The following is a 57479-nucleotide window of genomic DNA, read 5'->3' as shown; positions in this document are numbered from 1 at the left end:
CGCCGCATAGAGGGGCTAAAAAGTTGTTTTTCTTTCCTCAACCCTCTTTGCGGCGTAAGCCGGAGAGAGGGTAGCCCAGCGCAGCGCCGGCCGGGTGAGTCGTGACCAGCGTTCAAAGCCACTGTTTTCGTAAAACAATTACCTTACGATTAGCATAAATCTGACATACATTGAAAGTAAACAACGGATACTGCACAGCGGCGACGACTCACCCCGGCGAGGCTCCGCCCGCCTGCCCCTCTCTCCGCTTCGCGCAAAGAGGGGCAAAAAGATTTTTTTTATTTTCCTACACCCTCTTTGCGGCGCAGCCGGAGAGAGGGTGGTCGGGCGTAGCCTCGACCGGGTGAGTCGTGACCAGCGTTCAATAAACATTATAGATGTGCAGTAATTCTGTTCAATACCTCTTCTATATTGCCTATAATTTCATCGTTTTTAAACCTCAAAATAGTCAACCCCAGGGCCTGCATTACCTCATCGCGATTTTGGTCGTATTCTTTTTTTAACAGGTGAATCGGGCCATCAGCTTCTATTACAAGTTTCAGTTCGGCGCAATAAAAATCAGGGATATAGTAAGTATTGCCTTTAATGGTCGATTGAACACAAATTGGGAATTGCCTTAAATTTTTTTTGTTGTTTAGTTGTCTATTCCTGAGATACTGCCATAAAACTTTTTCGGCAGGTGTTTCCCGTTGTCGAAGTAGCCGGCACAGCTCTATAATTGATGACATAGATAAAAATACAAATAATTTCAAAACGTAAGCATTGATTCGACTCACCCCGACGAGGCTCCGCCCGTCACCCCTCTCTCCGGCTTGCGCCGCATAGAGGGGTAAAAAAATAAAAAAATGAGCTTCAACCCTCTTTGCGGCTTCAGCCGGAGAGAGGGTGGCCCAGCGCAGCGTCGGCCGGGTGAGTCGTCTCCGCCATGTTATAACGCCGCGCCTGGTTAGCAAACAAGAAACCAGGCAGTTTTACTTTTCACTAATTCACTAATTCAATAATTCAGTAATTCAATAATTCCCACTAACTTTGCCGTCCTATAAAACACACTACTATGCAATATGATGTTATCGTTATCGGTTCGGGCCCAGGTGGCTATGTTGCCGCTATACGTTGCGCCCAGTTGGGTTTAAAAACCGCTATCGTCGAAAAATATAGTACCCTTGGCGGTACATGCCTTAATGTGGGCTGTATCCCATCCAAGGCCCTGCTCGATTCATCCGAGCATTACCATAACGCCGCCCACACTTTTACTACCCATGGTATTAAGCTGGAAAATTTGAGCATCGATTTTGGCCAGATGGTAAAACGCAAGCAGGAAGTAGTAAATGCCAATACCAGTGGCATTAGCTACCTGATGAAGAAAAACAAGATTGACACCCATTACGGTGTAGGATCATTTAAAGATAAAAACACCATTACCGTTAAAAAGGCTGATGGTACCGAAACGGAGATAACCGGTAAAAATGTAATTATTGCCACCGGTTCAAAACCATCGGCATTGCCATTTTTAAAGATTGATAAAAAACGCATCATTACCTCGACAGAGGCTTTAAACCTTACCGAAGTGCCTAAGCACCTGGTGCTGATTGGTGGCGGCGTTATTGGCCTGGAGCTGGGTTCGGTATATGCCCGTTTAGGCGCCAAGGTATCGGTAATTGAGTTTATGGATGGCATTATCCCAACTATGGATAAAGCCCTTGGCCGTGAACTGCAAAAAGTGCTGAGCAAACTGGGCATGGAGTTTTACCTGGGCCATAAAGTAACCGGCGCTACCGTAAAAGGTAAAGAAGTGACCGTTACTTTTGATACACCTAAAGGCGAGAAACAAGAACTGAAAGGTGATTATTGCCTGGTGGCCGTTGGCCGTGTGGCTTATACCGATGGTTTAGGTTTAGATAAAATTGGTATCACTGTTGAAGAACGTGGCCGCAAAATTACCGTAAACGATCACCTGGAAACCAGCGTTAAAGGTGTTTACGCCATTGGCGATGTGATTAAAGGCGCCATGCTTGCCCACAAGGCAGAAGATGAAGGTACATTGGTTGCCGAAATTATTGCCGGCCAGAAACCACATATTGATTACAACCTGATTCCCGGTGTGGTATATACCTGGCCCGAAGTTGCCGCAGTTGGCCAAACAGAAGAGCAATTGAAAGCCGCCGGTGTAAAATATAAAACAGGATCGTTCCCATTTAAAGCCAGCGGCCGCGCACGTGCCAGCGGCGACCTGGACGGTTTTGTTAAAGTACTGGCCGATGCCACTACCGACGAAATTTTAGGCGTACACATGATTGGCCCCCGTGCTGCTGATATGATTGCCGAGGCTGTGGTTGCGATGGAGTTCCGTGCATCGGCAGAGGATATAGCAAGAATTAGCCATGCCCACCCAACTTATACCGAGGCGATGCGCGAGGCTTGTTTGGCAGCTACGGAAAACCGTGCGATTCATATTTAAGCCCGAAATTTCAGAATTATGATAATTGGGACAGTTGCTTAGGTAGCTGTCCTTTTTTGTTATATTCAGTTTAAAAGATGATTTTACCGTATTAATCCGATTTTTAGCGCCTCGTCAAAATTGACTATGTAACGCTTACCTTGTTTGTATAAATTCATTGGTGATTTTTCGGGATGGTTGAATTCTTTTTTATATAACAGGGAATCTCCTTTAAAGTAATATTTGTTTACCTGTTTGGGTTGTTCATCATAGTGCTCCGACTTGATCAGAATCAATTCGCGATTGAAAAAGTAAAAGTTTTGCGAAAATGATGATTGTTGATGAACGACAGTAAATAATTTTTTTACCTTTTTGTTGTAACTATAAACCTCTGTATAGCTTTGCTTGTGGTTATTGTAAAATAGTTTTTTAATAACGTTTTTGTACTTTGTTTGGATGTAACCATCTACAATCATTTGGTTTGCATTTTTAATGGTATCAATTGTAGTTGCAATACTGTCGATACTTGTTACAGTCAATTGAGCCTTGCACGTGATTGTCAGCAAGCAAAATGAAATCAACAGATATATTTGTTTAAAAGTCATGTTCTGGAGTAAATAAGGAATGATGTTATCAATAATACCCGACAATGTCAAACTATCAAAACCAGGGGTTAAAGTTCTCATTTTTAGATTCTAAAATTTCTTTAATTCAATAAACGGCGTAGCGTTCCTGAATCCCCTTAAAAACAAACAAGGGGTGAAAAATTCCGCTTCAGATAACATTAGTCACTCCAATTATTAATTGCGATTGTACTTAATCCTGATTTGGTATAAAGCCACTAATCTCATATTAGCAGAATGTTAGCTATGATTGCAATTATTAATAAACCAGCCAAAGCAATGTATGATATATTCGATAGTCTTTTCATTGGCTTCATAAAATCCAGGTTTAGCTGATTTTTCGTGCCGTCGTCAGCTGTTTTTTTGATTTGCCGGGAAACATAAATGTTGTTCACTAAAAAGAAGGTAACAGCTGCGTGTACCAAAAATACAGTGATGACTTTAGGGATAAATCCGAAATCAGCTTGCTCCATAGGGCCTACCGCATTATGCAAATGCGCGGGTTTGAGATCTGTCGACCACACAACATAAATGAAATGTGCGATCAAGAAAACTACAGGCACAAGCGCATTCACGGTAAACCACTTTGCCCCATTAATTGTCTTGTTAAAACTGGTTACTAAATAAGCCTGGTAGCCAACAATAAAACATGGATTGACGGCAAAGAGCAGGTTTGATATAGTTTTAATTATTTCATATGCTTGCCAGGAAGAGTAAGGAATGTTAGACATTTGAGACGCAATTATTGATGGCAAAAACAACAATATCAACTGCCAGTAATTCAAGCGTATTTTCATGGATAAGTTTTAAGTTGATTGGGTAGCAATATAATCAATATCGCTATAGTCTGAACCGGAATTAAACGAATTTTTTGAATGGGCAGAATTTAGCTGCCAGGGATTTTAAAATTCTAAAAATTCTTTAATTCGATGAATTCCGGTTCAGACACGATTAGCAGGCTAAGCTGGAATTAACAATATTCAATAATTATATAAATCTCATGATATCCAAAATGAAGGATATAACAAAGCTACCTGCAATTACAATTATTGAAACCCGCATCAATTGTTTCATAGGCTTCAGGAATTTTGACGTCAAAGCTTCCCGTTCATCCTCATGTGTCAATTTTTTTATTTGAGTTGATACATACCAGTTATTTATAACAAAATATGTAATTGCGGTATGCAAAAAAAAAATGCAATGAGTATGTTAGTTGGGTGAAATTGAATTCTTTTACTTGGTCCTATGTTTAAATTGGTATGATAGGGCTTTATAAAGGTTGAGTAAAACACATATAGTAAATAGGCTATATTAAAAACAACAGGGATGTAGGTATTGAAATTAAACCATTTCGATCTGTTTGGATTTCTATTATAAAAATTAATGGCCAAATAAGCCTGATAGCAAATAGCCAAACAAATATTTAAATTAAATAAAAAATTTACAGTACGAAAGTTTGCCTGCGTGGTATGCGGTAAGTTAAAAATAGCAAAGCCTGCAACTGCCGGCAAAAACAACAATATCAACTGCCAGTAATTCAAGCGTATTTTCATGGATAACTTTTAAGTTAATAGGTTAGCAATATAATCAATATCGATGCCTTGTTGAGTTATGAAATTAGGTTGTTTGTAACGAATGACTCTCTTAACTATTAAAATACCTTGCGCGAATAATCCCAAGAACGGCAGCCAGGAGAAGGCTTCCGGCTATTGTTAATAGTGATACTATAAATATTCTTTTTAAAGGTTCACCAAATTCTGCTGCAAGATTTTCGCGCAATGATATATTCTTGATCTTTGCTATTTTTCCGGATACATACAGGTTATTTACCACAAAGAAGGTAATAAGCATATGCAGCATAAAAATAGATAATATGCCCGATGTTGAACTGGCCTTTGACCTTTGTACCGGCCCGCTGAGTAGTTTATGATTTTCGGAACCGTGTACCATAAAGGCGATGGTAGCCATTACACAAACTGCTGCAAATATTACCGGAATAAGGGTATGTACTATCATCCATTTAGTGCCCTTTAGCCTGATATTGAAAAGGATAACCAAACAAGCCTGATAACCAACGGCAAGGAATAGATCGATGGCTATTATCGCGGTAAAAACTTTTAAATCTAAATGATATTTTTCCCGTACATACAGTGGCAGCAGGCTTGAAAATACCACTGCCCAAAACGGTGCAAATAACAAAATGAGTTGCCAGTAATTCAATCGTAATTTCATCGGATAAGGTAAAACTAATAAGGCAGCAATATAATCAATATCGCTGCTATTGTTTCCGGCTAAAATAATTCTGTTTCAAATAATGGTAGTTTATTGCTTTTGTAATACTTGTATTTTTTTATCGGCTGCCACTTTTGCCTCGTCATTGCCGTATTGTTTTACAAGCTTGTAGTAGTTTATAGCATTAGGTTTGTTGCCCTGAAGCTCATAGCAATAGGCTATGTTATTTAATACAATATAATCATGTGGTGCAAGCTTTTCGGCTTTCAAAAGTTGTTCAACAGCATGCGGATAATCCTTTTTTATCATATAACTTATAGATAAATTGGATAAGCTTTCTACATGACCGGGTTTGTATTTTAAAATTGTTTGCGCAATATCACCCATATAGCCGGCATATTGATCGCCCGCGTTAAAAAGCTGGATAACATAGTCTTGTACTGAACCAAGCATGAATTTTTCGGGGTCATCCAATGGTTTGTTGTCTGTCCACATCCATTTAAAGTTAATGCTTTGGCCAAATTTTATGGTTTTGATAATCTCGCCGGTGAATTTTTCATAATCTTCCATCCGGCCAAGTACATAAACTTTGCCAAACCGCATGTCAAGCCGTGTGGGGAATTTAGCTATTGCCGAATCGATATATTTAAATCCCTGGTTTAAATAATTGATATTAAGACCAGGCCGACTGCCCAGGTACCCGGCTACTTTGCCCGCGCTGTCGGTTAATTGAAAACTTTTGCCACCAGGTTGCTCTTTTTGCAAACTCAATACTTCCTTTAAACCTTCAAGGGCATAATAGTTATAAAAGGCCACGTACATTTCGGGGTCGTTCGGTTTAGCTTTTTGCCAGGTACGCAATAATTTTAGTGTGGCCGTAGTGTCGCCTTTGCCGGAAAGTTCTCTAAAGGTGGTCCTAAAGTCCTGTGCAAACAGGGAATGTGTAAGGCAAATAAACGCGGCTATTAATGGAAGCGATTTAGGTTTCATCGGATAAGGATTATATTTCCGATGAAGTTAACAATCAATATCGTAAATAAAAACACCAGTATAAACAGACTTTATAAAAGCTTTTTATACTGGTGTTTTAAAATGAGCAACGATATTTTTTGATCCTGTTGCTTTTGTGATCGTGTTTTACACCGCTACCACGTGTTTCCCTTTTTTATAACCTATTGTTGCAAAATAAAGGATGAAGAGGTAGATAGGGATCAGGATCACATAAGCTTCCTGTGAATTTAATTTATCGGCCAATAGGCCGTATAACGGTGGAAAAACGGCTGCACCTGCAATCCCCATAACTAATAATGACGAACCAATTTTGGTAAATCTCCCTAATCCCGATAAGCCCAACGGCCATATGGCTGGCCACATTAACGAATTTGCAAAGCCAAGTAAGGCGATGCAGAATACAGAATAATAACCATGCAATAATAAGGCGCAAACTGTTAATACAAAACCTAACATTGCGCATATCACCAGTGCTTTTTGTTGGGTGATTATTTGGGGAATGCAAAAAATACCAACAACATAACCTATAATCATTGAAACTAAAGTACAGGTAGTGAAAAACTGCGCGGTTGCGGTAGGTATGTTTAATGACGATCCATAGCTAATAATCGTATCGCCGGCTATAACCTCGGCACCAACATATAAAAACAAGGCTATTACACCCAATATCAGGTGCGGGAAATTGAAAATACTGGTTTTGTCGGCGTTCGCAGCGGCAACACTTTCGTCTTCATGGTTGGTGTCAATTTCTGGCAGGCTTACAAAGTATATTAGTACCGCCAAAATAATTAACGCAATAACCATTAGCACATACGGCAAAATTACCTTCGACGCTAATTGATTAAGCTCGATTGCCTTTTGTGCAGCATCAAGTGTTAATAGTTTTTTCTTTAATGCGTCGGTGTCCTTTAAGCCAATAGCAGCGCCTAATGCAATAGGGGCAAGCGAACCTGCTGCTTTGTTAAATATCCCCATGATACTTATACGCTTTGCGGCACTTTCTGGTGGCCCCAAAATAGTAATAAAAGGGTTTGCCGCCGACTGAAGTACTGCAAGACCAGAGCCCTGAACAAATAAACCGACTAAAAAAATGGCGAAAGTACGGGTCATTGCAGCCGGTATAAATATCAGAGCACCTATAGCCATAATAACCAGCCCTGCACCCATGCCATTTTTAAACCCTAATACCTTAAGCAACCAGGCCGATGGCACGGCCATGACCAAATAGGGCAAGTAAAAGGCAGTAACCACTAAATAGGCCTGGGCATTGCTGTGTAACTCGCACGCGATTTTCAGGTAGGGTACTAATACTGAATTTAGCCAGGTTACAAAACCGAAAATAAAAAACAGGGTACTTATAATAATGACTGGATTTATGGCCGTTTTTTTTTGTCCGGCTATTTCGGGATTGCTCATGGATGCCATTTTTTTTGTTTAATTCGTTAAGAAGTTAATTAAGTTTCTAAAATAATTAAAAAAGTTTAGCATTTGCAATGTTGGAGTTAAAAATTTAACAAATTAATATTGTATCATGATTTTATTGGTGTTTTTACTAAAATAGACCAATTGGTGAGACAATGGATGCGAAAAAAGCCGGATATCACTAAAATACAACAATCCGATTTAAATTCCGAAATTCGGGCGCTTGCTTTTTCAAATGAGGATATTAATAGTAAATAATACCCGGATCCCGGCGCCAAAATATGGCGGTACCGAACGTGTTATCTGGTGGCTGGGTAAAGCGCTTAGCCGCATGGGGCATACGGTAACCTATCTTGTTGCGCCCGGTTCAACCTGCCCTTTTGCCAAAGTATTGGTTTATGACCCTGCTGTTGACATTAACCTTCAGGTACCCGACGATGTAGATGTGGTACATTTTCACTTCCAGGTAAATGGGTTTAGCAAGAAACCCTATTTGGTTAATGTACATGATAATCCCGGCTTTGGGCAGCAGCTAAATCGAAACTCGGTATTTGTATCTGCCAACCAGGCATCGCGCTACGGCGGCGAAGCTTTTGTACACCACGGCCTCGACCCGGACGATTACCACAAGCCCGATCTATCAAAAAAACGGACACATGCCCATTTCCTGGCCAAAGCCGCCTGGAAGGTTAAAAACGTAAAAGGCGCTATTGATATAGCCACCCAAAGCGGCAATAAGCTGATTGTATTGGGTGGCACACGCCTCAATTTAAAAATGGGGTTGCGGTTTACACCAAACTTAAATGTAAGGTTTAAGGGCATGGTTAATAACGATGCAAAGGCGGCTGTGTTAAATACTTCCAGGGCATTGTTGTTCCCCGTATTATGGCACGAGCCTTTTGGCCTGGCTATTATTGAAAGCCTGTATTTTGGCTGCCCGGTATTGGGCACGCCCTACGGATCGCTGCCCGAACTGGTACCGGCCGAAGTTGGGCTGTTAAGTGACAGTAAAGCGGACCTGGTAAACGGACTTAAGGCGGTAAATCAATTTAGCAATCAGCATTGCTATGAATATGCCATGGATAACTTTATGGTACATACCATGGTACAAAAATATCTTAAGTTGTATGAGCGTGTTTTAAATGGCGGACAATTGAATTTAGGATTACCAACATTACAGGTTGCCAACACAGTAAAGTATTTGCCCTGGAATAAGTAGAATAGTTTTCCTTTTAATACCTGTTTAACCAAATCAATTAAAAATTCCGAAATTCGCCCTCAATAAATCCGACATCGAACATCCGACATCCGAAACGGTGAAACCCTCTTTAACGCCTTTGAAAAATAGACTAATTGTTAAAAATCAACCCCCATGCTGCAAATACAAGAAAACGTATCACTTAAAAATTTCAATACTTTCGGCATTGATGCCCAGGCGCGTTATTTTGTGGAAATAGCCCACCAGGATGATCTGGTTGAATTATTTGCCGACCCGCAATGGCAACAAACCGGGCGGTTGGTTTTGGGTGGCGGCAGCAATTTACTATTGGTTACAGATTTTGATGGCCTGGTTATCCGCATGAATATCCGGGGCATTGAACATCGCATCAGTCACAATGATGTATTTGTAGAGGCCGGCGGCGGCGAGGTATGGAACGATTTGGTTAATTTTTGCGTTGCCCGTGGGTATGCCGGGATTGAAAACCTGAGCCTGATTCCGGGTTCGGTTGGGGCATCACCCATTCAAAACATCGGTGCATATGGCGTAGAGCTTAAAGATGCATTTGTAAGCTGCAGGGCTTTTGAAGTTGCCACCGGTACATTTAAAACGTTTAGCAAAGCCGATTGTAAATTTGGCTATCGCGAAAGTGTTTTTAAAAGCGAGCTGAAAGGGCAATATATCATTGTATCGGTTAAATTCCATTTATCGCTTATCCCCAACATCAATACCCAGTACGGCGCAATAGGGCAGGAGCTGGCCAGCCGCGGCATTACATCGCCTACTATAAAAGAGGTATCGCAGGTAGTATCACATATCCGGGTATCTAAACTGCCCGATCCTACCACCATAGGCAATGCCGGTAGTTTCTTTAAAAACCCTGTAATTAGTCAGCACGAATTTGAAACTGTACACACTAAGTTCCCCGATGTAGTTAATTATCTGGCTGCCGATGGGCAGGTGAAATTAGCTGCCGGATGGCTTATAGAACAATGCGGCTGGAAGGGAAAAACCGTTGGCCACACCGGAACTTGGATGAACCAGGCGCTGGTATTGGTGAACCACGGCGGAGCCACCGGGACAGAAATTTACAACTTTTCGTCGCAAATTATAGACAGTGTGTACGCTAAATTTGGCGTTATGCTACAACGCGAGGTGAATATTATTAGTTAAGAAATTAAATTTTAACTAAACTTTCGATTTTGTTTTCATTTGTTTTCAATAAATTTTTTGCAGGAATATTCGTTTTAATATTCTGTGTGATGTTGATTTTTGCTGTGTTTAATAGTCTGATAAGCAGGTTGTTGTTTGTTGTTAAAGTGTAATAATTACACTTTTGTTTTGTTTGTTGATTTTAAGGCCCGAAGTGGTGTTTTGTGTTGTATTTAATACAGTACTGGCACTATGCTTGCCTAACTGTTAACACAAAACTTTAACAAAATGACAAAGATTGAGTTTAACACCCTTGTACTGCGCCAGGCAACTTCATTAAGATCATACGCCTTACATTTTACGCACGACGCAGACGATGCTAACGACCTTGTTCAGGATACAATGTTGAAGGCCATAACTTACTACAATAAGTTTAAAGAAGGTACCAATTTAAAAGGATGGTTATACACCATCATGAAAAATACGTTTATTAACAACTATCGCCGTTTTGTTAAGATGAGCACATTTGTTACCAAAAGCGACGAAATCTCTTCGCCAAACCTGGTATTCAGTTCAACAAAAAATCAAGGCGAAGCTAAATTCGTGATGGATGATATTAAAAGAGCTTTAGATAGGTTGCCCGGCGATTATTACGTGCCATTTACCATGTATTTTGAAGGACACAAATACCATGAAATTGCCGATCATTTAGAGATACCTATAGGTACTGTAAAAACACGTATTCACGTGGCACGCAAGCTATTGAAGAAAAACCTGAAAGCCTACGATAACGGTATTGCCAAACCCGTTTACGCCGAAAACTAAATTTATAAACTCAACCATATATAATAAAAAACCCGCTTATCAAAGGCGGGTTTTTTGTTTTGAAACATTATGGGTTTCAATTTGTACTTTTGACTAAGCCGTGGCAACCATCAGGCAACTGTTAACACCTTGCCACAACGGCCAAATTGCACCTCATGAACAACCGTATCTATTTTATTGCATCTATTATCCTGATGTTGCTGGTTACCCAACAAAGCCGGGCAGATGAGCCTAACCTGAGGCATATCCGAAATTTACTGGTAGTTTGCATGAACAGCAGCAAAACAACCGATTCGTTATATAAAAGCCTGGCGGTAATCAAGAATCCTACAGGAGTTATCAAAGCATACCTTGCCACCTTATCGGCATGTAAAGCGAAGCTCAGCTGGAACCCTTATATGAAGGTGAAACACCTGAATAACGCCGAGGCTACCTACAAAACAGCCGTAAGCGCCGATCCGCATAATATCGAGATCCGTTTTTTACGTTTTTCGGTTGAGCATAATGTACCTGGCTTTTTAGGTTTTAACAAAGATCTGGTTGCCGATCGTGACGAAATTATAACTCAGCTTGATAAAAAGAACTATGGTACCGGCGATAAGGATTTAACGATAGCCATCATCAAATTTCTGCTGAATTCCAAGCGCTGCACTCCCGCACAAAATGATAATCTGAACAAACATTTAGCCGAATTAAAGTGAAATACACTTATCTGACCATCAATATATTGACGGTATTTTTTCCGTTTGTATTATCGTTTGATAAAAAGGTGCATTTTTATAAAAGCTGGAAGTATATCTGGCCGGGCATGGCCATAACCGGCCTTTTCTTTTTGTTTTGGGATGTGCTGTTTACCATGAAAGGCGTATGGTCATTTAACCGGCAATATATTATCGGTGTTACAATCTGGGGTTTGCCATTAGAAGAAGTGCTTTTCTTTTTAACGGTGCCTTTTGCATGTATTTTTATTTATGCCTGCTTAAACTATTACATAAAATGGCAAATAGATACCCGGTTAACCAATATCATTAGTAGCCTGGTTGTTATGTTTTCTGTTTTGGGCCTTATTTTTTATTATAATAAAATTTATACTGCAATTACTTTTGGGCTTTTACTTGCATTGTTGTTGATGTTTCAATATGTAGTTAAAGTAGAGTGGTTTAGCCGGTTTTATTTAGCATATGTAGTTGCGCTAATCCCTTTTTATATCGTCAACGGAATTTTAACATCCATCCCGGTGGTTATGTACAACAATAGCCAAAACATGGGCAAAAGGGTAGGCACTATACCTATAGAAGATCACTTCTACCTAATGGCGTTGTTACTTATGAATATTGGCTTTTTTGAATACTTTAAAACAAGACGCAAAGCTAATGACTAACCTGCCCCAATATACCAAGTCACAACTGGCCCTGCGCAACGGGCAGGATAAACCCCAGATTTGGGTTGCCTATAAAGGCGTTATATACGATGTAACCGAAAGCCGCCTATGGCGCAATGGCAAACACTACGAACACTGGGCCGGCCAGGATTTGACCCCCGAGCTTGTTGATGCCCCACATACCGAAACGGTATTTGAAAAGTTTGAGAAAGTGGGTACGCTAAGTTCAAGCCCCCCAGCCCCCTGAAGAGGGAGCTAAAAAGCAAGGGGGGGGCTTTTTTGGAACAGCCCCCTTTTAATATGCAAATCTAAATCCTCTCCAAAGGAGAGGATTACTCACGTTATAATTATTTAAAAGGTGTTCGTGAGGGCTTTGCCGTTTAGGTGAGGCTTTTATATCTCAAACTTGGCCAATCCCACAAATTGATCTATGCGGGTGGCAATTTCTTCTTGTGTCAGGTTTCTTAATCTTTCAGATCCAAACTTCTCCACGCAGAATGATGCCAGGGCCGAGCCATAGATGATGGCGTTTTTCATGCTTTCGAAGCTCACGGTGCCTGCTTTGGCCATGTAGCCGATAAACCCGCCGGCAAAGGTATCGCCTGCGCCTGTGGGGTCAAAAACCTCTTCTAACGGAAGGGCAGGGGCGCTGAATATTTTATCCTCATGAAAAAGTAAGGCACCGTGCTCACCTTTTTTAATGATCAGGTACTTTGGGCCCATAGTTAAAATTTTACGGGCAGCCTTTACCAGCGAAAATTCGCCTGATAGCTGGCGGGCTTCCGCATCGTTGATGGTTAGTACATCTACCAGCTTCAACGTTTTCAGCAATTCATTCAATGCAATATCCATCCAAAAGTTCATGGTATCCATTACAATGAGTTTGGGGCGGTTTTTAAGACGTTCGATAACGCTTTGCTGTACCTGCGGCGATAAATTGCCCAGCATCAGGTATTCGCAGTCCTGGTATGATTCTGGAATTATCGGATCAAAATCGGCCAAAACGTTCAACTCCGTAACCAATGTATCACGGCTGTTCATGTCGTTATGATACCTGCCGCTCCAGAAAAACGATTTCTCGCCCTGTTTAATTTGAAGCCCTTCGGTATCTACATTGTGTTTGTTAAGGTCTTCAATCTCGCTTTGCGGAAAGTCATCGCCTACCACGGCAACGATATTTATATCATCAAAAAAGTAAGATGCGCCCAAACTTGCGAAGGTTGCCGACCCGCCGACGATTTTATCCGTCTTTCCGAAGGGGGTCTCAATTGCGTCAAATGCCACAGTACCAATAACTAACAAACTCATGGAAAATATTTTAAATTTTTTTTGCGCAAATATTGTGAAATTACCGCAGAAATTATACTTTTGCACCACTCCAAACGGAAAAATAGTCCTGAGTAGCTCAGCCGGTTAGAGCATCTGACTGTTAATCAGAGGGTCGCTGGTTCGAGCCCAGCCTCAGGAGCCACAATGGGCAAGCACGTTTTACGGTCGCTTGCCCATCTTTTTTTACCACGTAACGTACTGTTAATCTGATAGATAAGTTGAAACAAAAAGTCAACCTTGGCGGTTCGATGTTGCAAATTTTCAAACGTGAATTTTTCGGGGTACATCGAACCAATTACCTCTCTTTGAACGTAAGTATCAAAATTTGAGTAGATTACATCTATTTGTGTCAGCTTTGTAATTGCTTTATCTAATAAACGCTCTACCTCTGCGAGACTAATCACCGTAACAGGTGCCTCAGCAAGCTTAGCCTCTAAAACCGCTATTCGATGTTCACTTTCTGTTTTGATAGTTTTATAGTCAGAACCATCCAAATCTCCTGTTAATAATAATTCCCTCGCTTTTGTAATGCGATTGCTTAGTTCCGTTATCTCAACTATATAGTTGGTTTTGTTTTGAGTTTCCCCTTTTGTTGCATCTATGTAAGCATCCATTATCGCAATTTTAAAGACGTCCTTTGAATCTTCGTTGAGGACATACATTTTCAATTCATCAACAAATGCTTTGTTAACTTCTTCGGCTTTCTTGCGATAGCCACAAGCAGACGAGCAGTGGTAATAGTAATAATAGTTATTACGTCCTTTGGATGCACTCCCACATAAAATCCGGTTACATTGAGTACAATGTAAGAACCCTTTTAAAGGAAGCATATCAGGTGACATTATGGTTAATTTGATTTTTCGCTTCTTACCATCCAGGATATCCTGAACGTCGTAATACATGGTTTCAGTAATAAGCGGTTCATGTAAGCCCTTTACCAAATGGCAATCTTCATCTTTATATTTTTCTATAAAGATTTTACCACAGTAAATTGGGTTACGGATAGCCATAAGGAACCTGTTTTTATTGCACTTTAAACCCATAGCTTTAGCTTGCTTAAAGACTTGTTCGGTAGCATATTTCTCTAAAGCAATTTCGTTGAACGCCCACTGCATTATTTTAGCTTGTTTGCCATCGGGTTCGATATATTTTTTGCCGTCAAGGGCAGTGCGGTTAATATAGCCAACAGGGGCAAGTGAAGTCCAACGCCCTTCCTTCCTTGCCCGTCTCATACCAAAGAAAGTATTTAATCCGCGGCGGTCGTTTTCAATTTCTGGTGCGGTAAGATAAATGGCTAGCATCATTTTATTCTCGGGAACCGACATATCTAACGGTTGTTCGATGGCATGTGGTTCCACACCCAGCTTTTTGAGGGTGTTGATCATTTGATAGGCATCGGGAGCATTCCTGCTAAACCTATCCCATTTAGTGAATAAAATTAAATCGATTTTATTGCGATATTTTTTCAGGCCGATTAATAGCTTTTGCCATTCAGGTCGTAGGAAAGTTTTAGCAGAATAATCTTCAAAAATAACTTTGCGGATACTGATGTGATTTTGCTCGCAATAACGTTTTAATACCTCTTCCTGGCTGCGTTGGGAGTAGCCTTTATCTGCCTGCTCATCTGTACTTACCCGTATATATAAATCTGCAATTTTCATTATAAAAGATGGTGTTTTACTACCAATTTAGCTAAAAAATATAGCAAATCCAAGTACTTTTCCGCATCTTTTTCTGATAGTTTGATCCCTTTTTTATCGAATTTATCTATAATCATTTGCGGTGTTAAGCTTCTGGTTCCTTTATCAAGTGAGTCTATCATCATGCTTACCTTTTCGCCAATATTCTTTAAATAAAAGACCTGCATAAAAGGAATGCGAAGTACTACTTTAAAATAAAAGCCCTGTGTTAGCAGGGCTTTGGGGGCAATCGAAATGATTACTTCATTTTACTAAATAACCATTTCACAATTTTAACTACGTATTCCAAGAAGTTAAGAACACCTGAAATTAAACCTAATAGAACAAAAAATGAGGCCATGATATTTGTTCCCAATGTTTTTATCCTTCGATAGAAGGGGCATTAAGAGGTTTATGTATCATACCCCATGTCCGATTTTTTGTCAAATTGCCTTCATAGTCAGTTATTTTGAGGGAAAAGTGACTTTGCGCTATTAAAAACAGCGAATAAAAAGTTTTCCACATACTGATTACCCCATAAATTTCCACGATTTTGGCTATGAATGCTTTAAAGAAAATATTAAGGTACTACCCATTGTTCCTGTAGTCGGGGCCAAAAACGCCAGGACTTTTGCTTATCAAATTAGATAGCAATGGAAACCAACACCAACCTCAAAGGCCGCAAATTCAACGGCCAATATTACCCCAAGATCAAACGCATCAGGCAAGAGCCACGGCAAAAGATACGCCAACTATTAAGGTCATTTATTCCGCTCAACCAACCGGAAACTGACCGTCAACATTCCGGCCAAATTTGACCTCCTATAAACTCGATTAGCAACTATTAACCAAACTGCGCAGCAGTTTCGCAACGCCAGTTCTGCATTCGCCAGAATGCAGCAAGATGGATTTTCGTATACGAAAATCATCTTGCTGCCCTTACGGTCAGGACTTCGCTCGGAACTCGCGAAGTCTGGAACCCTCTTAAATGTACGCTATGCCACGTAAAAAATTGGATAATCCTCAAGACATATTAAGCCACCCCATCATTGTGCGGGTAACCGAAAAAGTCTTTAAACGCCTTGAAAAAATCCAACAGGAAAGCGGCTGCCAAAGCATTGGCGAAGTGGCACGAATGATATTATCCGGCGAACAAATAAATTGCTTTTATAAGGATGTGTCACTAAACGCGCCAATGGAAGAAATGGCACTCATAAGAAAGGAACTCAAAGCCATCGGTATCAATATTAACCAGCAAACCAAATTCTTTCACATGAGTAAGTCGGAAGCACAACGAGCATTTTTTACACTTAAAACAGCGGAGCTATATAAAAAGGTTGGCGGCAAGGTCGAGGAATTATTAAGCATCATTAACCGCTTAGCTGAAAAATGGTTGCGCGTTTCGTGAACGGTAAAAATATCCGGGGGATGCTGCATTACAACGAAAACAAGGTAGCAGCAGGTGAAGCCAGGTTATTATTGGCCAGCGGCTTTGCAGGTGATATTGACAAGTTCAGCCTTGAGCAAAAATTGCAACGCTTTGAGCATTTAACCATGCTGAATACGCGCGTTAAAACCAATGCAGTACACATTACCCTCAATTTTGATGAACAGGATAAGTTGAGCAATGAACAATTACAGCAGATTACTATGTCCTACATGGATAGGATTGGCTTTGGCGACCAACCTTATTTAGTCTATAAGCACAATGATGCCGCACATACCCATGTTCATATTGCGACCGTCAATATTCAACCGGACGGCAGCCGTATCGATACGCATGGTATTGGCTGGAAATTATCTGAACCCGCCCGTATAGCACTGGAAAAGGAATTTGGTTTGGTGGAAGCTAAAGGCAGGAAAAATAGCAACACGTTAACTATCAAGGCCGCTAATTTGGAGAAAGCCATCTATGGCAAAACACCTACTAAACAGACCATTACCAATATTGTTAACGCCGTCATCGCCACTTATAAGTTTACCTCACTGGCAGAATTTAACTCGATACTCAAGCAGTTTAACGTTATGGCCGACCGTGGCGGTGAAAATACGATGATGCGGGAAAAAGGCGGTTTGATCTATAACCTGATCAATGACAAAGGAGAACAAGTAGGCATACCCATCAAGGCCAGTGCCATTTATAATAAACCTACTTTGGCCAATTTGCAGGCAGCCTTTGAAAAGAATAGTGAAAAACGCAAGCAATACCGGGAACCGCTGAAAGAAAGCATTGAAAGGGTATTTAAACAATATAGTGCGATCACAAAAAACACATTCCTAACCGAACTGCAAAAGCAAAATATCCATGTGGCATTCCGTACCAATGACCAGGGCTATACTTATGGCATCACCTACATAGATAATCAAAACAAAACGGTATTCAACGGTAGCGATTTAGGCAAAGCATATAGCGCCAAAGCCATTTTAGACAGGTTCAGCGCCACGGATAAGCGGATAAAACCCTCATTACAAAAACAAAATAAGCAAGACATTTCACAACAACCCAAAACCTATCTAAAGGCACCTGAACAAACGAGTTATTTGTTGCAGGCATTAGCGAAATACCAGCCGGAAGCCGCACCAAGTACCCCACGCAAAAAGAAAAAAAGAAGATCAAACGAAAAGGAACAAGACCAGGGACTGGACTTATAATCAGGAGGAATTACCATGCACACGGGAGAAGATATACAGGGACTACGTAAGGTCGTGGATTTTACAAGGCTCATCAGCATTTTTATACTGGCCATACACTTTTATATTTGTTGTTACCAGGCATTCGCCCAATGGCATTGGACGGCAAATATTACAGACCGCATCATCGCCAATATTTCGAAAACCGGCTTATTTAATAATTGGTGGAAGCCAAAGCTGGCAGCACTGCTTTGCCTGACTATCTCATTGGTTGGCGTAAAGGGGAAAAAGAACGAAAAGATTAATTATAAAAGTATAACTGCTTACCTACTTAGCGGGCTGCTTATCTACTGGATTGCCATATTATGTTTTTACCTGCATATAGCTTTAGCGTGGATTGCTATTGCTTATATGGTATTGACAGGCATTGGCTATTTATTAATGCTTACCGGCGGCACCTGGTTATCGCGAATCCTTAAAGAAAAACTGAACAAGGATATTTTCAACAGCGAGAATGAAACCTTTCCACAGGAAGAAAGGAAACTGGAAAACGAGTATTCCATCAACCTACCTGCTAAATACAATCTTAGAGGTAAAGTAAGGGATAGCTGGATCAACTATATTAATCCATTTCGCGGCCTCTTGGTGTCGGGTAGTCCGGGCGCGGGAAAATCGTACTTCGTGATTCGTCATATCATAGACCAGCATATTAAAAAGGGCTTTTCAATGTTCCTTTATGATTTTAAGTATGATGATCTTTCCAAAATCGCCTATAATAAGCTGTTGCACTATAAGGATAATTACAACATTAAACCGGCCTTTTATGTCATTAATTTCGACGATCTGAACCATAGCCACCGTTGTAACCCGCTTGACCCGCAAAACATGAACGACATAACGGATGCGACTGAAGCATCACGAACCATTATGTTAGGCTTAAATCGCGAGTGGATAAAAAAGCAGGGGGATTTCTTTGTCGAAAGTCCCATTAATTTTTTAACAGCTATTATTTGGTACTTGCGCAAATATGAGGATGGTAAATATTGTACGTTGCCGCACGTCATTGAACTAATGCAGGCGGATTATGACCGCTTGTTCGCCGTATTATTAAAGCAACCGGAAATAACAGCGCTCATTAATCCCTTTATATCCGCTTATAACAACAATGCTAAAGCGCAATTAGAGGGACAAGTAGCCAGCGCTAAGATCGGTTTGGCAAGATTAGCTTCACCACAATTGTATTATGTGCTATCCGGCAACGATTTCTCTTTAGATGTCAATAACCCTAATGAGCCGAAGATTATTTGTGTGGGCAATAACCCGCAAAAACTGCAAATCTATGGCGCAGTTTTATCCTTGTACATCTCCCGCATGATCAAGCTGGTTAATCGCAAGGGCCAGCTAAAAAGCAGCCTCATTTTTGACGAGTTTCCAACCATATTTTTTAACAACATGGACAGCCTGATAGCGACGGCACGTTCCAATAAAGTTGCGACAACGTTGGCAGTTCAGGATTTTAGCCAATTGAAAAAAGATTACGGCGCGGAACAGGCCGATGTGATTACGGGTATTGTTGGCAATATCATTAGTGGGCAGGTAACAGGTGATACGGCCAAAACCTTAGCGGATAATTTCGGTAAGATCGTGCAGGATAAAAATAGCCTGACCATAAACAGCGGCGATACTTCTTTCTCTAAAGCTACCCAACTCGATTATGCAATTCCGGCTTCCAAGATCGCGGCACTGTCATCGGGTGAGTTTGTCGGGATGGTAGCAGACAACCCTGAGCAGAAGATCGCACTTAAAATGTTTCATAGTGCTATCCAGAATGACCACGAAGCAATGGCCAAAGAAGAAGCGGCCTTTAAACCTATCCCCGTGGTTAATCATGTGAGTGAGGAAACTGTAACAGAAAGTTACAGCCAGATAAAGGACGAAATAGCTGAATTATTCAAGACCGAATTGGCATCACTGGATAAGGATAATGAACCAGTAATGCTGAAAACAGGATTAACGGTGAATATTCCCAAACCGAGAGAAAAGCCGTTGAGCAAAAAGCAGCAATGGCAAACGAATAACCGGCATTGTAAGAGGGAACCGGCAAGATTGAGAAAAATTAAAAAATCCGATGACGATAAGGCATCGGCCAATGACGGAAAAACTCAATTGAAAGTCAAGAATAATGATATGGAACAGGCAATGTCGATGTAATGTTATCTATGGGATTTAAAAACATTATTTCACTATGGCGATTAATTCTTCTATTGCTCTAAAAGATATCGAAGCTATCGACAAGATAACTGAAAGTAGAAAAGTCTGTTTATATAGCTTGCCAATTATTATTCAAACCTAAGCCTGTCCACTATTTCTTACCGATATATTCGTTCAATGCTGCAATCCCCATTCCAGCATCACGTCCAATACCTCCCGGAATGCATATCTCGACTTCGTTAACTCATATTCAACTGTAATTGGGATAGTGTCATTTACGGTTCTTGTAACCATTCCATTCGATTCCAGGTCCCTTTATTCCTTAGACAACGGGGATTTATTTTAGGAATGCCCTTCTCTAACTCGCCATAACGCTTTTTACCAAAGATCAATGAGGATATAATTGCCGCCTTCCACTTTCCATTAATGACATAATTAACGGAATATGGAAATTAAAGAATAAGCTATGTAACGTATTCAGGACGACACATTCATTTGTTGTTTAGGGTAGTGTAACTTAAGTTACTACTATCAAACGTACAATGAGTGCGTCTAAGCATCAAAGGGTTCGAATAATCTTTGCAAGTTCTTTAATTGCTTTTTCTATTGAATTGCTCCATAGTGGGCAATAGTTAATTCTGATGTAATGATGGAAGAAATCTGAAGTGGAAAAGATATGCCCAGGACAAATGCCAATGCCTTTTTGTAGTGCTGCCTTTTGTAACGAAAAAGCATTTATCTCAGGAGGGAGTTCAATCCAAATACTTAAGCCACCCTGGGGAATAGATATCCTTGTCCCGTTGGGGAAATTTGCAGAGATACTACTGATGTATTTGAGCATCTGTGTTTGAAGTGCTATCCGCATTTTACGGATGTGTTTATCATACTGGCCGCTTTCCAGGTATTTTCCTATTGCATCCTGAAAAATGCCGGTGGTTGAAATATTTGAACCATACTTCAATTTCTCAATAGCCTTATGGTATTTCCCTGCGGATACCCAACCGACACGAAACCCAGGTGCCAGTGTTTTTGAAAAAGAGGAACAATAAAGCACATTGTCATATTGATCATATGCTTTAGCAGGCAGACTACCACTTTGATAATTGAGCTCTCCCAATGCATTGTCTTCTATCAGTGGTATATTCATCTGGCCCAATAGATGAACCAGCTCTATCTTATTTGCTTCCGGCATGACGCTCCCGGTTGGATTATGGCAGGAGGGCATAAAAATACAGGTAGCCACTTTATTTCTTTTCAATCCTTCCTTCAGATCATCCAGGCACAGGCCTGTTTGCGGGTTGACACCGATTTCCAGTGCTTGTAAGCCTCTTTTTTCAAGGCTTTGCAATATGCCATGGTAAGTCGGCGATTCCACAGCAACGATATCACCTGGTTTTGTAACAGCATCAAGGCAAAGATTCACAGCCTCCATGCATCCATTGGTAACCAATATTTCGCGCTGGTCTATACTATGTGGCCAGTCAAATGTTTTTATGGCGATCTGTTTCAACAATCGTGGATGCCCGTCTACCAATGGATATTGATAATTGTCATTCCTTGTTTCATACAAAGAGCCGGTCACGAGCTTATTCAGCTTGGTGATCGGCAGATGTTCATTGACAGGAGCCAGAATGGAGAAGTTGATAATGCCGTTTTCTTTTGCATTTTTCATCATCGCAGTTGCCATTGCCGTAATGTCAACCGTAGCCGGAAGCGCCAGACTATGCTTTGGTTGAGATAGATTCAATTGGCCGGGAGGCATGTTTACGAAATAACCGGACTTAGCCTTGGAGTATATTAATCCCTTGGCCTCCAATATGGCGAAGGCCTGGAAAACGGTATTCAGGCTTACATTAAGCTCCTGGCTAACCTTCCGTACAGATGCAATTTTTTCGCCCGGTTGTAATTGAAGGTTCTTAATGCGTTCTTCTATTTTAAAAGCGACGTCTTCGTATCGGAAAATTTTCCCCGCCATTGTAGTATTGTAAATTACAAGCAAAGGTAAGCAACGATCTGTGAATACTTATCTGATCTCATTTTTTTTATAAAATCTGTACCTGTTTTCTTATTTCAAATTACACCAATTTTGGGGAAAAGAATTATTGCCTTACAGGGTAAATAATTGTTGCATAAAAGAAAATATGAGTAACATAATAATAAAGCCTGAAATTTTCATTACAGGCGGCACCGGATATATAGGTGGCACCTTTCTTCATTTGATGCTAACGCGGAATTACCTAAAAGACTTCAAAATTTCCGCGCTCGTTCGTCATCCCGAAGATGCCATTAAGATGCGGGAATTAGGCATCGAACCTGTTCACGGAACTTTGAATGACTTTGAACTATTAAAAAAGAAATCCTCGGAAGCCAGTATTGTTTTCAATACAGCGAACTGTGATCATCAGCAAAGTGCTGTAGCTATTATCGAAGGGCTTAAAGAACGCTCAAAACAAACCGGACAACGACCAGTGCTTATTCATACGTCAGGCGCAGGGGTATTATCTGAAAATTCAAACGGACTTGGTGGATCTCTTGTAGATGACCCAACCGCAACTATCTGGGATGATACCGACTTTGAGGCTCATGCAGCTATTCCTTCATTTGCTCCTCATCGTCATGTAGATATTGAAGTTTTCGCTGCCGCCCAAACAGGATTAGTAAAAACATATCTCGTGGTACCGCCTACTGTTTTTGGTAAAGGACTTGGTCCATTTTCGGAGCCACGTATGTCCATCCAGATACCAAGGCTTGTGTATCATTCGCTGATGAGCAGAATAGTAATGTATGTGGGCAAAGGAGACAATCAATGGACTAATATTCATGTGGTTGATTTGGCCGAACTGTACCTTTTGATACTCGACGCGGCATTAAAAGATATGGCACCCGAAGGATTGAAAGGTATATATTACCCTGCAAACGAATATTTTGTCTGGTCTGACGTTGCCCGCCGGATAGCTGAATTGCTTTGTGTGAGAAAGTTTATGGTGAGCCCTGTCGCAACAACAGGCTTACAGCAAGGATGGTTTTGGGGCAGTAATGTCAGAATGAAATGTTCAAATGGAGAGCTACTTGGATGGCAACCAAAAAACGGCGGCACAAAAGAAATGTTAGCACTTGTAGACTGGGATATAGAATTGATGCTAAAGTTTCTGTCTGTAAATAAGAATTAAAAACGCACCAAAAATGGGTTGTAATAACCTAAAATACAAGTCTAATCCTAATTCAACTGCATAAATTAAATTAAAAAAGCAATGATCAAATTAATCGCTTATTACAAAAACCTGGAAGATAAAAAGTTCAACCAGGATTACTATTTAAACAGCCATATCCCGATGATTAAAAGGTTAACTGGAGATGCCCTGAAGCAGGTTTCGGTAGACAGGGGGCTTTTTGGTGGACAGCCTGGTTCAAAACCATTTTATCTGATTGTAGCGCACTTATATTTTGAGGATATGGATGCATTTCAAAATTCATTAGTGCCACATTTTCAGGAGATAATGAGTGATGTGCCTAACTATACGGACATAGAACCCGTGTTTCAAATCAGTGAAGTATTGAAATAATTATGAAAGTCGGTTTAGCATTTTTAGTGATCGCGCGCTGTTTCTGGGTTCCGCAACCTCCGCATCGGCACAAACAATCCCAATTAAAAAGAGAATGGTTCAATTAACCGCATTTTATCTCAATGGTGAAGGCAACCCGATTATCCTACAAAGTCAAATAAATTTAAAATAGATAGCTCATAAATATGCTATCGTAAATCAAGTTAGAAATGTCAGATAAAAAAACAGCGATGAAGGCATGGCAGTTACATGCATTTAGCCTTAAGAACTTAACATTGGACAATGTAACAATACCTACGCCGAAAGCTCATGAAATTTTGATTAAGGTAGGAGCAGTTTCGTTGAATTTCAGGGATAAGGCTATAACAGACGGTATCTATAACCCGGAAATGGTTCCGACCCCGTTAATACCCGTTTCTGATGCAGCCGGCACTGTAGTAGCTGTTGGCTCGGATGTATCCAAATTCAAAATTGGAGACCGCGTAATTTCACACCTGTATGCTCATTGGCTTGACGGAGCTCCGACCCCTGATGAACAAAACTATTCTGTTGGTTCTCCACTACCGGGTGGCTTGGCTGAATATATGATATTGGAAGCTGACTCAGTTGTTTTAACACCGAATTCATTGACAGACGAAGAGGCGTCTACACTACCAATCGCCGCGCTTACGGCCTGGTTTTCTTTGGTTACCTATGGCGACTTAAAACGGGGGGAAACTGTCGTTGTTCAGGGCACTGGAGGTGTTTCTATTTTCGGCTTGCAAATTGCACATGCTTTAGGCGCACGAGTTATAGTGACAACCAGTAGCGATGATAAAGGACAAAGGGCCAAAGAGTTAGGGGCTGATGAAGTCATTAATTATATAAATACTCCAGATTGGGCGGCTGAGGTTAAACGCTTAACTAACGGGCTGGGTGCTGACCATTTGCTCGAAGTCGTTGGTGGAGAAGGGCTAAATAATTCAGTTGAGGCTACCAAAGTTGCAGGACAGATCTCTGTGATCGGATTTCTTGCTGGTCAGACAACCAATTTAAACCTGATGCCGGTAATCTTTAAGCAAACGAGGATTCAAGGAATTTGTGTTGGTCATTTAAGCGCTTTTAAAGAAATGAACAAGGCTTTTGATCAATATCAAATTAAACCGGTAATAGAGAAGGTATATCCATTCGAACAAGCGATTGAAGCATATGAGCATTTGGCAAAGGGTGCCTTCGGTAAGATCGTTATAAAAATCTCATAATCAGAAACAAGTGATATATGGTTTTTCCATAATATAATCTATGCTATGGAAAAATCATTTTCACTTTTAGAGCAGATACTTGATGTCTCTTAGTTTACCATATATGTTGAAGATGTAGATCAAAACATAATGATACCGTGTTACCGGAAAATCTAATCTGCAAGTAGATGAAAGATCGAGATCGCACAAAACAGAAAATAATCAATGCTGTCGGGGAAATATTTAAAACCGAAGGTCGTAATGGATTGAAAATTGCGCGGATTGCTAAGAAGGCCGAAGTTGACAGAAGCCTGATTTACCAATACTTTACCAAAAACATCGACACATTGCTGGAGGCTTATATTATCCAACGTGATTATTGGATAAAATTCGCGGAAAAAATCAAGGAAGATGTCAGCAAAAGCAACCATGAAACCAGTAAGGATTTGATCATTGATATTCTTCAAAAACAATGGCAATATTTTGCATCCGATACAGAAATGCAGCAATTGATCCTATGGGAGTTGTCGGGTAATAGTGCATTAATGAGAAGCATACATAATGCCAGGGAATTACAAGGACAGGCTGTTCTTGAACTGGCGGAGGAACACTTTAGCGGAACCAATATCAAGTTTAAGCCAATTGCCACACTTCTTTTAAGTGGGATTTATTATGCCAATCTTCATACCAAGTACAATGGTAATATTATTTGTGGCATGGATGTAAAAAGTGCAGAAGGCCAAAAAGACATTCTGGATGCCATCCGTCAATTAGTAGATTGGGCTTATCAGGAAGCTAATACAAGTAAATAGCGGCGCATTATGTCGCGTTAATATTAGTGACTATATACTATTTTATTGTCGATTTTTCTGGAAGGAAATCTCTTGGAGACAAACCAAAATGATCAGCTAATTTATCGATGTGGCTCAAGTTATATTTCGCTCGATTCTTAGCACTTTCCACATTAGTGATAAAAGTTCTCTTTACCCCTAAAATTGTAGCAATATCTTCTTGATCAAGCTTGTTGGTGCTCCTAAGTTTTCTAACATAGTCTATCACATATTGCTCGATTGCACTAATATTTACTCGGTCATCCATCTGACCTAAATAAATTAATAAAAAAAATTAAAAATGACATACATGTATGTCATTTTTATTATATTAGCGTTTTATTAAGATAGTGTTGATTTAGATATACTTTTGCAGTACTTCTGTATATTTTTTTATAAGCACTGCTTACGAGCCTCGCCGCGAAATCTGGTAAATTAATCTGCGAGTGTAAGTGTGGCTTCCGTTCCCTATACTTGTGATAGGGTCGGAGCTCGCTTATGTCATTGTAGATTGCTATTCGAAAGAATAGTTGGCTTACCAGAGCCGCGCGACATTGACAGGTGAGTTTCCGGCCCTATTATATTACAGGGACATTCTACTCATCCAAAATTCAGGCTCCATATTGAAACAAACGTATGGCAGCACAACTAACCAGCAACCAACAAGAACTGATATTTTATCGAGATATCGTCCAAGCCTTCTTGAAAAAACATTACCCGGAATTGGATACCAGAAAATTCTGGAAATGGGCTGTTTTTACCCTGACCGGGCAGCCTAAGACTATAGATGGATTAAACGCCAATGAAATCGCCGCTTTCTTAAGTCAGTTAGAAAGCCTCGGTAAAATGCTATTCGATCCAATCTATTTAATGGCCGCCTTAAAAAGAGAATCAGATCATGCTTAATTATGCTGTCCATTCCTGGTTTCTGCTAATCTGTCCGCCGGAATAAATAATGTCCTGCCCAAAAACTTTATGCGCTATCCAGCATAATGGTAATTTCCAATAATCTCATTTAAATCTTTAAAATCCACATGAAAAAAACTATATTATATATAGTCATGGCAGCGCTTTGCCCTTTTTTTAAGGCAAGTGGCCAAGTTAACAGAAATAGTCAAGCACAGGGATTCACTGTAAGCGGTAAGGTCACCGATGAATCTGGCGAGCCCTTGCTGGGTGCAACAATACAATTGAAAAACACTTTACAGGGCGTAGTTATCGGTAAAGATGGAGCATTTACTCTTGGCCCGGTTCCTGTCAATGGTGTACTGGTCATCAGTTTCGTCGGTTTTCAGACAATTGAAATCCAGGTTAGAGAGGCAATAAAAGAACGATTGCTTATACATTTAAAAAACAATCCCGGCTCTCTCGACGAAATTCAGGTTATTGGCTATGGTAAAACCAGCAAGCGCTTTAATACGGGTAGCGTATCCACCATTCACGCGGCAGATATTGAAGAACAACCTGTAACTAATGTACTTTCCGCTTTATCCGGCAGGGCTTCTGGCGTATTTGTACAGACTACCAATGGTTTACCCGGTGGAAATATCAATATCCAGATACGCGGAAAAGGTTCAATAACTGCCGGAACAAATCCGCTGTATATTATTGACGGGGTTCCGTTTAGCTCAACCGTTGGCGCGTTAACCAACTCCAGCCTGCTTTCCACAGCTATCAACGGAGCTATAAGTCCATTCAATAGCCTGAACCCCGAAGACATAGAATCCATCAGCATTTTGAAAGATGCGGATGCTACGGCCATATATGGTAGCCGTGGCTCAAACGGCGTTGTTCTAATCACTACGAAAAAGGGAAAATCAGGCAAAACAAAGATAGATTTTAGCATTGGCGAAGGAATTAACCAAGTGACGGGCTTACCCCGACTTCTCAATTTTCAGCAATATCAGCAGATTAGTAAGGAAGCCTATGCAAATGACGGTCTTACCCCCTCACCAGATCCTAATTCGAGTAGCTACGCACCGCAATTGACAACCTGGAGCAATGTATCTCCTGTGAATTGGACTAAATATCTGTTGGGAGGAACGGGGCACGTAACCAATACCCAAGCTACACTATCTGGAGGGAACGAAAGTACCCGGTTTACGACCGGGATAAATTACCGGTCAGAAAGCACCTACCTACCGGGGGATAATCACTATCAGAGAGGCGGCATCTTTGTCAACATTCAGCATACTTCGGAAAATAAAAAATTCTATTTCCAGTTTTCCAATACGCTGAATATGGATCGGAATACCTTGATCAATCCCTCGGGAAATGTCGTCTACGATATTTTACTACCGCCCAATTACCCGGTTCGTGATTCCACAGGTAATTATAATTGGTATGCCGGTTCAAACCCTGTTGCGGAGATCAATGCCACAGCTAAAAGCAATACCTCTAATATTATTAGTAACGTACTTATGCGCTATACACTTTCGAAAAACCTGAACATTAGTCTGAGCACTGGATATAACCAGATCGATGTTAATCAGGTACAGCAATTCCCAACTGTTTCTCTGTATCCTGGCTCATTGAATTATGCCAATTTTGGAAAAAACTCCAACTGGTCATTTATTATTGAGCCACAAGTTGACTATGTGCATCATTTCAAATCCGCCACCTTAAACCTGTTGGCCGGGGGGACTTATCAGAATAGCACCGCAGAAGGAGAAGTGATACAAGCAAATAATTTCAGTAATGAGGCTCTGATGCAGGATTTAGGTTCGGCAGGCACTTATATAGCGTCCAATTCTTATACCCAATATAAATATGCTTCCGTTTTTGGTAGGGCTACTTATAACTGGAAGCAAAAATATATTATAAATACTTCTGTCCGGCAGGATGCATCCTCTAAATTCGGGCCGGGTAATCGGGTAGGTACTTTCGGTGCGATAGGTGCGGCTTGGTTATGGGGTGATGAAGATATTATAAAAAATCATTTGCCTCTCATTAGCTATGGCAAGCTGCGTTCAAGCTACGGCCTTACAGGTAACGATCAGATCATCGATTACCAGTATCTATCTACCTATAGTAGTTCGGGGTACGTCTATCAGGATATATCCGGACTAAAACCCTCAAGGATCGCCAATTCTGATTTTCATTGGGAAACGACTAAGAAACTGGAGCTCGCATTGGAACTTGGCTTTTTTAAAAATCGGATACTATTCAATGTAAACCTGTACCAAAGCCAAAGCAAAGATCAACTGGTAGCCTATACAATCCCATCTATTACCGGGTTTACCAGTTACCAGGCTAATTTGCCTGCAGTGGTTAAAAACACCGGGTGGGAGTTGGAATTGAAAACCATCAATTTAAAGGATGGTTATTTCACATGGTCGACTAATCTGAACTTGACGATACCCAAAAATGTGTTGCAAAGCTTTACTAACCTGGCTGCATCAAGTTATGCTAATACGCTAGTCATCGGGGAAGATATCAACCGCGTTTATGGTTATCAGCTTGAAGGACTTGACAACACTGGGTTGCCGCTATACCGCACAAAAACAGGATCACTAAGCAATAGCCCAAACTCCGCGACGGACGCCTACTTTACTATCGGGAAGCGAACCCCTGATTTTTATGGCGGTATCGGTAATACCTTTAGCCTCAATAACTGGAGCCTTGACGTGCTTGGACAGTTTGCCAAACAAATGGCTGTAGGGAACCTGACCTATGTACCCGGAGCGCAGGGATTTAACAACTATGTAATTACGGTGAATCGCTGGATACCAACCAATCAGGAGACTGATATTCCTAAAGCGTCTGCTAGTAATGATTTTCATTACTACCGCTCATCTGCTAACTACTTTGATGCCTCTTATTTCAGGATAAAAAATATCGTTTTGAGTTATTCGCTTCCAAAAACATGGTTGAAGAAAATGAGCATGGAGCATGCCCGACTTTTCTTTGAGGGGCAGAACTTGTTCACTTTCTGGAAAAGAAATAATCCTCTGCTTGACCCAGAATCCGGAACTTTCAATAGTACTTCAGTTAATATGCCGCCGATAAAAATATTCCTTATCGGCATTCAAACCACTTTTTAATGATTTATATGAAAAAGTTATTATACATTCTCATTGGCCTGTTTCCACTGTTTTTTAGTTGTAAAAAAATGGTTGAGGTGGGCACACCCGAAAATCAATTGACCACCGACAAAATATTTTTGGATACCGCCTCGGCAATAGCGGCTGTCGTGAACATTTATGCTCTTTTTGACAATACCATTGACCCTAATTATAACAAATATCTTGGCATTTATACCGACGAACTAAGTTATCCGGCTTCCAGTTCTTTCTCAGTCGAGTTTAACAAAAGTAGACTCACGTCGGTCAATGGAATTGTTTCTAATATGTGGAGCAATTATTATTTTATCATTTATTCCTGTAATCAGGTCATTGAACAATTACAACAAAATACAAAGATACCGCCAAGTAGGGCTGTGACCTTAGTCGGGGAAGCTAAATTTCTACGGGCATACGCCAACTTTTACCTGGTCAATACTTTCGGGCCAGTTCCGTTGATCCTTACAACAAACGTTAACCAAACCGGGAAAGCGACGAGAACTGATTCCGTCACGATTTACAGGCAAATAGTTCAGGATCTCAAGGACGCGCAAAACAGCCTCCCGGAAACTTACACAGGAGCGGAAAAAGTCAGAGCGAATAAATGGGCTGCTACAGCTATGTTGGCTCGTGTTTATCTATATCAAAGAGACTGGGCGGGCGCCTCAGCGTTGGCGACAATTGTAATTAATTCCGCGCTATACCCTTTGTCGCCTGCCCCATCAGACGTATTTCTTGCTGGGAGTAATGAAGCGATACTCCAATTCTGGACAACAAACGGATACATTACGGACGCAGTGTCATTGATACCCACTTCAGGAGTGCCTACATACCCCGTGTCTACTAATCTGCTATCGGCCTTTGAACCAGGAGACCTCCGTATGATCTCATGGATAGGCGCTATAACCGTTACATCCGGCGGTAATCCTAAAACTTATTATTACCCTTATAAATACAATAACCGGGCAGGCAATAGCGGCTCATCTGAATATTTAATGGCTTTAAGGGTCGCTGAACAATACCTAATCAGGGCCGAGGCTAATGCAGAGCAGGGAAATATTCCGGCTTCAGTACAAGACCTAAATATTATTCGCAAACGTGCAGGCTTAGCGGATCTGTCCACAGGATTGAGTCAAAGTGCCTGTATACATGCAGTCATGAAGGAATGGCGAATAGAGTTCTGTCTGGAATGGGGGCACCGTTTTTTGGATCTAAAAAGGACAGGTAGCTTAAATGCGGTGATGAATGCCTATAAGCCAACCTGGCTTCCTACAGCTACATTATTTCCAATACCCCAAAAGGAATTGAGTTATAACGCTTTCCTTACTCAAAACGCAGGCTATTGATCGATTATTAACAGCGCCTTATTGCGCATTATCCCAATAAATATGAAAGTTAAGTTCCACTTATTGTTATGCAGTTGGTTTCTACTGGCTGCAAACTTTATTTATGCACAAACAAAGACCAGCTCATTAAAAATAGGCGATAAAATACCCGACTTGGTTTTAACCGGTTTGCTGAAGCAATCTAATATGATGCACTTGTCCAAATTACACAGCCAGGACTTACTGATTATCAACTTTTGGGCTACCTGGTGTGTACCCTGTATAAGGGAACTAACAAAATTGGATTCTCTGGTAGCGGCTTATCCCGGAAAACTAAAGGTTTTATCGGTCGCTTATGAACCGGAGCAAACGGTAAACACTTTCTTTAAAAAACATCCGGAAATATCAACGGCACATTTGATCGTCACTACAGGAGATAAAATACTGATTGAATATTTTAAACATCAGGTGCTACCACATAATATCTGGATTGATAAGAACGGCATCGTTAAAAATATAACTGGAGAGGAAGAAATCAGTGCTGAAAATGTAGAACGCTTTTTTAGTCACAAGTTAGAAACGGAGGACAAGGTAGACCACCCCGATTTTGACCCTTATAAACCCTTTCACCTGAAAGACAGCGATTTTCTATATCGTTCCATACTGACAGGGTTTACAGACGGCATTGTGGGTGGAGTTGCCTCTCGGATGGGGTGGCACCATCCCACAGAAAGATGGTTCAACCGGTTTTTTGTCTTTAATGTATCCAAGCAACAGTTTTTATGGGCTACGTTAAACCGGCTACAATCAGTCAAGGACTATTATGAGATTATGCGGATTGAAACTAAGGATTCCACACGTTTTTTCTGGCCAGAACAATGCCCTCAATCCTTTAAAAACTCGAAATATACTTCGCGTTCTGACTGGAAAAGGTCAAATTTATATTGTTACGAATTAACACTTCCCGAGGCTATGAAGGACAGTAGTTTTTTTCTGATGATACAAAATGACTTGCAAAGGATATTCCAGGTAGATATTTCTGTTAAAAAAGAACGGATACCAACTTGTCTCCTAAAGCTTCACCGAAGAATGTTATTTAAAAGGCCGTTGAACGATAGTTCATATATTGACCTTACCGCTACAAGGCTGAAAGCGCACAATATTACGCTCTTGCATCTATTTAATTTTTTAAACGAAAACGTAAAACAGGATTTGAACGCGAAGCCAATTGATCCACCTTTTATCGACCAAACCGGTATTAATCATCCTATCGACCTGGAAATAAACTTTACTGGAGGCCGACCAAACTATGAAGCAATCAAGGCCATGATCAGCGAGGAGTATGGCATTCGAGGGGAAATTAACGAAAAGGATTATCCAATCATCATTGTAAAGGATTTAGTGCAATAAGCACTAAATCCTAATGGTGAAGTGAAATTAATGAAAAAAAATAGTTGCAGACGTTGGTCCAGGACCGCTAACTTTGGTACCGGCAGCGCAGATATTGGTACCGGTATTACAGCCATAATTAGCGGTCGCGGTGGAAACAGTTGCATTATCCAATTCTGTACCAGGATTTTTTGGCGCATTACTGGCCCCATTCCAGTCGTAAAGGGTATCAACGGGTTTTGAGGCATGGGCTGTTTGGGTAAGTAATGCCCCGGAAATACCGGCCACCAATGCGATGGCAAGCATACTTGTTTTGAACTTTTTCATGATGTTAAATGTAGTTTTAATTAACCGTTAGTTCCAGGCAACGGCTTACCTGCTTACGCGCGTGAAAGATTTTTCATATTATCCGGCAGCTTTTCAGTCCGGGTACGGTTTTGTTTTCTACTTATCCTGATAGCGACTATTCCCAAAGCGATAAAAACAGCATTGAATACCAAATGTGCCTGCCAGCTCATGGTGGAAATAATCCCGCCGCAGGTACATGGCAGGTGACGGCCAGTTAGTAGCATCGCCGTGATGTAAATTTCAAAAAGGGACAAAAGCGCTACCGATGCTGTGAGTAATTTATGGAGCAACTGGGGCATGAATAGCCCCAGACTTAAACCAATGACAAGCAGCGTTTCTAACATCGGAACAAGCCAGCCCAATATAGGAGCTAACCAACCCATTATAGGAACTGGTGCAAGCCTCATCTGGAACACAAATTTATTATAGTCCAGTAATTTGCTTGAGGCAGTATACGCAAATAATATGATCAATAATAAAGTAATGACTTCTTGAATAGCGGCTTTTTTCATAGAATGATCTTTTGGTGAAGTCAAAAGTAAGGTGTTAGACATTCCCTGTCTATGCCATCTGACGCAGTTTGAATGGTCATTTTCTATTATTTTACTGTTTAAATAACCTGAACAATTGTTCATTTGCCGTTTGTTCTACAGATGTTAATGTTTGGCAATTAGCCTGTTTAATGTTTCCCTGCTCATATGTAAATATGAAGCTATCATCCTTGAGGGAACTTTCTGGAAGAGCATATTATTAGTCTTCTTCAGGTGGCGATATCGCTCATCTGTCGGAAGTGCAATGAGGCTTTGTCTTTGATATTCTTCTTTCTGAAAGCGAAGCAGCAGGCTTTTGATTAGGACCGACACTTCACTATACAGGTCATCAAGTTGATGCAAATCCTCATAACTCAGCGTAATGAGTTTTGATGCAGCCATGATTTCGATATAAAAGTAACAAGGCACTTTATAATAACCTTCATAGGAAAATACAATGTCTCCAGGTTGTCGGAACTTGACCGTATGTTCCTGACCATCTTTATCATAAAAATAGTCTCTTGCAAAACCTGATTCTATGAAATAAATCCTGTTTTCCATTTGCCCCGCTGCGTGCAGTACCTGGTGAGGAACGTACTGTTCCTGAACCACCCTTTCCAGTAACGCATTCCGGAAGGCAGATGAAACCGTGGTAATGCCGGTTAATAGATCGAATAAAGGCTGTTTATCCATACGCTCCAGAAAATGGTTATTTATGGTTAAGCCTGCAAAGTAAATTCACATTTATACCACAAACCGTGAGTTAGCTATAAATATTCCGTTTTAGTTCATTTTTATTTAGTCAAAGTTTAACAACTCACACTTTTAAGTCTTTTTGTAGCCTACTTTTAAGGCTGAACCTCCTATATATGACATGCTTATGAAGATAATCGATTTTGAAAAAGCAAGCTTTAAGGATTTTGAAAACATTGAAGGGCAAGATATTTATACAACCGCGCTGGAATTTGAAGAATATCTTAATTTTCTAAAAGTTAATGGGCATTTAAATTACCGGATTGAATCCCTGTCGCCATGTGGGCCTGAAATGGATTTATTATTGCCAGGAGATTGTGACCCAACACGTTCGGTGTGCTTGGTTTCCAATGACTATCTTGGTTTTAGCCAGCATCCTAAAATTAAGAAAGCAGTTATTGAGGGAATTGAAAAATTCGGAACAGGTTCCGGAGCGTCTCCGGCAATTGGAGGGCATTTTGTATATCATCAGCAATTAGAAAATAAAATTGCGGCATTTTATAAAAGAAAGGATGCCATCCTATATACGACCGGATATACAGCCAATAGCGCCACATTGCAATGCCTGCTATGCAAAGAAGATATCACCATTTTAGATATGGCCGTTCATGCCAGCGTATATGAAGGTTGTGTAAATACCACAACAGTAAAAACATTTCTTCACAATGATCTCAATGCACTGGAATTAGCACTTAAAAATGCGCAGTATGCATATCGTACAAAGTTTGTTGTGGTCGATGGTGTTTACAGCCAGGATGGTGATTTAGCACCTTTGGATAGAATAGCTGAACTTACCCACAGATACGGCGCAAAACTGGTGGTCGACGATGCGCATGGCATTGGTGTAATTGGAGATACAGGCCGGGGTGTTATAGAAATGTATAATTTATACGATCAGGTAGATATCATTACCGGGACGTTTAGCAAGGCACTTGGTAATATTGGAGGCTATGTGATCGCAAACCCGGAAATTATTACTTACCTCAAATTCCAATCGAAACAGCATTTATTTTCCACAACGGCTACTCCCGCAGTTATGGGCATTTTGAAGGCGATTGACTTGATCGATGAAGAGCCATTTTGGAGAACTAAACTTTGGGAAAATATAGAATATATTAGAAACGGGCTGGTCGACCTGGGATTTGATGTAGGGACTACAGCATCAGCTGTTATTCCTGTTAAGATCGGCGATATTTCCAAGACCCTTGAAGCTGGAAGATTATTACTAAAGTCAGGGATATATACTAATCCCATTATGTACCCGGCTGTTGCCAAGAAAAACGCCAGGATCAGGTTAAACATTATGGCAGGTCATACCCGGGAGCAATTGGATAAAGTTTTAAATGCTTTTGCAAATGTAGATCAACAACTGCATCTTTCTAACAGGTATGATTAATTAAGATGCAGGTTATTTCTTTAAATTGAAAAACATGAAAAAAGCTACCATTATTGACAAATCTTTGGTTGTGGATCTGCTCACTGCCTCTTTTGTCGAAAATCAGAGTGTGAATTATATTATCCAACAAAATGATAAACGATCAAAGCATATCCTTGCGCTAATGGATTACTCTTTTGAGGTCTGTTCTTTATTTGGTGACGTGTGGTTATCCGATGACCGCAAGGCTTGCGCGCTTGTACTCTATCCCCAACAGAAAAAAACGACATTGAAAGTTATTCTACTTGACATCGGACTAATTTTCCGGGCCATAGGCATAAGTGGTATCCAAAAAACCCTTGATCGTGAAGCAAGGATCAAAAAATTACAACCTAAAGAGAAAATGGCTTATCTCTGGTTTATTGGTGTTAACACAGCAGATCAACATCAGGGAATTGGCACTAAACTGCTAAAAGAAGTAATTGCGGATGCTGATAGGAAAAATCTGCCGGTTTATCTGGAAACATCTACTGTTAAAAACCTGCCTTGGTATGACCGGTTTGGGTTTAAAGTTTATAATGAATTGGAATTGGGTTATACCTTATTTTTCCTAAAACGTGAACCAGATAAATAACTACGACCATGCTGGTTTTCGGAACGCAAATTCATATTGTCACCTTCATTTTTATAGTGCTGGAAACGGGCATGTTTATTTTCCAGTTCTTTTATTATCTGTTTCGGCCAAAGGACATGCCGCGCAAATGGTATTTAATTTTACTGGGGCTGATGCTTTTCTATAACATAACCGGAGGGTTGTTCCCAGACTCGAAAATCAATATTCCTATTAGCCTCCAGATGATGGTTGCTTACGGAAGTGGCTTTTTGATGGCCGCTTACTTTCCTTTTTATTTCTATAAAGCCTTTGAACTGGATTCATTGCGCTGGCACGCCCTGGTCGGGGTCCCGCTGTTCCTTTTTTTACCCTATGTTATTTTTTTTGTCATCGACTATGCGATTAACGGGAATCTGAATGCCGATATCAAATATGGAATGATCGTCCCTTTTTTTTATGCTATCGTTCTGCTTTGGGTAATGTTTCGTGCGATTAGCCAAAAACATCAATTAGATAGGAATAACAATCAACGTCTGGAAGAAATCGCGATGTACTGGGCCATTACGCCCTGGGCTGCTTTGGCTTTTTTCGGGTTGGTGGAAAGCAGCCAATTAGTTGAAGTGCTATGCACTAATACGGGAATAATAGGTATCACCTTTCTGTTTATATGGAAATCCATTAAAAGCGCAAGGCTTGAATTTGAGCGGCTCCAGGAGCTGGCCCTGCAAGAAAACGGGAATACGATTTTTGAAGATATGTGCCACTACTACCGGCTAACTAATCGCGAGATTGAAATCGTTTTATTGGTCCGTCAGGGATTAACCTATAAGGAGATTTCAGAAAAACTTTTTATAGCAGGGAAAACCGTTGATAACCATGTGCAAAATATTTATGAAAAAACCGGTGCTACAAATAAAGTTTCGTTGATTCATAAGCTCCACATTTAAATATCCCAACCTGTCTCGTCTAAATAGGGCGTTTTCCCTATTATCATAAAATGGGGTTCTTACCCTATTTTCCTGAATCACAGGCTTCCTGACTTTTGCATTAACAATTAAAAATATTGGCTAACATGAAAATAATTGCTTATGGAAAAATGTTACGCGCATCCTGTTAGGTGAAAAGTTGTTGCCAGTGAACGGGCGAAACAGGGTTTTACTTTAATCCATAATATCCAAATGATCCAGGAAATCTCTAACCGGTTGCTCAGGCAACTGGAAAACGATCTGGAGCAAACTTGTGCTCAGATCAGGGACCCACTGCAAAGATTGACGACGGTCCTAAAACTTATTCGCGAGGCTTTGAAAAGGCTAAGAGTTCATGTTGGCGATCTCAAATTCAAAGACAAAGCAGAAGAAATTCCGATTTTCAAATACATCAAGCCTTCCTTTTACCAATGGCAAATTTATTACACAGAATTATACAATATCGAAACCTCTCTGCCGCTTGGTGATGCTGAAAAACAGGCTGGTTTTCTTGAGCAAGAGTTGTTGTACATCGAGCGCTTTTTTCGACAATATGCTTTTCTGTACCAGTATTTCCGGCTGAACGCAACCGAGTTAGATAATCTGTATTTTGTAAGAGGTGCTGAAATACAAAGTATCCTTTTACCCGAAGTACCCGACCTCAATCCCGAATTTTCCACCAGTTGTGATTACCTGTTTTCCAAATTTAAGGCTTTTGAGGCTTTAAAAGAGTGGTTACTGGAAAGGCTGTTGCTGCTCAGAAAAAAGAACATCGATCCGCAACAATTTGCTGGCAGTTTACAGGTGGGTAATATGAATTGGACAGGTGATACTATCGACCTGGCAGAAGTGGGTTTGGGCTTTTATCATACGGGTAAACTCAATAACGGCACCGCAGGTTTAGGCGAGATCTTCCGCTGGCTGGAAGAAACTTTTCATGTCAATATCGGCGTACCAGCCAAACGTTTTGCCGAATTGCGGAAAAGAAAACGCCTAAGCCGTACCCGTTACCTCAACGAAATGCGCGACAGTCTCAATCTAAAGATGGAAAATGAGGACGAGTACATCCCGACAGGTAGGAAAAAGAGTAATTCAGCCATTAATGGCGATGACTAAATAATTGTTTTAAAGCCGATTGTAACTTATTTTAAAGTACTACCGAGGCTTACCTAATCAAAAATTTGGCTTCCGGCAACCTTTGCTTTTGTAATCCCTGCCGTAATGGAGCGGCAGGGTAAAAGCGAATGTTATGTTAAAACATTTCACCTGGCAGCAGTTTTTGATCTCTGCCTTAGTACTCAGTATCATCTGGTACACGGTTGTTATCCTGTTGTTTTACCGGCAAAGGATACGGGATTATTTAGAAGGCAAACAAAAAACGGGTGGCCCGCCGGAACCTTTGGGACATGCCTGGGACGAGGAGTTTGAAGACGAACCTATAAATGACGATGGCGACCTGATGGGTAAGTCTGCCTTACCGAAAGGCATGACCAGGTTAAGCATGGCGCAATTCGGTTTTGCGCCGCGGGTAAAAGAACCGGAAGAAAATGGGAAAGAGGGTTTTAAAAACGAGGACGCAGATGAGGGACGCGAAAGGCAGCAAAGTGTCGTGCCTGATGTACTGGAAGAACTGAAAAGCATCTTTCATATCCTGGAAACAGAGCAAGGCACCAAGCAAGATTTTATTTCTCTGTTTGGTTTGGTCAGTGCAAAGTATCCGAATATCAAAGGTACACCGAACCAGCAGGCGCTGAACGACTATATCCGCGAGAACGTGCTTTTCCCGATCTCGGATAAAGAACTCGACAATTTGTGGAACTAATGTTAACCCTAAAAATCTTTCAATCATGTTAAAATCGATCAAATCCCATATTCAATCCGTGAAAGCCGCTTTCACTAACCATATCCCTTATACCCCAAAACAACAGGCGCTGCTCAAAACCTTAATGTTTGCCGCCTTACTGGTAACCACTAATTATTGTTTTGGTCAGGACGGAAATTCCGGTATAAATTCCGCAACCACGCAGGTCAAAAGCTATTTCGACAGCGGGTGCAACCTGATGTATGCCATTGGTGCCGTTGTCGGCATCATCGGTGCTATTAAGGTCTTTAATAAGTGGAATGCAGGCGAGCCGGACACCAACAAAGTAGCGGCGGCCTGGTTCGGCTCCTGCGTGTTTTTAGTTGTTGTGGCAACGGTATTAAAATCATTTTTCGGACTATAAAATCAGTACTTATGTCAGTTTACCAGATCAATAAAGGGGTATCAAAACCAATTGTCTTTAAGGGCCTCAAAGCGCAATACATCGCTTACCTGGCCATAGGCCTGGTGTTGCTACTAATCAGCTTTGCTATCCTCTATATCTGCGGGTTGAGCCTTTGGATTATCCTACCGGTGATCTTCGGTTTAGGTGCTGCGCTATGTTTTACCGTGTTCCGCTTAAGTCATCATTTTGGCGAACATGGCCTGTCGAAACACTTCGCCAAAAAGCAATTGCCTGATTTTCTCAAATGCAATTCCAGGCGGGTATTCATCAATTTATCTAATAACCATCATGGGAATGAACATTAATAAAATTTTGCCCCTAACCAAAGTGGAGAACGGTACGATACTGTCGGCTCACGGCGATATTACGGTTGCCTACGAAGTTGGCTTACCTGAAATCTTTACGCTTTCCGACCGGGACTATGAAGCTTATCACCAGGCATGGGTTAAAGCCATTAGATTGTTACCACAAGGTTCCATCTTCCACAAACAGGATTGGTTCACTGAAAGCAGCTTTAAAGCAGACTTTGAAAAGGCAGGCAAGAGTTTTCTTTCACGTTCAAGCGAACGGTTCTTTAACGAGCGCGAATGTTTGGAACATCGCTGCTATATTTTCCTTACTCAAAAACCCAAGGACAGGAAATTAGCCAGTTCGGCCTACAGCAATATCCTGCGTAAAAGCATCGTTCCGCAGCAAACAATTAATCCTGTCTTATTTAAGGACTTTTCGGATAGCGCCGGGCAATTCGAGCGGATATTAAAAGACAGCGGCTTTGTGACTTTAAACAAGTTGAACGATGATGAACTGGCCGGAACGACAGCGCAAGCCGGAATTATTGAGCGTTATTGCTTTTTAGAAGCATCAGGCGCACAGCCGGTATTGCAGGACATTCATATCAAAGATGCGATCAGAGTCGGTAAGAACCATTGTGAACTCTATACGCTCTCGGATGTGGAAGACCTGCCAGCGCTTTGCGGCAGTCGTATCAATTATGATAAATATAGCACCGACCGCACCAAATTCAGTATAGGCTTTGCTTCACCATTGGGCCAGTTGCTGCCTTGCAATCATATTTTGAACCAGTATGTATTTATCGAGGACGGTCAAAAAACCATCAAACGGCTTGAAGCAAAAAAATTAAGGCTGCAATCCTTATCCGGCTATTCCCGCGAAAATGCCATCAGCCGCGATGCAGTCAATGATTTTCTGAATGAGGCCATTGGCCAGCAGCGATTACCGATCAAAGCCCATTTTAATGTACTGGCATGGTCGGATGATGCGCACAAGGTTAAAGACCTGAAAAACCTGGTATCGTCCGCAATGGCGCAAATGGATGCGACCGCCAAACAAGAAACAGACGGTGCGCCGCAAATATGGTTTGCCGGAATGCCGGGCAATGAGGCCAATTTTCCGATGAATGACACATTCGACACGTTCATTGAACAGGCTGCCTGCTTTTTTAATCTCGAAACGAATTACCGTAACAGTATCAGCCCTTTTGGTATGCGCATGGGCGACCGCTTAACGGGCAAGCCTGTTCATGTAGATATATCCGACGAGCCGATGAAATTAGGCTATACCACCAACCGCAATAAATTCATCTTAGGGCCGAGTGGTAGCGGTAAATCATTCTTCACCAACCACATGATCCGCAGCTATTATGAACAGGGCGCGCATGTCGTATTGGTCGATGTAGGCCATAGCTATAAAGGGCTTTGTGACTTGGTAGGCGGTTATTATTTTACTTACTCGGAAAGCGACCCGATCAAATTCAATCCTTTCTATCTGACCGAGGGTGATGTGCTGGATACCGAGAAAAAAGAAAGCATCAAAACCCTGTTGTTGTCGCTTTGGAAAAAAGATGATGAAAGCTTTAAACGTAGTGAGTATGTGGCGCTATCCAATGCGCTGACCGGATATTTTGACCTATTAGCCAAACGGCCCGATGTATTTCCCTGCTTTAACACTTTCTATGAATACCTGATGGAAGAATATATGCAGGTTTTGGAAGACGGTAAGGTAAAAGAAAAAGATTTTGACATCGGCAATTTTCTTTATGTGCTGAACCCTTATTACCGTGGCGGCGAGTTTGATTACCTGTTAAACGCCAGTGAAAACCTCGACCTGCTGAACCAACCCTTTATTGTTATAGAACTGGATAACATCAAGGACCACCCGATTTTATTCCCGGTCGTAACGCTGGTATTGATGGAGATGTTCATCAGCAAAATGCGCAAGCTAAAGGGCATTAGGAAAGTCTTGCTTATTGAAGAATGCTGGAAAGCGATTGCCAAAGACGGCATGGCCGAGTACATAAAATACCTCTTTAAAACGGTTAGAAAGTTCTTTGGTGAGGCTATCGTGGTAACACAGGAAGTCGAGGATATTATTTCTTCACCAATTGTTAAGCAGGCCATTATTAATAACAGCGATTGCAAGATACTGCTTGACCAAAGCAAGTACCAGAACAAGTTTGACGCGATACAGGAATTATTGGGCCTGACCGAAAAAGAAAAGGCGCAGATACTTTCCATGAACCGCGCCAATGACCCTAAACGCAAATACAAAGAGGTATTTATCAGTTTGGGCGGCCAGTATTCAAAAGTTTACCGCACAGAAGTTAGCCTCAGCGAATACCTGGCCTATACCACCGAAGAAAGCGAAAAGGTCAAAGTACAGCAATACGCCAAGAAATACGGCAGCATACAGAAAGGTATCGCGATGCTGGCCATAGAACTCACCAATAAAAATAACTGATTATGAAAGCAACAATCAAGATGATGATGGCAGCCATGTTATTATTGGCAGCCTGTCAAAGCAAAAACAACCAAACGGAGAATTTTATCCCCGGTACTTACGTCAATGCTGCTAAGGGCGAATATGCTATTGCCAATGATACTTTGATAGTTAAACAGGTTGATGGCAATAAGTACAAGATCATACGCCGCACTACCTACCAGGCAATCAGGAACGGGCACTTATTGCCGAAGCACAGCAAAGTGGAAAATCTAAATGCGGTTTGGGATAGCAACAAACAGGAATTGGATGAACTGATTACCGGCAGGGTATTTCGCTTCGATACAGGTAAAAAGCTATTGCTGATTAACCAGGCTGCATACCAGAAAATCAACTAACAAAATTATTCACCAATAACAATGGATATACCGCGATGGCGGCGTAAAAGGAGGCTATTGTGTCAAACCGAGCCCTGGCGACCTCATGAGTACCAAATAAAAACAAAATCAAATGACGAATAAATTCAAAAAAATCATGAAAAAATACATGGTCATATTACCCCTGTCGGCAGTGACTGTCTTTGTATCGCTGCCCAAAGGCGCGGATGCACAAGTCGTTATCAGCCAAGTATTGCAGGAAACGGTCGGCCGGGTCATCCGGGCTATTGACCTGCAAGTACAAAGGTTGCAGAATCAAACCATTTGGCTACAGAATGCACAAAAGGCACTGGAAAACCAACTATCCAAACTGAAGCTGACCGAAATATCCAACTGGTCGCAAAAGCAGCAGGATTTGTATAAAGGCTATTATGATGAGCTATGGCAGGTCAAATCGGTCATCACTTATTACGAACGCATCAAAGATATGACCAAAAAACAGGCAGCATTGGTCGGCCAATATAACCAAGCCTGGAACCTGCTCAAGCAGGATACGCATTTCTCGGCAGATGAACTCAAATATATGGGTTCCGTGTATTCAGGTATCCTGCAAGAGAGTGTCAAAAACCTGGACGAAATTTTAGTGGTGATCAATTCTTTTAAAACACAAATGAGCGATGCGAAACGGCTGGAACTGGTCGATAAGGCTGCCGACCGCATCGATACTAATTGTAGCGACCTCAAACAGTTTAACAATCAGAATTATGTCTTGAGCATCCAGCGGGCCAAAGATGCAAATGAAGTGGAAACCTTAAAACGCTATTATGGAATTGAGTAAGATGATAAAGCCGGTTTGCTGCTTTTTGCTTTGCGCTTTTAGCTTTCAGCTCACAAGGGCACAGACCTTTGCCGAGTGGTTTTCACAAAAGAAAACGCAGATCAAATACCTCACGCTGCAAATTGCCGCTTTGGAGCAATACGGTAGCTATATCAAACAAGGTTATGCTATATCGCGGAATGGCTTAGGCAGTATCGGCGGTTATATCAAAAGTGAGTATGGTTTACATTCCAGCTACTACGGTTCCTTAAAAACGGTTAACCCCGAGATCAATGGCGATGGGAAAGCGGATAGCATTGTACGATACGCCCGACAGATTCCGGGGCAATTTGACCAACTGAATAAGCTGAATGGCCTGGATAACGATAACAGGCAATATGTCGAACTGGTTAAAGCAAAGGTATTGGAAGAATGCGATAAAGACTTAGCTGAATTGCAATTGGTCATGACTGCCGGCCAGGCCGAAATGACGGATGATGAGCGCATTAAAAGGCTCGACGAGGTCTATGTCCGTATGAAAGATAAGTACGCTTTTACGCAGTCCTTTTGCAACCAGGTCAGGATGCTATTGCTCCAGCGCAATCGCGAACTACAGGATATTCAATCATTAGGGAGGTACTATGAAAATAATTAAAATTTATATAAAACCCTCTCTACCGGGAAAGGTTTGGGTGGGGCTGTTGTGCTTCATGCTTTTCGCCTTCAGCCTATTACCCCAAAAAGCTAAAGCGCAAGACCAGGATATCATGCAATTAATATTAGATATCGAAAAGCTAACACAGTTCAAGGCGATCCTTTCGGATATGCAGCAGGGTTATTCCATCTTAACACAGGGCTACCAGCAGGTTAAAAATCTGTCGCAAGGCAATTTTAACCTTCACTCCGTTTTCCTTAACGGCTTGCTGCAGGTCAATCTCGAGGTCGCTAAATACGCAAGGGTAGCCGATATTATTGCAGACGAGGTGAGCATCCTCACGGAATACAAAAAAGCATACAAGCAATTTCAAAACAGTGGGAGTTTCAACGCAGATGAATTGGATTATTTGGCCAAGGTTTATGCCGGGCTTACCAGCGCAGCACTCAATGACGTAAATAACCTGGCTAATATCCTAACGGCTTCGAAATTGCGCATGTCGGATGATGAACGGCTATCAGCCATAGACCGGATCTATGCTTCGAGCAGTGATAAACTTTCTTTTCTGCGAGACTTTAACCAGCGCACCAAAATCCTGCTTTTACAGCGGCAGCAGGAACAGAACGAGGTCAATAACTTAAAAAGCTTATACCCATGAAACGAAAAGTATTATTTACAGGTATGGCATTACTGCTATTCAGTGCTAATGCAACTATAGTTAATGCCCAGGACATTACTTCAAGCCTGAAAGGGATGCAGCCGATATTGGACAACGTGTACAACCAAATGATACCCATGTGCAGCAACCTGATTGATGCCGCACGCGGCATCGCGGGGTTTGCGGCTTTGTGGTACATCGCATCGCGGGTGTGGCGGCAAATCGCTCAGGCGGAGCCACTTGACTTCTATCCGCTGTTGCGCCCGTTCGCCCTGGGTATGGCGATTATGCTGTTCCCGATGGTCATTTCGCTGATGAACGGCATCATGCAACCTATCGTGTCGGCGACCGGCGCGATGGTGACCAATTCAGATAACAGCATTGCTTTATTGCTCAAACAAAAACAAGATGCCATAAAAAATAGCAGTAGCTACCAGATGTATGTCGGCGATGATGGCAACGGGGACAGGCAAAAGTGGTATCAGTACACGCATCCCGATGACCCGAACGACCAGAACGAGGGCACATTTTCCAGTTTAGGCAACGATGTGAAATTTTGGATGGATAAGAATATGTACAATTTCAAAAACAACATCAAGCAATGGATGAGTGAAATTTTGCAGGTGTTATATGCGGCAGCAATCCTTTGTATCAATACCCTGCGCACCTTTTACCTGATCGTACTGGCTATTTTAGGCCCGCTGGTATTCGGGTTCGCGGTATTTGATGGCTTACAGCATTCTTTGCAGCAATGGGTCGCTCGTTACATCAATATTTTTCTATGGCTGCCTATCGCCAACATCTTCGGTAGCATTATCGGCCAGGTACAGCAGCAAATGATCAAACTGGATATATCACAGATACAAAGCGCAGGCGATACATTCTTTAGTCCGACAGATACTTGTTACCTCATATTTCTCTGTATCGGAATTGTAGGCTATTTCTCCGTACCGAGCGTAGCGAATTACGTCATTCATGCGCATGGCGGCAACGGATTACTGAACAAGGTAACAAGCGTCGCAGCCACTACTGTTAGTATGGCTCCAGGTGTCGCCGCGACCGTCGGCGACCGTGCGGAACAAGCCCGAAGTAATATCCTGAACGCACCGGCTGACTTTATGGACGGTTATCGCGGAACCGGCAACAATCATCAAAAAAACAAATTGGAGGGCAAATAACATGTTTCAGCAATTCAAAAACATAGACACGGCGTTTAAGCATATTAAACTGTTCAGCATCTTTTTATTGCTGGCGAATGCGGCAACCATGTGCTTTTGCATCTATAAAAGCTATGCTATCGTTACCCTGGCACAAAACCGGGTACATATACTCTATAACGGCAAAGTCTTGGAGGCCATAGCGTCAGATCGCAAAACGAACCTGCCCGTGGAACTGCGGGACCATATCAAAACTTTCCACGAGGACTTTTTCACCCTGGTGCCGGACGATAAGCAAATAGATGCTACTGTAACGAAAGCTTTGTATTTAGCCGATGGCAGCGCCAAGGCCGCTTACGATAATTTAAAAGAGGCCGGTTATTTCAATAACCTCATTTCCGCGAATATTAACCAGCAGGTGCAGGTAGACAGTATTCGCCTGGACCTTGACAATTATCCTTACGCTTTCACTTGCTATGCAACCGAAAAACTAGTGCGCTCGACCAGCACAGTTACCCGTAAACTGATCACGCAGGGCAAGGTCAGTGACCTGAAAACGGAAACGGACAACAACCCGCACGGCTTCCTGATACAGGGCTGGGAGATACTCCAAAACAATGATGAACAGGTTAAAAGCAATCAGCCATGAGATTATTCAGAAAGAAAAAAGGAGTTGCAGTGCATAGGGATAGCACTTTGCTGATCCGTATAAGCCACACTATTCATCATCGGCAATTACAGGTATCCGGCTATCTCAACCGCAAAACCCAGTATTGGAACCGGGCATCCAAGTTAACTGCGCTGTTTCTATTCTGCCTGTTATTCGGTAGTTGCTGTTTGCTGTTGCTACTTAAAGCGATTATTCACTTTTAAAAACATCATATATGACAACACAAGAGGAAAGAAAACGAAAAATGCTGCTTTTGCTGCCGCTCTTAGTCCTACCGTTCCTGGCATTAGGATTTTATGCAATGGGCGGTGGTAAAGGCGATGCTGACTCGCAAACCGCATTGGCCGGTAAAGGCATCAACACCCAATTACCGGATGCTAAATTTCAAAAAGGCAAAAAGGCGAATAAAATGGCGTTGTATGAACAGGCGCAACAGAACAGTGCAGCAGGCAGGTCGAAATCTGCGGCAGGTGCATTTGCCGCTTTGGGGTGGGATACGTCTAAATACAGCCATCCAGCCGCCACGCCAGCCAATAGCGCGTTGGATAACGAGGTTAAGATCAAAGAACGGCTGGCCCAGATCAACAAGCAGATCAGCCAACCTGTACCCATCGGTAAACCACCGGTTGCGGACTATCAGGCCAGCGCCAGGCCTGCCGACCTTGACCGTTTGGAAACAATGCTGAAACAAAAACAGCAAATCAGCGAACCCGACCCGCAAATGCAGCAATTGAATACCATGCTCGATAAGATCATGCAAATTCAGAACCCGGCTGTAGTAAAAGATAACCTGCAAGCCGCTAAAACGGTGGTTAAGGATACCGCCTTTAAGGCGATACCCGCCGTCATTGACGGCAATCAGAAAGTAGCGCCGGGAGGCGTGGTCAAATTGCGTTTGCAGGATACCGTCAGGATAAATGGTCTGGTCATACCCAAAGGACAAACAGTATTCGGCTCCTGCGCGGTGACCAATCAAAGACTTTTACTCGATATCCGCAACATCCGCTTAGGAACAGCCATTGTCCCCGTCAATTTCACCGTGTTTTCGCTGGATGGAATGGCGGGCATCGCGGCGCCGGAAGCCGAATTGGGCGAGGCGGCGGGCAGCGGGGCAAACGGGGCGCTCGAAAACATGCAGTTCTTGTCGGCGGATTACAGTATCGGCACACAGGCAGCCACAGCAGGCATCTCGGCGGCGAAAAGCCTTTTAGGCAAGAAAGTCCGGAAAATCAGGGTAAAGCTTAAAGGCGGCGAAAGCGTGTTGCTCCGTATCAATCATTGAGCCATGCAACTGGAAACCAAATATGCACCGGAGATCATAGGCATGCTGGAAGATGCGCAGGACGTTGGTTTTACATACGTTGCCTTTGAATTGCGGCCCGATGTCATGGATCTGCGGCCTAAGCACTTGTCATTTTTTGACAAAGCCGGCTACGCTGTTAGCCATGCAACGACGGCCAACCAGCGACATGAACCACCCGGGCCGGGCATTGCCTACCCGGTTCATTTTATGACCATTGAACAACTGCTTTTGGAATTGAAACAAGCAAATCCATTAACCATAAACAAGATTGATATGAACAGGAACAATTTAGAGAACATCCAGGACGAGATGAAAAACCTGCGTTTCAGTAAGAAAGCTATTGACGAGGCGCAGCAGAAAATGGAAAAGGGATTACCCGACTTTACGGTGTCCGAACAAATTAAGGGTAATAAAGGCCAGGTCGATGTAACTGCCCATTTCAGGCAATCCGGCCAGTCGGACAATTATTATCTCAACAAATTCGCCGTAGCCTTAAACACGGGCAAGGCCCTGGAGGAGGGGCACAAATATTTTATTATTACACCCAATGACAAAGAGCCCGGTAAAAACCTGACCAAATCGTTTGAAAATGTGAGCGATGCGATCAGCTTTTTCAAGGAACAAAAAGGCGACAGCCGTTTAGCTGCCGGAAAAGATGCCGGACACGCTACCGAACTGGCCACGATGAAAGCCGGCAGAGTAGACTACATGGAAAAAGAGTTCCAGCGTACTTTCCGCACGCCAGCGCAGACACAAACCTTTTTCGTAGAACGCGGGCGGGGCTTTACTGTTGAGCAGGCGGCCAACCTGATACAGGGCCGTTCGGTTTATCGCGATGACCTGTTGAATTTAGGCGGCCAGCCTTACGCTGCCTGGATCAAGCTGGATATGGACAGCCCAAAGGACAAATATCAGAACTATCAAACCAATCAGTACCACGTCCCTTCTTATGGTTTTACTGCCAAAGAAGCTCTTGAAAAATATCAGATCAAGGAATTAGCTGATCCTAAAAAACTGGATTCATTGATGGTATCTATTGAAAATGGTAACCGGCCGTTAATCACCACTGTTAAAGACGGCGAAGAAGTTAAATTGAATGTCGAAGCGGCGCCGCGTTACCGCCAGATCAATTTCTTCCAGGAAAACGGCAAGCCGGAAAAACGAGAGCAGTTTTTGAAAGAGCCGAAACTTGATCAGGCCCTGCAACTCAACAAAGGTAAGGGAAAAGAGCAGGAGCAAGGTATGGCGGTATAATACCGTTTTTACCTTTGCAGGCTTTAAAACCAACAAACAATTTTTATTTACTTTTATATTTAAAACAATGGAACAGATCGCAAAATTAAAGGAACTAATTGCTTCAGCAGAAGTTGACGCAGAAAAATTTGGTAAAGGAAATAACGCCGCTGGCACCAGACTGCGCAATACCATGCAGCAATTAAAAGTAACCGCACAGGAAGTACGCACTGCTGTTACCGAAAAGAAAAATGCGAAGTAATTTACATTTAGGTTTGACAACAATTATTGGGAAGCCTGGCACTTAGTCAGGCTTTCTTTGCTTCAACGGCCGGTGCTTTCACCGTATTTACTACAGCATAACTAATTAAAGTAGCGGAATCGCCTCCTTTGTTATTCCAAACGCAGTGATCTGCCCCCCAATATAATGCGTAGTACTTTTCATCAACATTATTAAATTTTTTAAGGCCGTTAGTACCTGTACCTGTAAAAACAATAACGATTTGATCTTTTGCTAACTTCACTTCAGGGAAAATGAAAATATGACGAAATTCGTTAGAGACTTTGCCATCTGAATCAAATGTTCGATCAACTAACGCAAAACCTTTTGTATTAAATTCAGCTTGGGCCTTTAGCCACACTTGTTCTTTTGCAGGCGTATCACCATTCACTACCTTGATTATTTCAAACGTGTGTTTCATTACTTTATGTTTATAATTGATCTGCAAAGGTCTGTATTTATAGATTACGTTCGCTATTAACTTTATAGCTTGACGATTAAATGACTATAGAGAACCATTGTTTTGGTGACTAATTAATAAAATAAATGAAAAATATAACGATAACGGTTTTGACACCTTTTTTTCAAAAAAGATTGAGTCGAATGACACTAACCCGGCTGAATTTCATTTTAATAAAACGCATTTTGAATATTGGGGGAACAAAACCGACAACTCCGGTCAAATGTCATTAATAATTCGGTGGAACATAGAAAGCTACAATCATGAGAAAATCGGAAGTTATATTGAAAAAGGAATTGAGGCTTTAAACCATGTCATCTATTATGCAAGAACGTTTGATGACGATTCGACGAATATGGTATTAATATCTCCCAGGACGGTAAAAGCTGTACATGTCGTTATTATTGAATCAGAAAAGGAAATATTAAACGCAGATCAGGATTTGGCTTATACTCCACCTCGATATTTTCACGAATATTATGATTATATCAATGATGGTAGCTGGAATGCTGACTTCAATGAGATCATTGAATTGGCGGGAAATCAAATTCTCGAAATCAACTTATTGGTAGACGCAAATCATGCAATATTTGAGGGTCGCTACAGCGAAGCAGTAATTAATTGCTTAACGGCAATAGAAACACATATTTTCCCTATTTTGTCTGAATGGCTTAAAAATAGTTTTTTAAATAAAAGTGAAAAAAATGCAGAAAATTTGTTAATAGATTTGACATCAGGCTCTAAATTGGAATTATTATTTGGTACAGTTAAATCTGAATATTTAAAACACCATCCTAAATTACTGGAAGATCTAAAAGGCATTAATAGGTTAAGAAACAATATCGTTCACAAAGGAACCCGAGCATCCAGAGCCGAAGCCACAAACGCCTTGAATATGACGGCCAAATTTATTATGATCCTTTATTTTCAAATAGGAGAAAACGATTATATCTGGAGTGAATGAAGCTGCAAATACCAAAAGACGATAAAATTTTATTATATACATTTGCACAATGTATTATAGGAGGAAATTGCTTTTAGGATTGTTACAAGTGTTCAATAATGACCTTCAAAAAATCAGGTTACAAAAGCTGTTATTTCTTTTAAGTAGGTTTCAGAAGGACAAAAGCAGTTATCAATTCGTACCCTATAAATATGGCTGTTATTCCTTTCAAAGCATCGCTGATCTAAATACCTTGGTTAAATACAACATTGTTCAGCAAGACCAAAACCATGTTCTTAAAATATCGGATGTTGACTATCTGGCGCAATTAAAGCCTTCAGATAAACAAGCTATTATGAGCCTGAAAACTGTATATGGGGGAAAAACAAATGAAGAATTAACAAAATCAACTTACATTTCCCACCCGTACTATGCGATAAATAGCCTGATAGCCAAAGATATCCTAAGCACCGAGCAATATCAACGCGTTTTAGATGCGCGACCCCAAAAGTCTAAAATCATACTATTTACAATTGGTTATGAAGGGCTTCCGTTAGAAGAATATCTCAATAAACTGATTACCAATGACGTTCGACTACTTTGTGATGTACGAAACAATCCACTTAGTATGAAGTTTGGTTTTTCAAAGAGCCAACTAAAATCAGCTTGCGAAAGCGTGGGAATTGCTTATGAACATCTACCCGAAGTAGGTATTCAGTCGGAAGATAGGCAGGAACTAAATTCCCAAGCAGATTATGACTTGCTATTTGAATCCTATAAAAAAGAGGTTCTTCCGGATACCATTGATAATCAGAAAATTATTTTAAATTTATTGCAAAAACATCAAAGAATTGCTTTGACCTGCTTTGAAGCAAATATTTGCCAATGTCACCGAAAACCTCTGGCAGAAGCAATTACGAAGCTTGAAGGCTGGCACTATGAAGTCCGCCACCTATAACCTTAATGCTTAGAAAGAAAGTTCTCATAACTGTAACTACCTATCCGCTTCCCTCACGGAGTTATGATGAATTAGTATGCACTGCCGGAATATGTGAAGATGGTAGTTGGATAAGAATATACCCCGTCCCTTTTAAATTTCTGTCGGGGCTGAGAAATGACGGTGTAATCGGCACTTACAAATTTACCTGGATCGAACTCAATCTTAGACGGCGGACAGAGGATTTTCGACCAGAGAGTCATTCACCAATCAACTACGATTTTTCCGATATGGCCGTTAGGGAAAGTATTGATATTAAAGGGGGAACAAAAGCTAAACTAAATGCCTGGAAGTCAAGAATCGAACTTTGCACCAAAAGTTTGTACACTGACATGACCTCATTGATTGACCACAGCCGGGATCCTAAAAACGTTTCTTTAGCCACATTTAAACCCACTAAATTATTGGCGTTTGAATATGAAGACGACGACCGGGAATGGAAGCAGGAATGGAAGGATCAGCTAAATCAGCTTGAACTTTTTGTTACCAATGGCACCAATACTGAACCAAGGAAATTGATCGCAAAACTACCGTATAAATTCTTCTATAAATTTGAAGACTGCAATGGCCGCGTTTCCAGGCTCATGATTGAGGACTGGGAGATAGGCCAGTTATATTTCAATTGCTTAAGGTCTTATGTGGACGAGCAAACCGCGCTTGAAAAGGTAAAAGAAAAATATTGGGATCAATTTGTGATCCGGGACATCCACTTCTTTTTAGGAACAACAAAGGAATGGCATATGCGACGATCTAAAAATCCTTTTGTAATTATCGGTGTATTTTACCCTCCTGTAATCCCTGTGGAATCTTATCCTAAAGAAAGTCAGCTAAAATTGGCATTGTAATGAACTGTATATTTTGCAAGAAATCCTCTATCATTTCTAAAAGTGTAGAGCATATTATTCCGGAATCGTTGGGAAACAAAGAACATATTTTACCTAAAGGAATCGTTTGTGACCGATGTAATAATTACTTCAGCAATAAAATTGAAAAGCCGCTATTAGAATTACCATATTTCGTTAGCGTACGTCATCGGAAGATGATTGAAAGTAAGAGAGGCCGAATTCCGGTAGACGAGGGATTTTTATTAGCAGGGGAAGATAGTTACAAAGTAAATTTCCATATTAATGACGATGGGAAATCGCTAAGCTTTGATAACGAAAATGCCGTAAAATATTTGCTAAATAATAAGCAATTTACCGTAGTTGCTTTAGTGAACGATAAGCCACCGGCAGATAGTTTATATATTTCAAAATTTTTAGGCAAAGTAGCTGTGGAGGCTTTTGCGAAAATTGGATTGGACGTAGAGGGGGGAATAAAAGATATTATTGATAATCCAGGATTGGATCCTCTAAGAAATTTCGTAAGATTTGGCACCGGGCCAAAGTTTTGGCCTTATCATGTACGCCCAATTTACCCCGAAACTCATTATTTTATAAATGAGCCGAATCACTCTTACGAAGTATTACATGAATTTCAATTATTTCAGACAACAGAGCATCAATGGCATTTAGTGTTAGTGATTTTTGGGTTTGAATACTGCATTGACTTAACAGGGCCAGATATGGATTCTTATTTATCATGGCTAAAAAATAATAACAATGAAAGTCCACTATATCATAAACTAAAATAATCACCAGTAGAAAATATATGGGAAACTACAGAGATTTAGAATACGAGTTTGTTGAAAGGACGTTACTACTCATTGCTCAATACGAAAGCATGTTACACAAATTTGATTTTAAAGAGCAATACAATTACACTTTACTTATTAACTGCCTGACTGGTTTAATTGTTATGCCCAAAGAGCGAACAATAAGCGCAATACCCGCTGATCGGTTGCTGTCTAAAATGAAGGCAGAAATGGGGCTGGTAAATACCGTTATAAATGATGACATCACAAGTTTAAAGGATTTAATTGTTGCATTGCGCCATTGTGTAGCCCATTTTTCAATTGAGGTAAAATCTCAAACTGACGAAAATTTTATTGATGACATTATTTTCTACGACAATCAAAAAGGACAAGGTTATGAAGTAGCAAACTTTAAGGCCAGTGAGTTATTACCTTTTGTAAGATATTATGCAAATTGGCTTTTAAGTAATCTTAAAATAGCTAGAAACATATCTAAAAGGCATTCCTAATCTTTTTTATTTCATAATTTATTAGCCCCCGACTTCTAAGTGCATCATCAGTCAAATTGTTGCACTGATTAATTAAGACCTCTGAACTCAAATCTTGATTCAGGAATTTACCTAACTTGTTTATTGCTGATACTGGTATATCATATTCCATCAAAGCGGCCAGATTTGGATGTAAGAAAGTATGTTCTAATGAACTGGCAAAAAATGAGTAGTTACCAAAGGGGATATTGTGCTTTTTTAATACATACTCTTGTAAATCTGAAATAACAGAAATCCACTTAGGAAGTTTATAGTCAAACCAATGTCTGGTTATGTTTAAAATAAAAAATGCCATTGCGTTTATCCTCGTTTGCTGATCTGGGTATCGCTCTATATAGAAAGGATCATTTATTATATCATTTATCAAGGCTGACACAGATTTAAACTGACTATATTTTATGGTCAGTACCGCCAAATGCGCGGCACTCCTGATGTCTGCCTTATTTTCACCGGGTCTTAACAAATTGCTCCAAGCCAATTCTATAATCAATAGGATTTGATCATAGGTTGGATAAGCCGTCCAATTTAACAAATAACGGTATTGGCTTAAATTATCTTCGATAAGTTGCACAATTTTTAACTGGCCATCGATATTAATACTTGAGTTTTTCCGAAGTACTGTTTTTAGATTTTCGTCAAGATTATTGAATGCATCCAATTTGTGTCTTACATTCTTATCAAGGTCGGCGTCATCTAATGCGATAAGAATTTCTAACGGGGCATTTTCCTGGTCAAATAAAGGAATGTCGACAAATAACTCCATTTGATCAGGTTGTTTTTCAAAACGAATAACATTTCCAATAAAATGCTTGTTCATACGTCCAGATCGTCCCGCAATGTTTTTGTAATCAAAGAAATCTATTTGTTTTGTTCCCTTTTCTTTGTCATATAGCACAACATTCTTAGCAGAGGTATTCACCCCCTCTATTAGCGTGGATGTACAAAAAAGCCATCTAATCGAACCGTTATTAAAAGCATCCACGATAGAACTACCAAGGTGTCTTGGCAATGCCCCATGATGAAATGCCACGCCGGAATTAATAGCATCTATTAGGGACCATTTAGGATTAATATTTTGGCTTATCCATTCAAGGATATCTGCGTTGTCATTTAGATTCGCAATAGCTAAATTCACTTGCTTTGCTTTAAGCTCAGAAATAAATTCAATTCCGATGGTTGTAGCCTTATTAGGGGAAGAACAGTAAATTAATGTTTGCTCGTTTAGCGCCGATAAAAAATTAAATAAACTATCCTTTTTTAACTGCTTCTTTTCTTTCGCTTTAACATTACCGGTGACCTCAAGGCTACTTTCATCAACTGCCACCGTGGAAAAATCTGTTGGAAACCAGGTTAATTCAAATTTCTCCTTAAATGATAGTGGAATATTTCTAACCATTGGCCCAAGCAAATAAAATTTATTTGTGAATTTGAGCAATCTGTTAAATGCTTGATTTAAAGCGATTGCTCTATCATCGTCTCGATCCAGGCTCAGCTTGTAAAACTCATCAATTACAAAAAAGTCAATATTTTCAAAATGCTCGTATTCTACAACCCGCTCCCCTGTAAAAAGAAATATATTACGTTTAGTATCATCCGGTACTTGGTTGGTAGAAACGATAATTTTATAGTTATCCCTGTATTTTAAAAGTTTTTTGCGTATTTCGTCTAATAACGCAAGTGTAGGTTGGATGATAACGATTTGTTTATACAAGAGACTAGCAACAACCTCCTCAATAAGCAGACTTTTACCAAAACTGGTTGGTGCACTGACAACAACTGCTTTTCTACTTTGAAGTTCCACAGAAAGATACTGTTGTTCTTCGTGTAGAAAGACATCTTTTATAAAAGGAGACTTGTGATATTCATATCGTAATAAAGCGCTGGTAGATAGATTTTCAGTATCTATATACGGATACAGACCTGCAGCTTCCGTCAAGTCATTCCAAATGGGTTTTGTATTTTCCTGTAACTTCGACCACGCATCTCTAACCCGAATTACAATATCACGGCCAAATCTTTCTTCTTCTTTATTTCTAAGCAATTGCGAACAAAATTTAGATAGATCAAAACTTTCATCATAATCAATAAACTTTGACTCTGAAATAAATTTTATTGCATCAGTTGTGGTTTGGAAGGTCATATTTTCTGCATTAGTTTAAGTCGTGTATCAAGTTCAGTATTCAACGCATCTTTATCCTGAACTGGTAGGAGCATCAGAATTATTTCTACATTAATTGAGCCTTTTAGCCTAATAAACTCATTATTTAGTAAATTCCATTCTGCAATAAAATCAGTCAAACACTGAGGAGTATTATCATTGTGAGTGTTGAATAAGTCGCTATTATAAGTACATACCATTGGTATCACAATGCTCGAAAATATAACATCAAGCCTTTGGTGTTTGTCCATTAAGGCTCTCCAATGTTCTATTTCCGGAATATTGTTAGGTAGCTTTTTTGAAATCAAACTAAATTCCCGACGCAAATAATCCGCATTTACATGTTTTGCAATATCTCCGGCTAAATCTCTAATTCCACCTGAACCGGATTTGTAAAGCTTCGATTCACCCAACCATAACTTCTTTTCTGTTCCATTAATACTGATTTGCACACCATCAAATCCATGCGCCGGCACGTTATGAGAGTCTTTGAAATATATCTTGGATATTAACGGCACTGTATTATGGAAATCACGCAAAAGTAAATGCAAAATCAGTTCGCCAAATTCGCCTCTGGTCTGGTATTTTTCTGTCATGTAAACAGTTTCGGCAGCTTCCTTTAATCTTTCGATAATCTCAGTAAGGTGCACTTGCTCACCACAATGATACCCCAAAGCAAATTCAGGAATCACATTTCTAATAACATCAACTAAGGGTTGAATTCTAAATTTATTTTGATCAAAACCAACATAATATGCTTTTAATGCGGGATCAGAAATTTTTTCTTCGAGAACTAATTCGGATTTAAACGGTCGAGACATTAATAACTTGTTATGTGATTGAAAAGGTTTTTATAAAATGGTCTTTATGAATATTTTATAAAAATAGATAATTAAAGTTATCCGGGGATATTTTTCTAAAGCCAGCAGTTCCAGCCGCTTTGTTCCTCAGCCGCTTCACTGCATTTTAAAACACCTGGCGATTTGGGCTTCGCTGCCGCATCGCCAAAACCGCCAGAATTTTTTGCTGCCATTTAATACCCTTTTTTATCTCATTCCATTTTCTCCACTGGCTTTTTCGCAAGCAAATTTCTGAACGGCGGGACTGAAATGCCAAGACCGTGCCCTGCGGGTTTGCTGGAAAAAAATCTCCACACCCCTCGCTTCGCTCGGGGGTAGTATTTTTTTCCGCAAAGTCTTGTCCTTCAGCCCGCCGTGTTCAGGTGAGGGTGCTTACAAAAAGCCACCGGAGGCTCTTGCCGACGGGGGCTGATTAAAAAAGCAATTCGGAGAAATTATGGAAACACGAAACGACAGGGCACCACCACAGCGGGGACAGCAAAAACCGCAGACCATCACAGCCAAGAGAAAAGTATTGAACAATTTAAAAATTAGAAATCATGAAAACGACAGTAATAGGAAGCGATAAAGCTAAAAACAACAACGAAGTAAAAGACAACAACA

Annotated in this window: 60 protein-coding genes and 1 tRNA gene (1 of these 61 only partly in view); 43 read left to right on the top strand and 18 right to left on the bottom strand. The window is 40.9% G+C overall.

Going from position 1 to position 57479, the window contains the following annotated elements; translation table 11 throughout:
• Positions 1 to 371 precede the first annotated feature (371 nt).
• Positions 372 to 728, bottom strand: a complete 357-nt coding sequence (locus AC1RM2_RS10215) for an endonuclease domain-containing protein (protein ID WP_492985003.1) — start codon at positions 726 to 728, stop codon at positions 372 to 374.
• A 326-nt stretch (positions 729 to 1054) separates the two neighbouring features.
• Here AC1RM2_RS10215 and lpdA point away from each other — a divergent pair, with 326 nt between their 5' ends.
• Entirely contained in the window at positions 1055 to 2458 is a 1404-nt protein-coding gene (lpdA, locus tag AC1RM2_RS10210) for a dihydrolipoyl dehydrogenase (protein WP_492985002.1), read from the top strand.
• A gap of 83 nt (positions 2459 to 2541) precedes the next feature.
• On the opposite strand, the gene AC1RM2_RS10205 is transcribed toward lpdA, so the two are convergent.
• The 5 genes from AC1RM2_RS10205 to AC1RM2_RS10185 all read right to left on the bottom strand — a co-directional run bounded on the left by AC1RM2_RS10205 (position 2542) and on the right by AC1RM2_RS10185 (position 7719).
• On the bottom strand, positions 2542 to 3123 hold the full coding sequence (locus AC1RM2_RS10205; protein ID WP_492985001.1) for a hypothetical protein: 582 nt from the start codon (positions 3121 to 3123) through the stop codon (positions 2542 to 2544).
• Positions 3124 to 3284: 161 nt separating this feature from the next.
• On the bottom strand, positions 3285 to 3857 hold the full coding sequence (locus AC1RM2_RS10200; RefSeq protein WP_492985000.1) for a hypothetical protein: 573 nt from the start codon (positions 3855 to 3857) through the stop codon (positions 3285 to 3287).
• An 847-nt stretch (positions 3858 to 4704) separates the two neighbouring features.
• Entirely contained in the window at positions 4705 to 5292 is a 588-nt protein-coding gene (locus tag AC1RM2_RS10195; protein ID WP_492984999.1) for a hypothetical protein, read from the bottom strand.
• 90 nt (positions 5293 to 5382) lie between these two features.
• Positions 5383 to 6282: a hypothetical protein gene (locus AC1RM2_RS10190; RefSeq protein ID WP_492984998.1), complete on the bottom strand. Its 900-nt coding sequence runs from the start codon at positions 6280 to 6282 to the stop codon at positions 5383 to 5385.
• Between the two features lie 147 nt (positions 6283 to 6429).
• Complete coding sequence (locus tag AC1RM2_RS10185) at positions 6430 to 7719, bottom strand: sugar MFS transporter (protein WP_492984997.1); 1290 nt, start codon at positions 7717 to 7719, stop codon at positions 6430 to 6432.
• A gap of 241 nt (positions 7720 to 7960) precedes the next feature.
• On the opposite strand from AC1RM2_RS10185, the gene AC1RM2_RS10180 reads away from it, so the two are divergent.
• From AC1RM2_RS10180 to AC1RM2_RS10155, 6 genes are all read left to right on the top strand, one after another.
• The gene (locus AC1RM2_RS10180; RefSeq protein WP_492984996.1) at positions 7961 to 8944 is read left to right on the top strand and encodes a glycosyltransferase; all 984 of its coding nucleotides are present in this window, start codon (positions 7961 to 7963) and stop codon (positions 8942 to 8944) included.
• Between the two features lie 153 nt (positions 8945 to 9097).
• Positions 9098 to 10117, top strand: a complete 1020-nt coding sequence (gene murB, locus AC1RM2_RS10175; RefSeq protein ID WP_492984995.1) for a UDP-N-acetylmuramate dehydrogenase — start codon at positions 9098 to 9100, stop codon at positions 10115 to 10117.
• A gap of 267 nt (positions 10118 to 10384) precedes the next feature.
• Entirely contained in the window at positions 10385 to 10921 is a 537-nt protein-coding gene (locus tag AC1RM2_RS10170) for an RNA polymerase sigma factor (RefSeq protein ID WP_090642614.1), read from the top strand.
• 155 nt (positions 10922 to 11076) lie between these two features.
• Positions 11077 to 11622 carry a hypothetical protein gene (locus AC1RM2_RS10165; RefSeq protein WP_492984994.1) on the top strand — a complete coding sequence of 182 codons (546 nt, stop codon included), beginning with the start codon at positions 11077 to 11079 and terminating at the stop codon, positions 11620 to 11622.
• Complete coding sequence (locus AC1RM2_RS10160) at positions 11619 to 12302, top strand: lycopene cyclase domain-containing protein (protein WP_492984993.1); 684 nt, start codon at positions 11619 to 11621, stop codon at positions 12300 to 12302. The genes AC1RM2_RS10165 and AC1RM2_RS10160 overlap by 4 nt, the downstream gene beginning before the upstream one ends.
• Positions 12295 to 12549, top strand: coding sequence for a cytochrome b5 domain-containing protein (locus AC1RM2_RS10155; protein WP_492984992.1), 255 nt, complete (start codon positions 12295 to 12297; stop codon positions 12547 to 12549). Before AC1RM2_RS10160 ends, AC1RM2_RS10155 begins: the two co-directional genes overlap by 8 nt.
• A gap of 146 nt (positions 12550 to 12695) precedes the next feature.
• On the opposite strand, the gene AC1RM2_RS10150 is transcribed toward AC1RM2_RS10155, so the two are convergent.
• Positions 12696 to 13610 carry a PfkB family carbohydrate kinase gene (locus tag AC1RM2_RS10150; protein WP_492984991.1) on the bottom strand — a complete coding sequence of 305 codons (915 nt, stop codon included), beginning with the start codon at positions 13608 to 13610 and terminating at the stop codon, positions 12696 to 12698.
• A gap of 86 nt (positions 13611 to 13696) precedes the next feature.
• Here AC1RM2_RS10150 and AC1RM2_RS10145 point away from each other — a divergent pair.
• A tRNA-Asn gene (locus AC1RM2_RS10145) sits at positions 13697 to 13773 on the top strand.
• Here the strand turns inward: AC1RM2_RS10145 and AC1RM2_RS10140 are convergent.
• The gene (locus AC1RM2_RS10140; protein WP_492984990.1) at positions 13736 to 15292 is read right to left on the bottom strand and encodes a recombinase family protein; all 1557 of its coding nucleotides are present in this window, start codon (positions 15290 to 15292) and stop codon (positions 13736 to 13738) included. The two genes, AC1RM2_RS10145 and AC1RM2_RS10140, sit on opposite strands and share 38 nt — an antisense overlap.
• 671 nt (positions 15293 to 15963) lie before the next feature.
• Between AC1RM2_RS10140 and AC1RM2_RS10135 the strand changes: the two genes are divergently transcribed.
• The 4 genes from AC1RM2_RS10135 to mobC all read left to right on the top strand — a co-directional run bounded on the left by AC1RM2_RS10135 (position 15964) and on the right by mobC (position 20152).
• Positions 15964 to 16128: a hypothetical protein gene (locus tag AC1RM2_RS10135; protein WP_492984989.1), complete on the top strand. Its 165-nt coding sequence runs from the start codon at positions 15964 to 15966 to the stop codon at positions 16126 to 16128.
• A 179-nt stretch (positions 16129 to 16307) separates the two neighbouring features.
• Positions 16308 to 16718 (top strand): mobilization protein, encoded by a 411-nt coding sequence (locus tag AC1RM2_RS10130; protein WP_492984988.1) that lies wholly within the window; start codon positions 16308 to 16310, stop codon positions 16716 to 16718.
• On the top strand, positions 16700 to 17962 hold the full coding sequence (locus AC1RM2_RS10125) for a relaxase/mobilization nuclease domain-containing protein (protein WP_492984987.1): 1263 nt from the start codon (positions 16700 to 16702) through the stop codon (positions 17960 to 17962). Before AC1RM2_RS10130 ends, AC1RM2_RS10125 begins: the two co-directional genes overlap by 19 nt.
• A 15-nt stretch (positions 17963 to 17977) precedes the next feature.
• On the top strand, positions 17978 to 20152 hold the full coding sequence (mobC, locus tag AC1RM2_RS10120; protein WP_492984986.1) for a conjugal transfer protein MobC: 2175 nt from the start codon (positions 17978 to 17980) through the stop codon (positions 20150 to 20152).
• Positions 20153 to 20326: 174 nt separating this feature from the next.
• Here mobC and AC1RM2_RS10115 read toward each other — a convergent pair whose 3' ends face one another.
• From AC1RM2_RS10115 to AC1RM2_RS10105, 3 genes are all read right to left on the bottom strand, one after another.
• The gene (locus AC1RM2_RS10115) at positions 20327 to 20461 is read right to left on the bottom strand and encodes a winged helix-turn-helix transcriptional regulator (RefSeq protein ID WP_492988243.1); all 135 of its coding nucleotides are present in this window, start codon (positions 20459 to 20461) and stop codon (positions 20327 to 20329) included.
• Positions 20428 to 20580, bottom strand: coding sequence for a winged helix-turn-helix transcriptional regulator (locus AC1RM2_RS10110; RefSeq protein WP_492988242.1), 153 nt, complete (start codon positions 20578 to 20580; stop codon positions 20428 to 20430). Before AC1RM2_RS10110 ends, AC1RM2_RS10115 begins: the two co-directional genes overlap by 34 nt.
• Before the next feature lie 131 nt (positions 20581 to 20711).
• On the bottom strand, positions 20712 to 22127 hold the full coding sequence (locus tag AC1RM2_RS10105) for an aminotransferase-like domain-containing protein (protein ID WP_492984985.1): 1416 nt from the start codon (positions 22125 to 22127) through the stop codon (positions 20712 to 20714).
• Between the two features lie 166 nt (positions 22128 to 22293).
• Here AC1RM2_RS10105 and AC1RM2_RS10100 point away from each other — a divergent pair, with 166 nt between their 5' ends.
• The 4 genes from AC1RM2_RS10100 to AC1RM2_RS10085 all read left to right on the top strand — a co-directional run bounded on the left by AC1RM2_RS10100 (position 22294) and on the right by AC1RM2_RS10085 (position 25747).
• A complete protein-coding gene (locus AC1RM2_RS10100) occupies positions 22294 to 23322 on the top strand; it encodes an NAD-dependent epimerase/dehydratase family protein (RefSeq protein ID WP_492984984.1) in 1029 nt (342 codons plus the stop codon).
• Between the two features lie 81 nt (positions 23323 to 23403).
• A complete protein-coding gene (locus AC1RM2_RS10095; RefSeq protein ID WP_492984983.1) occupies positions 23404 to 23715 on the top strand; it encodes an EthD family reductase in 312 nt (103 codons plus the stop codon).
• Between the two features lie 209 nt (positions 23716 to 23924).
• Entirely contained in the window at positions 23925 to 24956 is a 1032-nt protein-coding gene (locus AC1RM2_RS10090; RefSeq protein ID WP_492984982.1) for a zinc-dependent alcohol dehydrogenase family protein, read from the top strand.
• Between the two features lie 167 nt (positions 24957 to 25123).
• Entirely contained in the window at positions 25124 to 25747 is a 624-nt protein-coding gene (locus AC1RM2_RS10085; protein ID WP_492984981.1) for a TetR/AcrR family transcriptional regulator, read from the top strand.
• Positions 25748 to 25784: 37 nt separating this feature from the next.
• Here AC1RM2_RS10085 and AC1RM2_RS10080 read toward each other — a convergent pair whose 3' ends face one another.
• Entirely contained in the window at positions 25785 to 26033 is a 249-nt protein-coding gene (locus AC1RM2_RS10080; RefSeq protein ID WP_492984980.1) for a helix-turn-helix domain-containing protein, read from the bottom strand.
• Positions 26034 to 26401: 368 nt separating this feature from the next.
• On the opposite strand from AC1RM2_RS10080, the gene AC1RM2_RS10075 reads away from it, so the two are divergent.
• From AC1RM2_RS10075 to AC1RM2_RS10060, 4 genes are all read left to right on the top strand, one after another.
• Positions 26402 to 26671, top strand: coding sequence for a hypothetical protein (locus AC1RM2_RS10075; protein WP_492984979.1), 270 nt, complete (start codon positions 26402 to 26404; stop codon positions 26669 to 26671).
• A gap of 128 nt (positions 26672 to 26799) precedes the next feature.
• Positions 26800 to 29808, top strand: coding sequence for a SusC/RagA family TonB-linked outer membrane protein (locus tag AC1RM2_RS10070; protein ID WP_492984978.1), 3009 nt, complete (start codon positions 26800 to 26802; stop codon positions 29806 to 29808).
• Positions 29809 to 29816: 8 nt separating this feature from the next.
• On the top strand, positions 29817 to 31172 hold the full coding sequence (locus tag AC1RM2_RS10065) for a RagB/SusD family nutrient uptake outer membrane protein (RefSeq protein WP_492984977.1): 1356 nt from the start codon (positions 29817 to 29819) through the stop codon (positions 31170 to 31172).
• A gap of 42 nt (positions 31173 to 31214) precedes the next feature.
• Entirely contained in the window at positions 31215 to 32561 is a 1347-nt protein-coding gene (locus AC1RM2_RS10060) for a TlpA family protein disulfide reductase (RefSeq protein ID WP_492984976.1), read from the top strand.
• Between the two features lie 27 nt (positions 32562 to 32588).
• On the opposite strand, the gene AC1RM2_RS10055 is transcribed toward AC1RM2_RS10060, so the two are convergent.
• The 3 genes from AC1RM2_RS10055 to AC1RM2_RS10045 form a co-directional block, all read right to left on the bottom strand.
• Entirely contained in the window at positions 32589 to 32867 is a 279-nt protein-coding gene (locus AC1RM2_RS10055) for a hypothetical protein (protein WP_492984975.1), read from the bottom strand.
• Positions 32868 to 32920: 53 nt separating this feature from the next.
• Entirely contained in the window at positions 32921 to 33400 is a 480-nt protein-coding gene (locus tag AC1RM2_RS10050) for a MauE/DoxX family redox-associated membrane protein (protein ID WP_492984974.1), read from the bottom strand.
• 144 nt (positions 33401 to 33544) lie between these two features.
• The gene (locus AC1RM2_RS10045; protein WP_492984973.1) at positions 33545 to 34111 is read right to left on the bottom strand and encodes a Crp/Fnr family transcriptional regulator; all 567 of its coding nucleotides are present in this window, start codon (positions 34109 to 34111) and stop codon (positions 33545 to 33547) included.
• Positions 34112 to 34298: 187 nt separating this feature from the next.
• Here AC1RM2_RS10045 and AC1RM2_RS10040 point away from each other — a divergent pair, with 187 nt between their 5' ends.
• From AC1RM2_RS10040 to AC1RM2_RS09960, 17 genes are all read left to right on the top strand, one after another.
• Positions 34299 to 35567, top strand: coding sequence for an aminotransferase class I/II-fold pyridoxal phosphate-dependent enzyme (locus AC1RM2_RS10040; protein WP_492984972.1), 1269 nt, complete (start codon positions 34299 to 34301; stop codon positions 35565 to 35567).
• A 34-nt stretch (positions 35568 to 35601) separates the two neighbouring features.
• Entirely contained in the window at positions 35602 to 36180 is a 579-nt protein-coding gene (locus tag AC1RM2_RS10035; RefSeq protein ID WP_492984971.1) for a GNAT family N-acetyltransferase, read from the top strand.
• A gap of 8 nt (positions 36181 to 36188) precedes the next feature.
• Positions 36189 to 37106, top strand: a complete 918-nt coding sequence (locus AC1RM2_RS10030; protein WP_492984970.1) for a helix-turn-helix transcriptional regulator — start codon at positions 36189 to 36191, stop codon at positions 37104 to 37106.
• Between the two features lie 231 nt (positions 37107 to 37337).
• The gene (locus AC1RM2_RS10025; RefSeq protein WP_492984969.1) at positions 37338 to 38240 is read left to right on the top strand and encodes an RteC domain-containing protein; all 903 of its coding nucleotides are present in this window, start codon (positions 37338 to 37340) and stop codon (positions 38238 to 38240) included.
• 133 nt (positions 38241 to 38373) lie between these two features.
• The gene (locus AC1RM2_RS10020) at positions 38374 to 38946 is read left to right on the top strand and encodes a hypothetical protein (RefSeq protein ID WP_492984968.1); all 573 of its coding nucleotides are present in this window, start codon (positions 38374 to 38376) and stop codon (positions 38944 to 38946) included.
• Positions 38947 to 39070: 124 nt separating this feature from the next.
• Positions 39071 to 39349 carry a DUF4134 domain-containing protein gene (locus AC1RM2_RS10015; RefSeq protein ID WP_492988241.1) on the top strand — a complete coding sequence of 93 codons (279 nt, stop codon included), beginning with the start codon at positions 39071 to 39073 and terminating at the stop codon, positions 39347 to 39349.
• Between the two features lie 11 nt (positions 39350 to 39360).
• Positions 39361 to 39696 (top strand): DUF4133 domain-containing protein, encoded by a 336-nt coding sequence (locus AC1RM2_RS10010; RefSeq protein WP_492984967.1) that lies wholly within the window; start codon positions 39361 to 39363, stop codon positions 39694 to 39696.
• The gene (locus tag AC1RM2_RS10005; RefSeq protein WP_492984966.1) at positions 39680 to 42148 is read left to right on the top strand and encodes a TraG family conjugative transposon ATPase; all 2469 of its coding nucleotides are present in this window, start codon (positions 39680 to 39682) and stop codon (positions 42146 to 42148) included. The genes AC1RM2_RS10010 and AC1RM2_RS10005 overlap by 17 nt, the downstream gene beginning before the upstream one ends.
• A 2-nt stretch (positions 42149 to 42150) precedes the next feature.
• On the top strand, positions 42151 to 42525 hold the full coding sequence (locus tag AC1RM2_RS10000) for a hypothetical protein (RefSeq protein ID WP_492984965.1): 375 nt from the start codon (positions 42151 to 42153) through the stop codon (positions 42523 to 42525).
• Positions 42526 to 42661: 136 nt separating this feature from the next.
• Complete coding sequence (locus AC1RM2_RS09995) at positions 42662 to 43342, top strand: conjugal transfer protein TraI (RefSeq protein ID WP_492984964.1); 681 nt, start codon at positions 42662 to 42664, stop codon at positions 43340 to 43342.
• A complete protein-coding gene (locus tag AC1RM2_RS09990) occupies positions 43329 to 43976 on the top strand; it encodes a hypothetical protein (RefSeq protein WP_492984963.1) in 648 nt (215 codons plus the stop codon). The genes AC1RM2_RS09995 and AC1RM2_RS09990 overlap by 14 nt, the downstream gene beginning before the upstream one ends.
• Complete coding sequence (locus AC1RM2_RS09985) at positions 43963 to 44634, top strand: TerB family tellurite resistance protein (RefSeq protein WP_492984962.1); 672 nt, start codon at positions 43963 to 43965, stop codon at positions 44632 to 44634. Before AC1RM2_RS09990 ends, AC1RM2_RS09985 begins: the two co-directional genes overlap by 14 nt.
• Positions 44631 to 45812, top strand: a complete 1182-nt coding sequence (gene traJ / locus AC1RM2_RS09980; protein WP_492984961.1) for a conjugative transposon protein TraJ — start codon at positions 44631 to 44633, stop codon at positions 45810 to 45812. The genes AC1RM2_RS09985 and traJ overlap by 4 nt, the downstream gene beginning before the upstream one ends.
• 1 nt (position 45813) lies before the next feature.
• Positions 45814 to 46440 carry a conjugative transposon protein TraK gene (traK, locus tag AC1RM2_RS09975; RefSeq protein ID WP_492984960.1) on the top strand — a complete coding sequence of 209 codons (627 nt, stop codon included), beginning with the start codon at positions 45814 to 45816 and terminating at the stop codon, positions 46438 to 46440.
• A gap of 235 nt (positions 46441 to 46675) precedes the next feature.
• The gene (gene traM / locus AC1RM2_RS09970) at positions 46676 to 47743 is read left to right on the top strand and encodes a conjugative transposon protein TraM (RefSeq protein ID WP_492984959.1); all 1068 of its coding nucleotides are present in this window, start codon (positions 46676 to 46678) and stop codon (positions 47741 to 47743) included.
• A gap of 3 nt (positions 47744 to 47746) precedes the next feature.
• Positions 47747 to 49018, top strand: a complete 1272-nt coding sequence (locus AC1RM2_RS09965; protein WP_492984958.1) for a hypothetical protein — start codon at positions 47747 to 47749, stop codon at positions 49016 to 49018.
• A gap of 67 nt (positions 49019 to 49085) precedes the next feature.
• Positions 49086 to 49259, top strand: coding sequence for a histone H1 (locus tag AC1RM2_RS09960; RefSeq protein ID WP_492984957.1), 174 nt, complete (start codon positions 49086 to 49088; stop codon positions 49257 to 49259).
• Positions 49260 to 49305: 46 nt separating this feature from the next.
• Here AC1RM2_RS09960 and AC1RM2_RS09955 read toward each other — a convergent pair whose 3' ends face one another.
• Positions 49306 to 49698: a hypothetical protein gene (locus AC1RM2_RS09955; RefSeq protein ID WP_492984956.1), complete on the bottom strand. Its 393-nt coding sequence runs from the start codon at positions 49696 to 49698 to the stop codon at positions 49306 to 49308.
• Between the two features lie 262 nt (positions 49699 to 49960).
• On the opposite strand from AC1RM2_RS09955, the gene AC1RM2_RS09950 reads away from it, so the two are divergent.
• The 5 genes from AC1RM2_RS09950 (at position 49961) to AC1RM2_RS09930 (ending at position 53819) form a co-directional block, all read left to right on the top strand.
• On the top strand, positions 49961 to 50701 hold the full coding sequence (locus tag AC1RM2_RS09950) for a hypothetical protein (protein WP_492984955.1): 741 nt from the start codon (positions 49961 to 49963) through the stop codon (positions 50699 to 50701).
• A 232-nt stretch (positions 50702 to 50933) separates the two neighbouring features.
• Positions 50934 to 51638: a DUF488 domain-containing protein gene (locus AC1RM2_RS09945; RefSeq protein ID WP_492984954.1), complete on the top strand. Its 705-nt coding sequence runs from the start codon at positions 50934 to 50936 to the stop codon at positions 51636 to 51638.
• A gap of 5 nt (positions 51639 to 51643) precedes the next feature.
• Positions 51644 to 52522 (top strand): DUF8757 domain-containing protein, encoded by an 879-nt coding sequence (locus tag AC1RM2_RS09940; RefSeq protein ID WP_492984953.1) that lies wholly within the window; start codon positions 51644 to 51646, stop codon positions 52520 to 52522.
• On the top strand, positions 52522 to 53310 hold the full coding sequence (locus tag AC1RM2_RS09935; protein WP_492984952.1) for an HNH endonuclease: 789 nt from the start codon (positions 52522 to 52524) through the stop codon (positions 53308 to 53310). Before AC1RM2_RS09940 ends, AC1RM2_RS09935 begins: the two co-directional genes overlap by 1 nt.
• A gap of 17 nt (positions 53311 to 53327) precedes the next feature.
• Entirely contained in the window at positions 53328 to 53819 is a 492-nt protein-coding gene (locus AC1RM2_RS09930; protein WP_492984951.1) for a HEPN family nuclease, read from the top strand.
• Here AC1RM2_RS09930 and AC1RM2_RS09925 read toward each other — a convergent pair.
• Positions 53803 to 55998 (bottom strand): DEAD/DEAH box helicase, encoded by a 2196-nt coding sequence (locus AC1RM2_RS09925; RefSeq protein WP_492984950.1) that lies wholly within the window; start codon positions 55996 to 55998, stop codon positions 53803 to 53805. The two genes, AC1RM2_RS09930 and AC1RM2_RS09925, sit on opposite strands and share 17 nt — an antisense overlap.
• Positions 55995 to 56837, bottom strand: coding sequence for a HamA C-terminal domain-containing protein (locus AC1RM2_RS09920; protein WP_492984949.1), 843 nt, complete (start codon positions 56835 to 56837; stop codon positions 55995 to 55997). Before AC1RM2_RS09920 ends, AC1RM2_RS09925 begins: the two co-directional genes overlap by 4 nt.
• Before the next feature lie 578 nt (positions 56838 to 57415).
• On the opposite strand from AC1RM2_RS09920, the gene AC1RM2_RS09915 reads away from it, so the two are divergent.
• A protein-coding gene (locus tag AC1RM2_RS09915) for a hypothetical protein (RefSeq protein ID WP_492984948.1) crosses the window boundary here: on the top strand, positions 57416 to 57479 show its 5' end (the start). The gene runs 551 nt beyond the window's last position; only the first 64 of its 615 coding nucleotides appear in the window; it begins with the start codon at positions 57416 to 57418; its stop codon lies beyond the right edge, outside the window.

This window comes from Mucilaginibacter sp. GW822-FHT03E02 (assembly GCF_058801545.1).
Note: the sequence above shows the minus strand (reverse complement) of the source record. Positions and strands in the feature narration are given on the sequence as shown.

Bases quoted from the DNA above. Each gene is read 5' to 3' on its own strand.
- murB (WP_492984995.1), top strand. From the start codon at position 9,098: ATGCTGCAAATACAAGAAAACGTATCACTTAAAAATTTCAATACTTTC.
- AC1RM2_RS10020 (WP_492984968.1), top strand. From the start codon at position 38,374: ATGTTAAAACATTTCACCTGGCAGCAGTTTTTGATCTCTGCCTTAGTA.
- AC1RM2_RS09985 (WP_492984962.1), top strand. From the start codon at position 43,963: ATGAAAATAATTAAAATTTATATAAAACCCTCTCTACCGGGAAAGGTT.
- AC1RM2_RS10170 (WP_090642614.1), top strand. From the start codon at position 10,385: ATGACAAAGATTGAGTTTAACACCCTTGTACTGCGCCAGGCAACTTCA.
- AC1RM2_RS10100 (WP_492984984.1), top strand. From the start codon at position 22,294: ATGAGTAACATAATAATAAAGCCTGAAATTTTCATTACAGGCGGCACC.
- AC1RM2_RS10155 (WP_492984992.1), top strand. From the start codon at position 12,295: ATGACTAACCTGCCCCAATATACCAAGTCACAACTGGCCCTGCGCAAC.
- AC1RM2_RS10025 (WP_492984969.1), top strand. From the start codon at position 37,338: ATGATCCAGGAAATCTCTAACCGGTTGCTCAGGCAACTGGAAAACGAT.
- AC1RM2_RS10010 (WP_492984967.1), top strand. From the start codon at position 39,361: ATGTCAGTTTACCAGATCAATAAAGGGGTATCAAAACCAATTGTCTTT.
- AC1RM2_RS10080 (WP_492984980.1), bottom strand. From the start codon at position 26,033: ATGGATGACCGAGTAAATATTAGTGCAATCGAGCAATATGTGATAGAC.
- AC1RM2_RS10165 (WP_492984994.1), top strand. From the start codon at position 11,077: ATGAACAACCGTATCTATTTTATTGCATCTATTATCCTGATGTTGCTG.
- traM (WP_492984959.1), top strand. From the start codon at position 46,676: ATGACAACACAAGAGGAAAGAAAACGAAAAATGCTGCTTTTGCTGCCG.
- AC1RM2_RS10125 (WP_492984987.1), top strand. From the start codon at position 16,700: ATGGTTGCGCGTTTCGTGAACGGTAAAAATATCCGGGGGATGCTGCAT.
- AC1RM2_RS10130 (WP_492984988.1), top strand. From the start codon at position 16,308: ATGCCACGTAAAAAATTGGATAATCCTCAAGACATATTAAGCCACCCC.
- AC1RM2_RS09920 (WP_492984949.1), bottom strand. From the start codon at position 56,837: ATGTCTCGACCGTTTAAATCCGAATTAGTTCTCGAAGAAAAAATTTCT.
- AC1RM2_RS10015 (WP_492988241.1), top strand. From the start codon at position 39,071: ATGTTTGCCGCCTTACTGGTAACCACTAATTATTGTTTTGGTCAGGAC.
- AC1RM2_RS10140 (WP_492984990.1), bottom strand. From the start codon at position 15,292: ATGAAAATTGCAGATTTATATATACGGGTAAGTACAGATGAGCAGGCA.
- AC1RM2_RS10040 (WP_492984972.1), top strand. From the start codon at position 34,299: ATGAAGATAATCGATTTTGAAAAAGCAAGCTTTAAGGATTTTGAAAAC.
- AC1RM2_RS09990 (WP_492984963.1), top strand. From the start codon at position 43,329: ATGGAATTGAGTAAGATGATAAAGCCGGTTTGCTGCTTTTTGCTTTGC.
- AC1RM2_RS10065 (WP_492984977.1), top strand. From the start codon at position 29,817: ATGAAAAAGTTATTATACATTCTCATTGGCCTGTTTCCACTGTTTTTT.
- AC1RM2_RS10055 (WP_492984975.1), bottom strand. From the start codon at position 32,867: ATGAAAAAGTTCAAAACAAGTATGCTTGCCATCGCATTGGTGGCCGGT.
- AC1RM2_RS09995 (WP_492984964.1), top strand. From the start codon at position 42,662: ATGAAAAAATACATGGTCATATTACCCCTGTCGGCAGTGACTGTCTTT.
- AC1RM2_RS10005 (WP_492984966.1), top strand. From the start codon at position 39,680: ATGGGAATGAACATTAATAAAATTTTGCCCCTAACCAAAGTGGAGAAC.
- AC1RM2_RS10075 (WP_492984979.1), top strand. From the start codon at position 26,402: ATGGCAGCACAACTAACCAGCAACCAACAAGAACTGATATTTTATCGA.
- AC1RM2_RS09960 (WP_492984957.1), top strand. From the start codon at position 49,086: ATGGAACAGATCGCAAAATTAAAGGAACTAATTGCTTCAGCAGAAGTT.
- AC1RM2_RS09940 (WP_492984953.1), top strand. From the start codon at position 51,644: ATGCTTAGAAAGAAAGTTCTCATAACTGTAACTACCTATCCGCTTCCC.
- AC1RM2_RS10200 (WP_492985000.1), bottom strand. From the start codon at position 3,857: ATGAAAATACGCTTGAATTACTGGCAGTTGATATTGTTGTTTTTGCCA.
- AC1RM2_RS10035 (WP_492984971.1), top strand. From the start codon at position 35,602: ATGAAAAAAGCTACCATTATTGACAAATCTTTGGTTGTGGATCTGCTC.
- AC1RM2_RS10050 (WP_492984974.1), bottom strand. From the start codon at position 33,400: ATGAAAAAAGCCGCTATTCAAGAAGTCATTACTTTATTATTGATCATA.
- mobC (WP_492984986.1), top strand. From the start codon at position 17,978: ATGCACACGGGAGAAGATATACAGGGACTACGTAAGGTCGTGGATTTT.
- AC1RM2_RS10000 (WP_492984965.1), top strand. From the start codon at position 42,151: ATGAAAGCAACAATCAAGATGATGATGGCAGCCATGTTATTATTGGCA.
- AC1RM2_RS09925 (WP_492984950.1), bottom strand. From the start codon at position 55,998: ATGACCTTCCAAACCACAACTGATGCAATAAAATTTATTTCAGAGTCA.
- lpdA (WP_492985002.1), top strand. From the start codon at position 1,055: ATGCAATATGATGTTATCGTTATCGGTTCGGGCCCAGGTGGCTATGTT.
- AC1RM2_RS10135 (WP_492984989.1), top strand. From the start codon at position 15,964: ATGGAAACCAACACCAACCTCAAAGGCCGCAAATTCAACGGCCAATAT.
- AC1RM2_RS10095 (WP_492984983.1), top strand. From the start codon at position 23,404: ATGATCAAATTAATCGCTTATTACAAAAACCTGGAAGATAAAAAGTTC.
- AC1RM2_RS10060 (WP_492984976.1), top strand. From the start codon at position 31,215: ATGAAAGTTAAGTTCCACTTATTGTTATGCAGTTGGTTTCTACTGGCT.
- AC1RM2_RS10180 (WP_492984996.1), top strand. From the start codon at position 7,961: ATGAGGATATTAATAGTAAATAATACCCGGATCCCGGCGCCAAAATAT.
- AC1RM2_RS09930 (WP_492984951.1), top strand. From the start codon at position 53,328: ATGGGAAACTACAGAGATTTAGAATACGAGTTTGTTGAAAGGACGTTA.
- traJ (WP_492984961.1), top strand. From the start codon at position 44,631: ATGAAACGAAAAGTATTATTTACAGGTATGGCATTACTGCTATTCAGT.
- AC1RM2_RS10105 (WP_492984985.1), bottom strand. From the start codon at position 22,127: ATGGCGGGGAAAATTTTCCGATACGAAGACGTCGCTTTTAAAATAGAA.
- AC1RM2_RS10030 (WP_492984970.1), top strand. From the start codon at position 36,189: ATGCTGGTTTTCGGAACGCAAATTCATATTGTCACCTTCATTTTTATA.
- AC1RM2_RS10090 (WP_492984982.1), top strand. From the start codon at position 23,925: ATGTCAGATAAAAAAACAGCGATGAAGGCATGGCAGTTACATGCATTT.
- AC1RM2_RS10045 (WP_492984973.1), bottom strand. From the start codon at position 34,111: ATGGATAAACAGCCTTTATTCGATCTATTAACCGGCATTACCACGGTT.
- AC1RM2_RS10215 (WP_492985003.1), bottom strand. From the start codon at position 728: ATGTCATCAATTATAGAGCTGTGCCGGCTACTTCGACAACGGGAAACA.
- traK (WP_492984960.1), top strand. From the start codon at position 45,814: ATGTTTCAGCAATTCAAAAACATAGACACGGCGTTTAAGCATATTAAA.
- AC1RM2_RS09950 (WP_492984955.1), top strand. From the start codon at position 49,961: ATGTCATTAATAATTCGGTGGAACATAGAAAGCTACAATCATGAGAAA.
- AC1RM2_RS10150 (WP_492984991.1), bottom strand. From the start codon at position 13,610: ATGAGTTTGTTAGTTATTGGTACTGTGGCATTTGACGCAATTGAGACC.
- AC1RM2_RS10195 (WP_492984999.1), bottom strand. From the start codon at position 5,292: ATGAAATTACGATTGAATTACTGGCAACTCATTTTGTTATTTGCACCG.
- AC1RM2_RS09965 (WP_492984958.1), top strand. From the start codon at position 47,747: ATGCAACTGGAAACCAAATATGCACCGGAGATCATAGGCATGCTGGAA.
- AC1RM2_RS10190 (WP_492984998.1), bottom strand. From the start codon at position 6,282: ATGAAACCTAAATCGCTTCCATTAATAGCCGCGTTTATTTGCCTTACA.
- AC1RM2_RS10085 (WP_492984981.1), top strand. From the start codon at position 25,124: ATGAAAGATCGAGATCGCACAAAACAGAAAATAATCAATGCTGTCGGG.
- AC1RM2_RS09955 (WP_492984956.1), bottom strand. From the start codon at position 49,698: ATGAAACACACGTTTGAAATAATCAAGGTAGTGAATGGTGATACGCCT.
- AC1RM2_RS10185 (WP_492984997.1), bottom strand. From the start codon at position 7,719: ATGAGCAATCCCGAAATAGCCGGACAAAAAAAAACGGCCATAAATCCA.
- AC1RM2_RS09935 (WP_492984952.1), top strand. From the start codon at position 52,522: ATGAACTGTATATTTTGCAAGAAATCCTCTATCATTTCTAAAAGTGTA.
- AC1RM2_RS10205 (WP_492985001.1), bottom strand. From the start codon at position 3,123: ATGAGAACTTTAACCCCTGGTTTTGATAGTTTGACATTGTCGGGTATT.
- AC1RM2_RS10070 (WP_492984978.1), top strand. From the start codon at position 26,800: ATGAAAAAAACTATATTATATATAGTCATGGCAGCGCTTTGCCCTTTT.